Origin of the sequence: Enterobacter cloacae complex sp. ECL414 (assembly GCF_021869685.1) — a bacterium.
GTDB classification, from domain to species: Bacteria; Pseudomonadota; Gammaproteobacteria; order Enterobacterales; family Enterobacteriaceae; genus Enterobacter; species Enterobacter kobei.
This window is the reverse complement of sequence record NZ_CP091481.1, coordinates 979,277-1,036,947: the sequence shown is the minus strand read 5'-3', so window position 1 is coordinate 1,036,947 and position 57,671 is coordinate 979,277. Positions and strand designations below refer to the sequence as shown.

Here is a 57,671-nt window from a genome sequence, read left to right as displayed (position 1 = left end):
GCGCATTTTTGTTCTGCAGGGAGTCAAAACGGTCGCGGCTACGCTTCGCCCAACGCAGAGACATCTCCATAGAGCGTTTCGCGTAGTCCCAGTCAGCCGGGTATGGCGTACATTCGTCGAAGATCATCACGATGTCAGAACCGAGATCGTACTGAATCTCCATCGACTTTTCTGGATCGAGGAAAATCGGATCGCCGTTGATCGGGTTACGGAAGTGAACGCCCTGCTCGGTGATCTTGCGGATATCCCCCAGGCTGAAGACCTGGAAACCGCCGGAATCGGTCAGGATTGGGCCTTTCCACTGCATGAAGTCGTGCAGGTCACCGTGCAGCTTCATGATCTCCTGACCCGGGCGCAGCCACAGGTGGAAGGTGTTACCGAGGATAATCTGTGCGCCAGTGGCTTCAACTTCTTCCGGCGTCATCCCTTTTACGGTGCCGTACGTACCCACAGGCATAAACGCGGGGGTTTCCACCACGCCGCGATCAAACACCAGACGACCGCGACGCGCGCGGCCATCGGTGGTATCGAGTTCAAATTTCATTTTTTCTCCGACGTCAGAAAAACAGTCCAACGTTGTCATACGGTGCCGCGGACTTATTCCCCGACACGCTCATTCAAAGCCTGCGGATTGTACGTGATAAACATCGCGTCCCCGTAGCTAAAAAAGCGATATTTTTGTTCTACCGCAGACTTGTAAGCATTCATCGTATGCTGATAACCCGCAAACGCGGAAACCAGCATAATCAGCGTCGATTCAGGCAGATGGAAGTTGGTCACCAGCGCATCAATGACTTTGTACTGGTAGCCCGGGTAGATAAAGATCTGCGTATCGCCAAAGAACGGCTCGATGAGACCCGTTTTCGCGGCCTGTGCAGCGCTCTCCAGCGAACGGACTGAAGTCGTGCCTACCGCAACCACGCGGTTTCCGCGCGCTTTCGCCGCCAGCACCGCGTCCACCACCTCTTGAGGCACTTCGGCATACTCAGAGTGCATGATGTGGTCTTCAATGCTGTCTACGCGCACCGGCTGGAACGTACCCGCGCCGACGTGCAGCGTCACGAACGCCATCTCAACGCCCTTCGCGCGCAGTTTTTCCAGCAGCGGTTCATCAAAGTGCAGGCCTGCCGTCGGCGCCGCGACCGCGCCAGGTTTCTGGCTGTAGACGGTCTGGTACAGCTCGCGATCGGCCTCTTCGTCCGGGCGTTCAATATACGGCGGCAGCGGCATATGGCCGATGGCGTTAAGGATATCGAGGACCGTGCGCTCGTCCTGGAATTCAACCTCAAATAGCGCGTCGTGACGCGCGGTCATGGTCGCTTTAATGCTCTCGTCATCGCCCAGCAGCAGTTCTGCGCCCGGCTTCGGCGCTTTAGAGGCGCGAATATGTGCCAGAATACGTTTATCATCGAGCATACGTTCGACCAGCACTTCAATCTTGCCGCCGCTGGCCTTACGGCCAAACAGACGCGCCGGGATCACGCGGGTGTTGTTAAAGACCAGCAGATCGCCAGGGTTGAGCTTGTCGAGCAAATCGGTGAAAGTACCGTGCGTCAGCTCGCCCGTTGGCCCATCCAGCGACAGTAAGCGACAGCTGCTGCGCTCAGGCATGGGATAGTGAGCAATCAGGGATTCAGGTAGTTCAAAGGAGAAATCGGCGACGCGCATGACGTATACTCGTGACTTAAAAACAGGCGGCATAGTCTAGTGCTCACACCCTTTTGCTGCAACAATTAGCCGCCCCCGGACAAATAAAACGCATGAATTTTCTCGCTCACCTGCATCTCGCTCACCTCGCTGACAGCTCCCTTTCCGGCAATCTGCTGGCCGATTTCGTGCGCGGCAACCCTGCAGAAGACTATTCCCCTGAGGTTGTCGACGGCATCTTTATGCACCGCCGCATTGATGTCATCACCGATAACCTGCCCGAGGTCACGGAAGCCAAAGCGTGGTTCCGCCCTGAGACGCGCCGCGTTGCGCCGATCACGCTGGATGTGATGTGGGACCATTTCCTGTCTCGCCACTGGGAACAGCTCTCCCCGTCGCTACCGTTGCCAGAGTTTGTGCGCTACGCCCATGCACAGGTGTCGGTCATTTTGCCCGACTCACCGCCGCGCTTTGTTAATCTGAACAACTATTTGTGGTCAGAACGCTGGCTGGAGCGCTATGGTGAGATGGATTTTATCCAGAACGTCCTGAATGGCATGGCCAGCCGCCGGCCGCGTCTGGATGCGCTGCGTGACTCCTGGTATGACCTGGATGCACACTATGACGCGCTGGGGACGCAATTCTGGCAGTTCTATCCGCGCATGATGGCGCAAGCGAAAAACAAACAGCTGTGACAGATTTACATTGATAGGTAAAAGCTGGCGGAACGATTGTCACCACCTCTTTGTCTTATCCATGAACACTCTCTATACTGGCTCGCGTTGCGTTCCAAATAACCTTAGTATCTACAGGAGAATCATATGGTTCTGGTAACTCGTCCGGCTCCGGATTTTACAGCTGCAGCAGTTCTGGGCAACGGTGAAATCGTTGAAAACTTCAACTTCAAACAGCACACCAACGGTAAAGCGACCGTTCTGTTCTTCTGGCCAATGGACTTCACCTTCGTTTGCCCGTCTGAGCTGATCGCCTTCGACAAACGTTATGAAGAATTCCAGAAGCGTGGCGTGGAAGTGGTTGGCGTCTCCTTCGACTCTGAATTTGTACACAACGCATGGCGTAACACCCCTGTCGACAAAGGCGGCATCGGTGCGGTGAAATACGCAATGGTTGCGGACATCAAACGCGAAATCCAGCAGGCTTACGGTATCGAACATCCGGACGCTGGCGTTGCACTGCGCGGTTCTTTCCTGATCGACGCAAACGGCATCGTTCGTCACCAGGTAGTGAACGATCTGCCGCTGGGTCGTAACATCGACGAAATGCTGCGCATGGTTGACGCGCTGCAGTTCCACGAAGAGCACGGCGAAGTGTGCCCGGCTCAGTGGGAAAAAGGTAAAGAAGGTATGGCTGCTTCCCCAGACGGCGTAGCAAAATACCTGTCTGAGAACGTATCCAGCCTGTAATCGGCACGGTTTACGAAGAAGGCCCGCACATGCGGGCCTTTTTTTATGCTTTACGCTGCGTCTCTCGCCAGATACGCCAGGCCATGAGCGCCAGCAGGATCACGCCCACAATCAGCACGCTCCACACCAGCAGCGCGTTCATCCGGCTCTCCTGCTCGCCCGCAGAAGTGGCGGTTAAACGCGCCTCACCGCCCAACGCGACATCATCCACAATATCGGCCTGCGGCAGATTCGCCATATCATAGGTTTTGCGCAGGTCGGCGGGGATCAGCATGTCTGGCTCCAGGTTTGCTGGTTTTGCCGCCCCGTTTCCCCAGGCGAGCACGTACGGTGCTTTCCCCTGCGCGTTAAACACCAGATCAACGCGGTCGCGATGCCCTATGACGTTCGGAAGGTATTCAGGCAGACGCGCATTCAGCGTCGTGATTTTTACCGCCTGGACCCGCTCTCCGTTAAGCGAAACCGGCGCAGACGTTTTGCCCTCCAGGCGGTAAAGAACCTCTTTTTTCAGGGGGTGCCATGTGTCTTTTTCCGTACTTCGCCACGCGATCTCCACGGGCAGAACGCCGTCGCCATTCAGCAAGAAGCTGACCGCGCTCAATGGCTGCGGGTGCGCCCAGTGCCACTGCGCTTCGCTTGTCGATAGCTGTTCCCCTTCCCCCTCCAGGTCGATCGCTTCCGGAGCCATCTGCGCAGGGGCGCTAATCGCGTTTACGCCGGTCAAGGTCATGCCCTGGCTCTGCGTATTCAGCACCACCATGAGATAGCGATTCGCATCAGGAGATAAAACCGTATCGGTATCGATCCGATCGAGCTTAAGGCGATCCTGGCCACTGACGACGTCCAGCAAGGGCATATCCTCGCGTAGGGTATACCAGCGCTTCAAATCCTCGCTGTAATAGACCGACGCCGTTCCCTGCCACGACGTCTGAGGGGGATTCCAGAGCAGCTGCAGCTGGGATATAGCCATCTCACCCGTCGCCTGCTCTGGCAAGGTCAGCAGATAATGTTGCCCGGCCACGGCAGCTTTCTGCCCTTCGAGCACAATCTCAACGCCATTTCCGGAACGGAGCAGGATCTTATTGCTATCACCGGCATCTGGCGCCGCGGCAAGCGGTGAGGCGTCCAGAGGAAAAAGACGCAGCACCGTGGATTGCGCCACCACCTGCGGGCGCGTCGCGGTGACCAGGCTGAAGGGAACCGGCTCACCCGACTGATTAAAGACGCGGACATCGTCCAGATTCGGGGAGGTGCTCTGTTCATAGACGGCGAGCGGCAGCAATACCCGATACCACTGGGAAGGAACCGACGTTTCCAGTGAACGACCAAAGGCATAATCCCGCGGCGATTCCGTTTGTATCTCGTCGCAGAACGCCATGCCCGATAGCGCCAGCAGCGTGGTACAGACTACCGCTTTCATCCATTTCATTTTTCATCTCCAGTTTTAGGCGGTAGTGGCGAGAAATACCCCACGATCAGGACCAGTATCGCCACGCCGATAAACGCCACGGCACGGGACAGGCCGCCTCCGCCTGCGCTGTCCACCAGCATCAGTTTAACCATCACGACCCCCAGCAAGGCGGCCCCGCAGAGCCACTCCTGGCGGGAGGCCCGGCGGGTAGCATGGACCATGGCCACCAGCGCGATCAGCATCCAGAACAGGGCAAACGTGGTCTGAATAAGCCGCGAATCCCACAGCGACGCCATATTCCAGGCCACATCCCCATACCAGGCCAGAGCGCGCATCAGCGCCCCGTTAAGCCACCAGAAGCCAAACGCCATGATAGCAACGGCAGGCCACGGGCGAGCCTGAGCAAGCAACGCGGGATAGTAGCGATCCACTGCCCGATAAAAGACCACCAGCCCCAGCAGCGCGAATGCCGCGCCTTCCTCAAGCGGGTTCACCAGCGGCAGCCAGATTTGCCGGTAAACGACGCCGTCCTGGAAATTGGTCACGACCAGCAGCACCAGCAGCGCCACGACGACAGGGATCGGCGCCAGGCAGGTATAGAGCGCAGGCCACTCCCCGAACGGCCACGCGCGGCGACGCACCGCCGCGGAAAGCGCCATTATCACGCCGCCCCCAGCCGCCATCGCCAGTCCACTGCCCCACGCCGCCATGCCCCACGGTAGCGCGCGAGCAAACCAGTAAAGCTCAGCCGCCAGCGCCAGTAAAATCATCCAGCAAAGCGTCAGGTGCAGCCCCATCGCGATGCGCGGCAGTAGTCTTTCACCGTCACGTCGCAGCAGCATCAATGCGGCAGGAAGTGCAATGCACCAGGCCAGATTTGACCAGCCAGCGGCAACGATCTGCTGATGCGAAAGCTGGTAAACCACCATCACCAGCATCAGTGGCCACAGCAGCCATTTGCTGGCATCCAGCTCCCGCCACGCCAGACGAGCGGCAGCCTGGCGCCAGCCCCAGACCGAGACGGCCGAGAGCGCCAGCACGCCTGCCAGAACAGGTAATTCTTGTTTCAGCACCCGTTGCGAGGCACCCAATAGCGCCACGATCCAGAACAACAGGCCGCCTGCCAACAACGCCCAACTGACCGGCAGAACACTTTTGCGCCATAGCCACGCCGCAGCCAGCCAGCAAAGGCTGAGGATGGCGAAGATAAGGAGAAGGCTCAGCGACGTCACGCCGTCCATTTGCGCCCACAGCGCGCTGCCGAGTGCCAGCACCAGCAGCGCCGTCCCGCTATAGCTCATACGACGCTGGTTCTGCTGCATGCCCAGCCAGAGGATACCCAGCCCCTCCAGCGCCCAGGCCATCGCCGTCCAGCGCGCCGAGAGTGCCAGCGGAATGGCGAGCGTAGCGAACCCGCCGCCGATGGCCAGCGCCGCCATGACCAGTGGTCGTCCGATGGACGGATAGCGCCGCAGCGCGAGGAACGCAAGGGAAAGATAAAATGCCCCATATCCGAGCGCGCTCAGCGCCGGGCCATATTCCCAGTGCCGGGTCATGCCGTACTGCATCCCGAAGCCAATCAGCGGCGGAGCAAACAGCAGTACGCCGTCAATAATCTGTTTCCCTTTTTCCTGCGCCCGCAGCGACAGCGCCACGCACAGCACGCCGAATATCAGCGTATTGGCAATCAGGAACAGCTGGCACACCCAATAGTGTTCAGGCTGATAGTCGCTCAGCCCCCAGAGGCCACCCACGCCAAACGTAAAAAGCAGACCGAGCAGATTGAGCTCGCGCCAGTGCTGCCAGATGCTGATGGCGAGAATACCGATGGAAAGCAGGAGATAGAAAGAGAACAGCGCCACAAAGTTGCCGCCTCCGGTAGACAGGAGCAGCGGTGCCAGATACCCGCCGAGGCTCGCCAGCATGGCCAGGCTCAAGGCCTTTTGCAGCACGGCCAGCCCGACGCTCGCGGCGCAAATCGCTACCAGCAGCGCAAAAGCCAGCGTCATCGGCAACATTTGCCAGAGCCGGAAGGCACCAAAGACCGTCAGGTAAAGAATGCCCGTCGCCCCACCCTGTAAGATAAGCGCATAAACCGGCTGCTTATGCCGCAGTCGCCAGCCAATCGCCAGCAGAACGATGGCAAACAGCGCCGTCGCCACCAGGCGCAACTCAAGCGGGAACAGGGAATGTTCTACGGTATAGCGCAGCAGGAAAGAGAGACCGAGGAAAAGCAGCAGGATCCCCAGCTTCGCCAGCGGATTTCCCTGCATAAACCAGCGCACCAGCGACGTCAGTATGCCGCCAAAGACGGATGGCTGTTTTGCCGCAGGGGCAGGAGCGGAAACGGGAGCGGGTTCAGCCCTGGGCACGCGGGCGTCCGGACGCCAGGGGTCGACACGTGCGGGAGTGTGCTCCACCACTGGCGCGGTCACAACCACCGGCGCGGCGGTCTTCGCCGTCTCCGGCGCTATCTCAGCGGCACCACGCTGCTCAAGCGCTTCAATACGCTGGCGAAGCCTGGCGATCTCCTGCCGCGCCGCCGTGCTCCGATTAAAGCCAATAACCGCAAGCACGGGCGCAACCACCAGCGCAAAAACCAGTAACAAACAGCCAAGGATGTAGAGCTCGTCCATGTTTCCACCTTCACCGTAAACTATTCGTTAAGATTGACACAAATCGTTGCATTTGCGCCATCTTAAAGGTGGAAACATTTACCGTCGCGTTAGCTACCGACCCAGATCGTCGCGGATATCGCCGGCAGCGCCAGCACGCCGTCCTGAATCGTCGCCTTGCCCTCTTTATTCTTCCACGTAGCCACCTTCAACAGCGGGGAATCATCCAGCACCACTTCACAAGCCTCGCCCCGGTTGATAGCCACCAGCACGCGCTGCTGGTTATAGACGCGGACAAAGACCACCACGTTATCATGGGCGTACACCACCTGGCAGCCGCCGTAGCGCAGGGCGAGGCTCTGTTTACGCAGCTTCGCCAGCCGCTGATAGAGGCTGAACAGCACCTTGTCCTGTTTTTCCGGCGCCCACGGGAAGGTTTTGCGACAGAACGGATCGTTGTTGCCGTCCAGTCCCACTTCATCTCCGTAGTAGATACACGGTACGCCCGGCCAGGTGAAGAGCCAGGTGACCGCCAGCGGCAGACGCGCCACATCCTTGCCGAGCAGGGATTTAAAGCGTGCGGTATCGTGACTATCAAGCTGGTTAAACATCCTCAGCTGCTGCTGATGAGACAGCCCGGCGCGGTAGTTATCCATCCACGCTGCGCAGGTTTCGGCGTCAATGTGGTTCGGATCGTAGGAGATATCAGTATTCGCCAGGAAACCCCATAGCGGGAAGGTAAAACCGCGATAGTTCATCGCCGCATCTTCGGCATCGTTTTGCAGCCACTGCCGCGCGTCGCCAAAGTGTTCGCCAAATACGAACGCTTCAGGCCGGGCCGCTTTTGCCGAGCGCGTGATCCCACCGACGTGCTGCAGGTTATTTCGCGCCCCTCCCGCTTCACCCAGCATATGTACGACGTCCAGACGCCAGCCGTCCATATTCCACGGGGCGTTCAGCCAGTGGCGGACGATGCTGTCTTCGCCGCCGTAAATCTCATTAACCAGCGTTGATGACTGGAAATCCAGCTTCGGCAGACTGGGGTAGCCCAGCCAGTCCAGGGCACGCCCCTCCTCATTAAAGCTGTACCAGTCACGCTGCGGCAAGTCCGGGTTATGACATGCTCCGCCCATCGACTGGTTATGACGGTCAAACCAGGCGTGCGAATCTCCGCTGTGGTTAAACACGCCGTCCAGAATCAGGCGCATGCCTTCCTTAAGGGTGTTCTCTCGCAGGCGCAGCAGTGCCTCGTCCCCGCCAAACTGCGCGTCAACGTGGCGATAATCCTGTGTATCGTATTTATGTACGCTCGGGGCTTTAAACACCGGGTTGAGGTACAGCGCCGTCACGCCCAGTTTTTTCAGGTACGGCAGCTTTTCGCTGATGCCGTCGAGATCGCCGCCGTAAAACGTCGAGCCGCCCGCCTGCGCCGTCACCGGCTCATCCCATTTTTTCAGGATAATGTCGTGGCCCGCCGCGTGGTGGTGATAGACCTTATCCTGGTCGGCAGTGCGTTTTTCGCTACGCGCAAAGCGGTCCGGGAAAATCTGGTAAAAGACCTGATCGTTAACCCACTGCGGTCCGCTATCCGGATAATCAACGGCAAACTGTTCCAGCCGTGCGGGCGGGAACCGGCTAAACCCCTGCGGGGTAAACCACAGCTGACGATGGTTCCACAGCAGCTTGAAGCTATAACGGCGGCGTGGCTGTCCGCTACGCAAATCGATATTCGCCCGCCAGGCGGTGATCCCCGGCTGCGGCTGGCTGCGCAGCTTGTGCATTTTCAGCCCGGTCTCTTCATTATCAATTTCGGCGCGGAGCGTCACGCGTTCAGGCTGATTTTCCCCCGCCAGCCAGAGCGTAATCACAAGGTTGTCTTTGTTTTGCTTAACAAATGGGGCAACCGGAAGGTGCCAGGCATTTAACATCACGAATCCCCTTTGATGAAATTGACGTCACCTTGCCACAGGGTGGTTAAGGATAGCTCACCATGACGTGATTTATTGGGGGAGGAGGACGGGGGAGGAGGGATCAGTGCGGCCTGATGCCCTCACCCTAACCCTCTCCCACAGGGAGAGGGAATAAAAAAATTACTGCGCTTCTGCCAGTTGGCGATCGCGGCGGCATTTAAACACCCAGCCAACCAGCAGCAGGACGATCCACGCACAGCCCACGTAGAGGGAAATACGGGTATCCGGATGGTAGCCAATCAGGCCAATGATAAACACCAGGAAGATCAGCCCGACGACGGTTGTTGCAACGCCACCCGGGACTTTAAACTTCAGCGCTTTCGCCTCTTCCGGCGACAGTCGACGGCGGAACGCAATCTGCGACAGCAGGATCATGATCCACACCCACACGGTCGCGAAGGTCGCCAGCGACGCAATCACCAGGAAGACGTTCTCCGGCATGATGTAGTTCAGGTAAACCGAGAACAGCAGCGCAACGGTCATGACCACCACCGTCACCCACGGCGTGCCGCGGCGGGAGGTTTTAGCGAACACCTTCGGCGCACTGCCCTGCTCCGCCATGCCGTGTAGCATACGGCCTACGCCAAAGACGTCACTGTTGATCGCGGAAAGCGACGCGGTCAGCACCACGAAGTTCAGAATGCTGGCAGCAAACGCAATGCCCATATGCTGGAAGGTCAGCACAAACGGGCTACCGTTGGTACCGACCTGGTTCCATGGGTAGATGGACATAATCACGAACAGCGTGCCCACATAGAACACCAGAATACGCATCGGCACGGAGTTGATGGCACGTGGAATGGATTTCTCAGGGTCTTTCGCTTCCCCGGCGGTGATACCAATAATTTCAATACCGCCGTAGGCGAACATCACCATCTGCAGCGACATCACCATCCCGAGCCAGCCGTTGCTGAAGAAGCCCCCGTTGCTCCAGAGGTTATGGATCCCGGTCGGCTGACCGCCGTTGCCAATCCCCCAGAGGATGATGCCAAAACCGGCCACAATCATGATGATAATGGTGGCGACCTTGAAGAAGGAGAACCAGAACTCAAGTTCGCCGAACACCTTCACGCTCATCAGGTTGACGGCGCAGATGAGCAGCACCACGCTCAGCACCCAGATCCAGTGCGGCACCGTCGGGAACCAGACGCCCATATAGATACCAAACGCCGTCACATCGGCAATGGCCACAATCAAAATTTCAAAGCAGTAGGTCCAGCCAGTGATAAACCCGGCCAGCGGTCCGAGGTTTTCCTGCGCATAGCGCGAGAACGAACTGGCAGAAGGATTGTGAACCGACATCTCTCCGAGGGCGCGCATGATGATATACGCCGCCACGCCGCCAATGATGTAGGCCAGCAGAACGCTTGGACCGGCCATTTTGATGGCATCTGCCGAGCCATAAAAAAGACCGGTACCAATCGCAGAGCCCAGCGCCATAAAGCGGATGTGGCGTGTGCTGAGACCACGTTTAAGTTTGTTAGTGCTTTCCATTAAAATCTTGCCATTCAACACGAAAAAACAAAAAACCACGGGGCCTTAAGCCCCGTGGTTAAACAGTTTGTTGCCGTTGATTAATGGGCGTTAGATGCAACCTGGCGCCCTGCAGCACGGTCCCAGATAATCGCCAGAACCAGTGCAACAACGGTAGGCATCAGCCAGGCCAGGCCCTGCTCGGACAGCGGCAGACGCTGTGTCCAGGCGGGCAGAATCGCGGCGAACGCTGATGCTTTAATCCCGTCAAGGATACCAAAAATCAGGCTGATAAACATGGCTGGCGCAATAATTCGTGAGGAGTTATTCCACCACGGACGGGTGAAGCTCAGCACCACCAGCACGATGCACGGCGGATAGATGGCCGTCAGCACCGGAATAGAGACCTGAATCAGGTGGCTCAGACCGAGGTTGGACACCGCCATGGAGAAGATACCGAGGATAAACACCAGGGTGCGGTAAGAGAGCGGCAGATACTGCGCAAAGAACTCAGCACAGGCGCAGGTCAGGCCCACTGCGGTCACCAGACACGCCAGGAAAATCAGCGCCGCCAGCAGCATACTGCCCGCACCACCGAAGGTGTGCTGGACGTAAGCGTGCAGAATAGCCGCACCGTTCGCGTTCTGATCAACCAGCATGGCGCTATCAGAGCCCAGGCGGAACAGCGCCAGATACAGCAGCGTCAGACCCACACCAGCCATCAGGCCAGCCCAGATGGTATAGCGGGTCAGCAGACGCGCTTCGGTCACACCGCGGGAACGCGCGGCGTTAACGATAACAATACCAAACACCATTGCGCCCAGCGTATCCATCGTCAGGTAGCCGTTCACAAAACCGTTAGAGAACGCGGCGTTTTTATAGGCGTCCATTGCGTCGCTGATCGGGCCTGCTGGCCAGATGATAGCGGCCACAGCGAGAACGATCAGGGCGATGATTTTCAGCGGCGCCAGGAAGTTACCCACGGTATCCAGCAGTTTGCCCGGATAGAGGGAGACCAGAATGACAATCGCGAAGTAGACCAGGCTGTAGATAAACAGCGGCATCGGGCCGTCGCCGGTCAGCGGAGCAATCCCCACTTCAAAGGAAACGGTCGCCGTGCGCGGGGTGGCAAACAGCGGGCCCACGGCCAGATAGCAGACAGTGGCCAGCAGAACACCTGCGACTTTGCCAATCGGCGTGCTGAGGCTGTCCACGCCGCCACCGACTTTCGCCAGCGCGACGACGGTCAGTACCGGTAGACCCACGGCAGTAATCAGGAAACCAAACGCAGCGGTCCAGACGTGTTCACCCGCCTGTAAGCCAACCATTGGAGGGAAAATAATGTTGCCTGCGCCAACGAACAGCGCAAATGTCATAAAGCCCAGCGCGATGATGTCACGCGATTTTAAGTGATGGGTCATAAAACCTTACTGCCTGTGGATGTGGTGTTGAAAACATTGAGATTTTCGTTTTCCCTGACGGGACGATACAGCCGAAAAATTGCTCAATTTCAGCGGGAAATGCTCCCGTCCTGGCGTGGAGAAGAATAGTTTTTCGATTTACCACGCAAATACAGTCGGTCTGACAGTATCTGGGGGGCAATTTAAACGCTTATAACGTTTAAAGGCAAGGTGGGATCTCAAAACCAGAACAATATGCCAGCATGAAAATACACGCCAGCACAATACGCTATTTACAGGAAAAACTCATGGCTAATCATGCGAACAAAAAACACCCAGCCGTATATTATTCATCCGCGTTTCGCTTGACTGCAAAGCAAACGGGCCAGCAGATGCTGACCCGTGGAAAGGGAAAATGACACACCTGCCCTCAGGCGGTCTTTTTGGCAATTAATCGTTCCGGAATAACGAAACTGAAGCGGGTTCCTTTCCCCAGCGTACTCTGAATATCAAGTCGGCTTTCGTGGTGATTTACCGCGTGCTTCACAATCGCCAGCCCCAGGCCGCTCCCCCCTGTTTGCCGCGACCGCGCTTTATCCACGCGGTAGAAGCGTTCGGTCAGACGCGGGATATGCTCCGGTGCGATCCCCGGCCCGTTATCTTCCACGCTAAACTCGGCGCCCGTAGGGGTACGGTTCCAGCGCACCATAATATCCGTCCCTTCCGGCGTATGGTTCACCGCGTTGTACACCAGGTTGGATATGGCGCTACGAAGCTCATCCTCACTGCCCAGCACCTTTAGCGTGCTGTCGACCTCGAAGGTCAGGTGATGCTTTTTGTGGCTTAACGTCTGCGCTTCACGCTCCACGACCCGCAGCATCATCGGCACATCTATCGTGTCATTCAGCGCAAGCGTAGGCGCCGCTTCAATCTTCGAGAGCGTCAGCAACTGCTTCACCAGCCCTTCCATGCGATGCGTTTGCTCGCGCATGGTATGCAGCGCTTTTTCACGCGGCGCACCTTCCAGCGTTTGCTCCTGCATCATCTCCAGATAGCCCTGAAGCACGGTCAACGGAGTACGCAGTTCGTGGCTGACGTTCGCAAAGAAATTACGGCGCGCGCCCTCAAGCTGGTGCATTTGGGTGACATCGCGCGCCACCATCAGCCACTGCTTATCGCTGTAAGGCATCACGCGGATTTCCAGATGGCGACCATTATTGAGCTTCAGATTGTGCGGGCGGGTAAAATCACGCTTTTTCAGATACAGCGTGAATTCGGGATAGCGTAAAAGGTTAAGGATGTTCTGACCGTTATCGTCCGGCCAGCGAAGGCCCAGCAGCTGTTGCGCCAGGCCGTTACACCAGAAGATGGTGCCTTCTTCAGTGGTCAGGATGACCGCATCCGGCAACGACTCCGCCCCGCTGCGAAAACGCTTAATCAGGCTTCCCAGCTCGCGACGGCGCTTTTTATTACGCATCTGCATCTGGTGCAGGCCGTACAGCAGGGGCTCCCAGCTGCCGCTGCCCGGCGGTGGGGTCATACTGCGGTCAACCCACAGCCACCAGGAGAGGCGCAGCAGGTTCCAGAAATGCCAGATCAGCAGCCCGGTGACCGACGCCAGCAGAAACCACGGCAGATGTCCGAGAAAGGCCCCAAGAAGGAAGGCCGGAATACAGCATAAGATCAGTTCAAAGACGAGCCTTTTCCATGACAGACGTTCCAGCACGCGTCACACTCCTGTCATTGTTCAGAAACGGGTCGAAAAACGATAACCCGTGCCGCGGACCGTCTGTACCATGCGATCGTGGCCGCTCAGTTCCAGCGCTTTTCGCAGGCGGCGAATATGTACGTCAACCGTCCGGTCTTCGACATACACGTTAGTTCCCCAGACGTTATTCAGCAACTGCTCGCGGCTGTATACGCGTTCCGGGTGAGTCATAAAGAAGTGCAGGAGTTTAAATTCGGTAGGGCCCATATCGAGGGGGTTTTCGCCGGTCATCACGCGGTGCGAGGTAGGGTCAAGGCTGAGTCCCTGCATCTCTATCACCTCTTCCACCGCCATCGGTGAAATACGGCGCATCACGGCTTTAATGCGGGCGACCAGCTCTTTTGGGGAGAACGGTTTAGTGATGTAATCGTCCGCGCCGGTTTCTAGTCCGCGCACGCGATCCTCTTCCTCTCCGCGCGCCGTGAGCATCACAACCGGGATGTCGCGGGTCAGCGCTTCACGCTTCAGATGTTTGATAAACTGCAGTCCGGAGCCGCCAGGCAACATCCAGTCCAGCAGAATCAGATCGGGCCAGGGTTCATTCAGCTGGTTCACTGCGCTGTCATAATCTTCCGCTTCAACCGGCTGGAAGCCATTTTGCTCGAGCACGAAGCACACCATTTCACGAATTGGAGCTTCATCTTCTACGACCAGAATACGTCTCGCCATACTTTGCCCTGTCTTATCTTATTAAGTTACACGTTTGTAATTCGGCGCCATTATGCGTCAGATTTATGACAGATTTATGAAAAACATTACCACGGTAGCGGGCAAACCGTTGTTTTATTACAGCGGTTATTTTCCCTTGTCTGAACGTTTATAATCCTGCTTTCTCATTTTTGCCACGGAACCGCTATGCGCATACTTCACACCTCGGACTGGCATCTCGGTCAAAATTTTTACAGCAAAAGCCGTGCGGCTGAACATGAAGCGTTCCTGAACTGGCTGCTGGAGACGGCGCAGGCCCACGAGGTCGATGCGATTATTGTCGCGGGTGACATCTTTGATACGGGGTCGCCCCCCAGCTATGCGCGCGAGCTGTATAACCGCTTCGTGGTGAACTTGCAGCAGACCGGCTGTCATCTGGTGATAGTCGCCGGTAACCATGACTCCGTGGCAACGCTCAATGAATCCCGCGACATTCTGGCGTTTCTCAATACTACCGTCGTCGCCAGCGCCGGGCATGCCCCGCAGATCCTGAAAAAACGCGACGGTACGCCGGGGGCGGTGCTGTGCCCGATCCCCTTTTTACGCCCGCGCGATATCGTACAAAGTCAGGCGGGACTGTCGGGCACGGAAAAGCAGCAACATTTATTACAGGCCATCACCGACTATTATCACCAGCAGCACGCGGATGCCTGCAACCTGCGTGGCGAACAGCCGATACCGGTGATTGCGACCGGGCATCTCACCACCGTTGGGGCCAGTAAAAGTGACGCCGTGCGTGACATCTATATCGGCACGCTGGACGCCTTTCCGGCGCAGAACTTCCCGCCTGCGGACTACATTGCGCTCGGGCATATTCACCGCGCCCAGGTTATCGGCGGCTGCGAGCATATCCGCTACTGCGGATCCCCTATTTCGCTCAGTTTCGATGAAACCGGCAAAGCCAAATCCGTGCATCTGGTGAGCTTCAGCGAGGGCAAACTCAGTGCCGTCGAGACGCTGGAGGTGCCGGTCACCCAGCCGCTGGCGGTGCTGAAAGGCGATCTGGAAGCCATCACTGCTCAGCTTGAACAGTGGCGCGGCACCGCGCTTAATCCCCCCGTCTGGCTGGATATCGAAATCACTACGGATGACTACCTGCATGATATGCAGCGAAAAATCCAGGCGCTGACGGAAGACTTGCCGGTAGAGGTCTTACTGGTGCGCCGCAGCCGCGAGCAGCGCGAGAAAATTCTGTTAAGCGCCCAGCGGGAAACGCTCAGCGAGTTGCGGGTAGAAGAGGTGTTTGAGCGCAGGCTCTTGCAGGAGGATATTGACGACGCGAAGCGCGAAAGACTCAGCGAACTGTTCACCCAAACCCTGCATGCCCTCAATGACGAGGAAGAAAACGCATGAAAATTTTGAGCCTGCGTCTGAAAAATCTCAACTCCCTCAAGGGCGAGTGGAAAATTGACTTTACCGCTGAACCCTTTGCCAGCAACGGGCTGTTTGCCATTACCGGCGCCACAGGCGCAGGTAAAACCACCCTGCTCGACGCCATCTGTCTGGCGCTTTATCACGAAACGCCGCGCCTGAGTAAGGTTTCCCAGGCACAAAACGACCTGATGACGCGAGATACCGCCGAGTGTCTGGCGGAAGTGGAGTTTGAGGTAAAAGGCATCGCCTACCGCGCCTTCTGGAGCCAGAACCGGGCACGCAACCAGCCGGACGGCAACCTGCAGGCGCCGCGCGTGGAGCTGGCCCGCTGCGAAGATGGCAAAATCCTCGCCGATAAAGTCACGGACAAGCTGGAGCAAACCGCCGCGCTCACCGGTCTGGACTATGGCCGCTTTACCCGTTCAATGTTGCTCTCACAGGGGCAATTTGCCGCCTTCCTGAATGCCAAACCGAGCGATCGCGCAGAGCTGCTGGAAGAGCTGACCGGCACCGAAATCTACGGCCAGATTTCCGCCATGGTGTTTGAAAAACACAAAGCCGCCCGCAGCCTGCTGGAAAAGTGCGAGGCGCAGGCAGCGGGCGTCGTGCTGCTGAGTGAAGAACAGCAGCAGCAATTACAGCAAAGTTTGCAGGCACTTACTGACGAAGAGAAAACGTTGCTGGCACAGCAGCAAAACCAGCAGAAACATTTTCAGTGGCTTACCCGTCATGATGAGCTTGTGCGCGAGCAACAACGCATCACCGCATTGCAGCAGCAGGCACAACAGGCTCTGACGGACGCTGCGCCTGAGCTGGCAAAGCTCCAGCTTGCGCAGCCCGCCGCCCAGCTTCGTCCGCTCTGGGCGCACCAGCAGGAGCAAACCGCGCGTCTGACGCAAACCCAGCAGCGAATTATTGAAGTAAATACTCGCTTACAAGCCAAAACCGCGCTGCGCGCGCGGATCCGTAATACTGCCCTGCGTACCCACGCCGAGCTTCATACTGAACTGACGGCGCTGGCGCAGTGGCTGGCGGAGCACGAGCGTTATCGCCTGCTGGGTCAGGAGATTGCCGGATGGCGCGCGCTCTTCTCACAGCTTAACCGCGATAAAAACCAGTTGGCCACGCACGCTGCGCGGATGACTGAGTTACGTAACAAGCTGACTGACATGCCGGAAAATACGCTCACGCTGACGGCGGATGAGGTCAACGTGGCAATGGAGCAGCAGTCCCGGTCACGCACGCAGCGCCAGCGGCTGACGTCGCTACACGCTCGCTATCAGCCGCTGCAAAAGCGCCTGCGCCAGAGCAATGAAAACGTACAGAAAGCCCAGGCGGAGCAGAGCAAACTTAATGAAACGTTGACGCTGCGCCGCCAGCAGTACAAAGAGAAACACCAGCACTATCTGGATCTGAAGGCCCTGTGCGAGCGTGAAGCGACAATTAAAGATCTGGAAAGCTATCGTTCACAGCTTGAGGCAGGCAAACCTTGTCCCCTGTGCGGTTCCTGCGAGCATCCCGCCGTTGAGCAATATCAATCGCTTGAGCTGACGGATAACCAGCGCCGCCGTGATGCGCTGGAAAAAGAGGTGGCCGCGCTAAAAGAAGAAGGCCTGCTGGTGCTGGGGCAGGTTAATGCTCTGGCTCAGCAGATTCAGCGCGAGACGGGCGACGTGCAGACCCTGTCTGAGGAAGAGCAAGCACTCACTAAAGAGTGGCTTGAGATCTGCGCGTCCCTGAATATCACATTGAATATTCAGGAAGATATCGCGCCATGGATAAACGAGCAGGAACACTATGAGCGCCAGCTTTATCAGCTCAGCCAGCGTCTTACCCTGCAAAACCAGCTGAACGAACAGGAAGCGCAGGCGCGCCAGTATCAGCAGCAGCTGACGGCGACACGCCAGACGCTGGAACACACCCTGCTCACGCTGTCGCTTAGCGTTCCCGAAGAGGGGAACGAAGCCGCCTGGCTGCACGCCCGCGAAGGAGAATTCGCGCAGTGGCAGGAAAAACAAACGCAGCACGGCGTGCTTGTGGAACGCAGCAACGCTCTGAAGCCGTTGCTCGACACACTTCCGGCAACCCACACCGAAGAGACCGAACCGGCCATTCCTGATGGCTGGCGCGCCATTCACGATGAATGCGTATCGCTGCAAAGCCAGCTTACCGCCCAGCAGCAACAGGAGGCGCTGGAGCAAGAGCGCCTGCAACAGTCGCAGACCCAATTCTCCGCGGCACTTTCTGCCAGCTGTTTTGCCGACAGGGAGGCGTTCATTGCCGCTCTGCTGGATGATGACATCCTCCGTGGCCTCGAACAGCTGAAGCAGTCGCTGGAAAACCAGATACAGCAGGCCACGGCGCTATCCGGCCAGGCGAACCAGCAGCTACAGGCGCATGTTGCGCTGCGCCCGGAAGGTCTCGAGGCCGATGCATCCACTTTGCAAATCCAGCTGCAGCAGCTGGCGCAACAGCTTCGCGAGAACACCACGCATCAGGGCGAGATCCGCCAGCAGCTCAAGCAGGACAGCGACAATCGTCAGCATCAGCTGACGTTGATGCAGCAAATTGAAGAGGCCGCGCGTCAGGCCGACGACTGGGGCTATCTGAACGCGCTGATCGGCTCCAGTACCGGCGATAAGTTCCGTAAGTTCGCTCAGGGGCTGACGCTGGATAATCTCGTCTGGCTTGCTAACCAGCAGCTAAATCGCCTGCACGGGCGTTATCTGCTCCAGCGCAAAGCCAGCGATGCGCTGGAGCTGGAAGTAGTCGACACCTGGCAGGCGGATGCCGTACGCGATACACGCACGCTCTCTGGCGGCGAGAGCTTCCTGGTCAGCCTGGCGCTGGCGCTGGCGCTTTCCGATCTGGTGAGCCACAAAACGCGAATCGATTCGCTGTTCCTGGATGAAGGATTCGGCACCCTCGACAGTGAAACGCTGGATACCGCACTGGATGCGCTCGACGCGCTGAACGCTACCGGGAAAACCATCGGCGTCATTAGCCACGTCGAGGCGATGAAAGAGCGCATACCGGTGCAGATTAAGGTGAAGAAGATTAATGGGCTGGGGTATAGCAGGCTGGACAGGGAGTTTGCGGTGGGGTGAATAAAGGGTCGCTGCGGTCTGGTGCCCTCACCCTGGCCCTCTCCCACAGGGAGAGGGTACAAACATCAAAAACAGCAACTTGCGTTGCTGTTTTGCTTTTATTCCGGCCACAGCCACGCCGCGCCGCGCACGCCGCTGGAGTCGCCGTGGACGGCTTTACGGATCGGGGTTTCACACTCGCCGCCGAAAACCCACTGCTTCACAAGATTTGGCACCGTGGCGTACAAGCGGTCAACGTTGCTCATCCCGCCCCCCAGCACAATCACGTCCGGATCGAGAATATTCACGACGTGCGCCAGCGATTTTGCCAGACGCATTTCGTAACGGCTCAGGGCCAGTTCAGCCACCGGATCCTGTTCTTCAACCAGACGCATGATTTCATTACCCTTGAGCGGTCGACCGCTCAGGCGGTGGTAATCGGTCGCAAAACCGGTGCCGGAGATAAACGTCTCAATACAGCCCTGCTTGCCGCAGTAACACGGAACGTCGGCGCGGTATTTGAGTTCATCTTCATCCATCCACGGCAGCGGATTGTGCCCCCACTCGCCCGCCGTGCCGTTGCCACCGATGTGCGAACGCCCCCCAAACGCCACGCCCGCGCCGCAGCCGGTCCCGATAATCACTGCAAAAACGGTCTGCGCCCCTGCGGCGGCGCCATCAACGGCTTCGGAGACCGCCAGGCAGTTGGCGTCATTGGCCAGACGCACTTCCCGGTTCAGACGCGCGCTTAAATCTTTATCAAACGGCTGACCGTTCAGCCAGGTGGAGTTAGCATTTTTAACCACGCCGGTATAAGGGGAGATTGACCCCGGGATACCCATCCCGACGGTACCGCTTTGCCCTGTCGCCTGCTCGGCCATATCGACCAGCCGGGCAATCGTCTCGATGGTCTGGTGGTAATCATCGCGCGGCGTAGGCAGACGGTGGCGGAACAGCTGTTCCCCCTGCTCGCTCAGTGCAATGACTTCTGTTTTGGTGCCGCCCAAATCAATCCCAATACGCACAAGACTCTCCTCATTCTTTTGATTATCAACAGAGTAGAAGCACGCTTCCCGATTAGCAATGCAAGCGATGCGACAATTCGTTATCATGCCCGCTGATTTAACGACAAGGCCGTGGAAATTATCATGCTGTGGTTCAAAAATTTGATGGTTTACCGTCTCAGCCGCGACGTTTCGCTGCGTGCAGAAGAGATGGAAAAACAGTTAGCCGCTTATAGCTTTTCCCCTTGCGGTAGCCAGGATATGGCAAAAACCGGTTGGGTTCCGCCAATGGGTTCACAAAGCGATGCCCTGACCCACGCCAGCAGCACGGGACAAATCATCGTTTGCGCTCGCAAAGAAGAGAAAATTCTGCCCACGCCGGTGGTGAAGCAAGCGCTTGAAGCAAAAATCTTCAAGCTGGAAGCCGAGCAGGGCCGCAAGCTGAAAAAAACCGAAAAAGATTCGCTGAAAGATGAAGTCCTGCACTCTCTGCTGCCGCGCGCTTTTAGCCGCTTTAGCCAGACGATGATGTGGATCGATACCGTTAACGGGCTGATCATGGTCGACTGCGCCAGCGCCAAAAAAGCAGAAGATACCCTGGCCCTGCTGCGTAAAAGTATCGGTTCTTTACCGGTCGTTCCGCTGGCACTGGAAACGCCGATTGAGCTGACCCTGACAGAATGGGTTCGCAGTGGTACTGCGGCGCAAGGTTTCCAGATTCTGGATGAAGCCGAGCTGAAAGCCCTGCTGGAAGATGGCGGCGTGATCCGCGCCAAAAAGCAGGATCTGGTGAGTGACGAAATCGCGGTACACATCGAAGCCGGGAAAGTCGTTACCAAACTGGCGCTCGACTGGCAGCAGCGCATTCAGTTCGTGATGTGTGATGACGGCTCCGTGAAGCGTCTGAAGTTCTGTGATGAGCTGCGCGATCAAAACGAAGATATTGACCGGGAAGATTACGCCCAGCGTTTTGATGCGGACTTTATCCTGATGACCGGTGAGCTGGCGGCGTTAATTCAGAATCTGGTGGAAGGCCTCGGCGGCGAAGCGCAGAGATAACAGGCAAAACACAGGCCGGGTAAGCGTTAGCGTCACCCGGCTTTTTTTTTATTTCAAATAGCGGCACAGATAAGAGGTCGGTTCAGCAACCTGCAAATGAAATTCGCTGTGGCCAGGAACGTTGAAGGCTTCCCCGGCAGCGTAAACTTTCCATTCCGTTTCACCCGGCAGTAAGACGTTCAGCGCGCCGCTGACTACCGTCATCTCTTCCGCTTCGGCCGTGCCAAAGGTGTATTCCCCTTCAGCCATGACGCCCACACTGGCGCGGCCCGTGCTGCTGCTGGTAAAACCAATGGATTTCACTTTACCGGAAAAGTATTCGTTACTTTGAAGCATGAACTGGCCCTTATATTCAGAGATAAAAATTCACTATAGGGGCCATGCTCATTGCCTGTCACGCAAAATCATTACATCAGGAGTTCGGAAGCCAGGCGCGCCATCAGAACATTTGATAACAGCACCGGCACGTCCAGCGCCTTTTGCAATAAATCACGGTGATGCTGATGGAAACCGAGGCAGTCCAGTATCAACACATCCGCCCCTTTCTCCAGTAGCGCCTTCCCGGCAGCGATCAGTTTGGCCTCGCTGTCCCAGAAGGGATTTGCCAGGGCATACAGAGGCGTTTTTTCAAGCACGTGCCATTTTGCTTCCTGGTTGTTCATGAGCTCTTCCATCGGCACAATCACCCCCACCTGATGCCCGTCAACAATAGAGGCCACCAGAGGCGGAATGATGCGCATTGGCTCAAGCAAAATCGCATTGCGCGCCACCAGTCCCTTAATGGGGGCGGTACTCATCAGCAAAATAACGTCATAATCTTGATTATCGAGCACTTCTATCACTGACTGCAGCGAACGCTCAATTTTCTGTCGTGAAACATGCGCCAGTTTACCGTCGCTTAATAACGTCGCCAGGGGCTCCTCCCCCGCCTCAACAGCGTAGTCCTCCATGACCTCTTCCCGGCTCATCTTACCCAGCAGGCTGAGATGCGTGATCTGCTGTTCAGAGACATGCTCGGTTAAAAGCGGTAACACTTCGCTTACAGGGACCACACCAATAGTGAGGATCGCCAACGTTGCCTTCATCGTTTTCGCCTTCCATTACTACAAAATCTTATTACACAGGTACAGGCTCACTACGCTGCACAGTTCGTTTTTTCAACAAAACAGCACCAAGCGTAGCAGGTGATCTGCATCGCGAAATGTAAAGATCACCTGCGGGTAACGGAGTCACCTGTAATAACTAAATATTAACTCCTGCTTAACATTGGCGATGAGTAAAAAGTGTGATTCAGGCACGGTATTGGAGCGTTTAGGAAAACATCTATGACTTTTCGGGATCTTCGTAGCGCCGTTTGGCATCCAGGGCTTCCTGTTCAGTCTCATGTTCACTGATCAGCGAGTCCGGTTTGGGGTGATCGGCACGCAGCTGATACCAGGTCACGGTTTGATCGCCTGTGCCTTTTTCAACGGTAACGATACGTGCTTCGCGCGGATAGGGAGGTCTGGTTGGCATAGCTCATCCTTTTTTTATGTCTGAGCTATCAGTATAGACGGCGGTTAGCTGGCACAAGCCAAACGCAGGGCGGTAATAATCTGAATCACCACCTCTTCCGGTGCCGCAGAAGCATCCACAACGTGGTGCGCCGCTTCACGGTACAGGGCATCACGCTCGGCCAGGACTTCGCTCACCTCTTCGCTGAGCGGTCTGGAGGTCAGCGCCGGACGTTGTCCCTCCTCCGGAAAGGCCTCAAGGCGCCCCACGAGAGCCGAAACCGGCGCGCAGAGATAGATCACAATGCCCTTTTCACGCATAAAATGCCGGTTACACTCGGCGAGAACAATCCCCCCTCCTGTCGCAATCACGGCTGACGGCGTGGTGACCGCTTTCAGCGCGGCCGTTTCGCGTGCGCGAAAGCTCTCCCATCCCTCTTGCTCAACAATGTCCGCGATGGTTCTGCCGGCCTCGGTTTGCAGCCAGTGGTCGGTATCAACAAACTGACGATGACATGCGCGTGCCAGTTCCAGGCCAACGGTGGTTTTCCCACAGCCGCGGGGGCCAACTAAAAAGATGGGTTGGGTCATAGCCAGGTGTTCCCCTTGATGCCGGATGGCTGAAGAGTGTAAAGAAATCATTGCAGAAGATGTGTAGAATACTTTACTGCAAAGCGGTACGGGATGACAACCCTGCGGAAGCCACACTGTACCACAAAGTGACAATAATTATCATTACGCTGTGCGACGCTTCACTTCCAGCAGCCATTTATCCAGTTCGGCAGCAAACTGCTGGCGATCGCGCTGGGACAGGCTGTCCGGCCCTCCGGTCTGCACGCCGCTGGCCCGCATGGTATCCATAAAATCACGCATAGTGAGTTTTTCCCGGATGGTTGAAGGCGAATAACGTTCACCGCGCGGGTTGAGCGCCGCTGCGCCTTTCTCCAGCACTTCCGCCGCCAGTGGAATATCAGCGGTAATGACCAGATCCTCCGGGCTGCACAGACGAACAATTTCATTATCCGCCACGTCGAACCCGGCCGGGACGCGCAAGGAACGGATAAAGCGCGAAGGCGGAACGCGGATATTCTGGTTCGCCACCAGCGTCAGTGGCATCTGAACGCGCTCGGCGGCGCGGAATAAAATCTCTTTAATCACATTAGGACACGCGTCCGCATCAACCCAAATCGCCATATTGTCTCCCCATAATGTCTCTGCCGACTATTGTCGCCTGCATTTCGTTGTTAAGCTATCAATCAGAGAAAACAACGCATAATGACGGAGAATCGTGATGGATAAGAAAATCGGGTTTATCGGCTGCGGTAACATGGGCAAAGCCATCCTGGGCGGCCTGATCGCCAGCGGGCAGGTTCTGCCCGGTCAGATTTGGGTCTATACCCCGTCACCGGACAACGTCGCCGCATTGCGCGATCAATACGGGATCAACGCCGCCGAAAGCGCGCAGGAAGTCGCCCAGGTCGCCGATATCGTCTTTGGCGCCGTTAAACCGAACATCATGATCAAAGTGTTGAGCGACATCACCTCCAGTCTGAATAAAGAGACGCTGGTCGTGTCGATTGCCGCGGGCGTGACGCTCGATCAACTGGCCCGCGCGCTCGGTCATGACCGTAAAATCGTCCGCGCGATGCCTAATACTCCCTCACTGGTTAATGCCGGTATGACCTCCGTCACGCCTAACGCGCTGGTGACCTCAGAAGAGGTGGCTGATGTGCTGAACATTTTCCGCTGCTTCGGTGAGGCGGAAGTCATTGCGGAATCCATGATCCATCCTGTTGTCGGCGTCAGCGGCTCTGCACCTGCATACGTGTTCATGTTTTTAGAAGCCATGGCCGACGCCGCCGTGCTTGGCGGCATGCCGCGTGCGCAGGCGTATAAATTCGCCGCGCAGGCGGTGATGGGTTCCGCCAAAATGGTGCTGGAGACCGGTAAACATCCGGGCGAACTGAAGGACATGGTCTGCTCGCCTGGCGGCACGACCATCGAAGCGGTACGAGTGCTGGAAGAACGTGGATTCCGCTCTGCCGTCATCGAGGCGATGGCAAAATGCATGGAAAAATCAGAGAAGCTGAGTAAATCCTGATTTCTGACCGGGCGTCAGGCGGCCACTTCGGTGCGGCCGCGCCCGGCATTTTTCGCCTTATACAGCGCCACATCTGCCGCCTTCAGCCATTCCCGGTAATGTCGAAACTGCGGCCCCCATGGGGCAACACCTACGCTGATGCGCAGAGGCTCTTTCGGTGCGCACGGTAAGGACAACGTTTCCAGACGCTCGTGCACCCGAGACATGACGGCGATGGCGCTTTCAGCCGCTGTCTGCGACATAATCACGGCAAACTCATCTCCGCCAAAACGGCCTATCGCATCGCCTGACCTGACTGACATCTGAAGCTGACGGGTAAGAGCAACAATCGCCTTATCGCCCACGTCATGCCCCCAGGTATCATTGATGTTTTTAAAGTGGTCGATATCAATCAGCAAAATGGTGGCGTTGCAGTGGCTCCGGCGGCAGTGCTCAAACTCATTACGCAGCAGCATTTCCCAGTGTCGTCGGTTAAAGACCCCGGTCATGCCGTCGCGGGTACTCATCATTTCCAGCCGCCGCTTGTGTTCCGCAAGCCTGATGGCCGTCCGGTGGCTGAGCCAGGCAAACAGCATGGGATAAAGCATGAGCACCGGAAGCGTTAAGCCCCACTCCACGGGATCGGGGTGGAAGACAGTTACTTTCCCGACGAGGGGCAGCGTCACCAGCGCGGTCAGGAGGGTTAATGTTATCCCCACAAGAAACAGGCGGCAGCCACCGGATCCCATCATGTTCATTCCCACCATCATTACCAGCGCTGCCGTAGGTAATGCATACAGCCCCATCACGCCAATCCAGAGTCCGGCGATAATGGCATCCATCTTAAGGTTGAAAATCTCCTGCTGGTGAGGTGACGCGGCGCGGCAGGATAACTGCCAGGCAAAATGGGGCCAGACGAACGCCCACCCTACCAGGATCAACCACCAGCCGCCGGGTAAAAAATGGATGACCAGCATTCCCGCCACGGGGAAAAACATGGCTGCCAGACCAACAGCGCGCGCCAGCCGAACCCGCCGGGCAAACTGGATGCCGGCGCGGTAAGGGTCATCCTGAGAAAGGGTTAAACTCCACTCTTCCCGAATGCGCTTTTTGTTGTAATACGTTTCATCATTCATCATTTTTGGGAATATTCTGAAACATTTTCCCAAATTATAGAGAGGGGGACTGCGGGGAAAGTATGAAATTTCGGGTGAGCAGCCGACGCCACTCACCCGTTAGAACTACACTTGTTTCTTCAGACAGGCACTCATGAACTTGCTGCGATCGTCTCCCTTCAGGGACTGTTCGGTCGCTTTCGCATTACACTCGCGCATTTTTTGCTGCTGCGGCGTCAGACTTTTTTCGCCAGGCTTCGCGGCACCGTTTTTAAGGCAGTCGCTCATATAGGTCTTACGGGCATCGCCTTTCAGACTCTGGGACGTCGCCTGTTGATTACAGGTCGTCATCCGTTGCTGCTGAGGCGTTAGCGTTTTTTCTTCCGCATTCGCCGAGGAGATCAGGAACAGGCCGGAGAGCAGAGTAACCAGTAATGTTGTTTTCATTGCACCATCCTTTTGTGAATATTCCCTGTAAGTCTGGTTCGTAACAGGAAAAAAACCACCCGGCAGCGGTGATTTGCCGGGAATTTCTCATTTCAGACCCAACGTACCGGTATTGGCGGTATCGACATAAAGGATAGGGGAAGTAACGCGATAACACGCGTGCTCTGTTTCACTTTTATTTTCTCCCGGTACAAACAGATAAAAAATAAATACAGAGCAGCGCCAGGCATCCTGCATGACAATTTTGTGAAACGTCAGAACCGTTCGTGACGGCTTAACTGCGCGGATGCCTCAACAGCTTCTTTACGTATTGCTGCAGCAATTCGGCATCCTCTGGTGGAACCTGAGTGTCGGGTCGAGCCTTATCCAGCGCCCCTTCGATGCTATTGATTAACGCCTGCTGATCGGATGTATCCATCCGCCGCAATAGCGCGGTGACGACAATTTCCAGCGCTTCGACCTGGGCAACCAGTTCTTTAGACTCTTCTTCCTTTTGTGCAAGCTTAACCAGCAACTCAGCAATGAGATTCTTCATCGTGCTATTTCCTTACGGGGTTTCCTCTGAAATTAACACCAGGAATGAAATATGCAAAGCGGAGAAAAGTATTATCTTATGTAAAAGTGACATTACCGCCAAATTAGGGTGCCACCCTTATTAGCGAAACGTTTTTCTATAAAAAACGCCGCATTTAGTTATATAAAAATACGGCTACCATAAGAATATATAATACACCCGCGAAAGGACTATTTCGCTGATTTCGCCTCCGCCATTCGTGTTCGACGGCGCAGGGCAATCGCCAGCTGGATAATATTGATTAAAACGACAATTGCCGTAGCAGCAAATACCCAACGAAAACCTGCCATCGCAGAAACGGATGCGCCAATAAGCGGACCGGCAACGTTGCCTAAATACATAAACGACTGGTTATAACCAAAAATACGTCCGGTGACCTGGTCGCTGGAATATTTGACCAGCAAGGTCTGTACGGCAGGCAACATAGCCCCATCGGCGAAACCGAGTAAAAATCGCAGCACGCCCAGCTGAAGCGGAGAGGTAACAAACGACATCGCGAAAAAGAGCACCACCGCAAAAATCAGCGTCGCCATCAGGATACGCGCCGTGCCGATCCTGTCCCCCAGCTTCCCCAGACGTGGCGCAGAGATCAGCGCGGAAACGCCCGGCACGGCGGCAATCATCCCGCTGAGAAAAGCAATATTATTGCTGTCTGGCTCCATTGATTTAATAAACAGCGCCAGAATGGGCCCCACCGAGCCGTTACAGAGCTGGATCACCATGGTGGTGACAAACAGGCTGATCATTAGCCCTGGGTAAGGCAGCGAGGCGAAGACGGCCTTACCGCTCAGGCGTTCAGACTTGCTGACAACGGGGCGCCCTCCCTCTTTGATCAGAAAGAGCGTGACCAGAAAGCTAACCACCAGCAGGATCGCAGTGATGATAAATACCGCGCGCAGCCCAACGTGGTCTGCCAGAAAGCCGCCCAGCAGCGGGCCACCGATGACGCCGCTTATCTGCGCCGTTGAGAGGGTGCTCAGCGCCCAGCCGCTTCGTTCGCGTGGCACCTGAGAGGCCACCAACGCCATGGCATTCGGAATGTACCCGGACGTCAGCCCCATCACCGCCCGCAGGAAAAACAGCTGCCAGACGTTCGTGGCGAAGGCCTGGAGCAGAATCGCAATCGCCATCCCGAGCGAGGCGCGCAGCAGCATCAGCTTACGGCCTTTCCGATCCGCCAGGCTGCCCCACATCGGAGACACAATGGCGGAGACCAGAAACGTGACGCTGAACGTCAGACCGGACCACATGGAGAGTGCTTCGTGGGAGGTAACCCCCAACTGCGACACGTACAGCGGCAGGAACGGCAGGATCTGGCTAATGGCCAGCCCGGTAAAAAAGCAGCCGAACCAGACCGAGATGAGATTAACTTTCCAGGATTCCATAAAGAAATAGTCTTCATTTTTAGGCGAATTCGCCGTCAGATTAGCAAGTTACGCACGCCGGCGTCGCACCAGAGATGCGGCCTTGCTGACTTTGGTGTTTTATCTTCCCAGTCATCATATTTGTGAAATAAGTCACAAATCATCCACTTTCTGGCGGAAGATTATGCTTCAGCGACAGAGTCCGAAACCGCGCATCCCCAGATGAAAATGGTTGGCATGCGCCGCGTTATACTCCGGCCCCAAACCGTTACCGTAGTAGCCGCAGCTGGCCGCCAGCAGGGCTTTCAGCCATGGCTGCGTTTTTGCCGATTTCCAGCCGTTCAGCACCGTGACGCGCTCCCCGTTCGCCAGCCGAAAAGCGGCGATATCCAGCGCGTCTGCGGTGGCATGCTCACTGCGCCGCGCATCGGGCCGGTGGTAGATATTGCGACAGGCAAAGCTGCCAAGGTGCTCAATGCGCGTCAGCTCATGTCCCGTGAAGCGCTGCGTCAATGGCCGGGCCTGCTGGCTGACAAACAGTGCAGAGCTGAGCGCCAGCGGACAGCTGGCAAGAAAACTGCCGTTCAGACTCACCGGGCCGAAGTCACGCACGCGCACGACGTTGCGCAGCGGACATGTCCCGCCGCCGTCAGCGACCGGTTGGGTGCGGATAAGGTTTCGTTGATTGGCCTGCGTTAACAGGCTCGCGCAGGCTTCGGGGGTTAAACGTCGCAGTTTATACTGGGTAATGCGGCCAGGGGGATCGTCCAGGGCCAGCGGTTTAAATGGATTGTAGTAAGACGGCAACCAGCGATAACCCGCCGTTGCGACTGCCCCCAGGATGAAAACGGTCAGCAGAGTTTTTCCTTTCACGTTCCCCCCTCACTCTTCCCCAAAACATTATGGCAGAAGGCCGCGAAACCCGCAGGGCATCGTGGTATGTTATTGGCTTTTCGTCAGACTGGAAGAGAGTGAGATGGCAAAGCAGCGCGTAGGTATTGTCTTTGGGGGAAAATCAGCGGAACACGAGGTGTCATTGCAATCGGCCAAAAATATCGTTGATGCGATCGATAAAAGCCGGTTTGACGTGGTCCTGCTGGGCATTGATAAACAGGGCCAGTGGCATGTTAACGACGCCAGCCAGTATTTGCTGAATGCCCACGATCCGGCGCACATCGCCCTCAATCCTTCGGACATCAGCGTCGCGACCGTTCCTGGCGTCATGAAGGGACAGCTCATCGACGCCGGCAATGCGCAGGCTCTCACTCAGATCGACGTGGTCTTCCCTATCGTACACGGCACGCTCGGGGAAGATGGTTCCCTGCAGGGGATGTTGCGCATGGCCAACCTGCCGTTCGTCGGATCAGACGTACTGGGATCCGCCGCGTGCATGGACAAAGACGTCACCAAACGCCTGCTGCGCGATGCCGGACTGAATATCGCGCCATTCGTCACGCTCACCCGCGCCAACCGCGACAAGTACAGCTTCGCGCAGGTTAGCGGTCAACTGGGGCTGCCGCTGTTTGTGAAGCCTGCCAACCAGGGGTCATCCGTGGGCGTTAGCAAAGTCGCCAGCGAAGCAGAGTTCACGCAAGCCGTCCGTCTGGCGTTTGAATTTGACCATAAAGTGGTTATTGAGCAAGGGATCAAAGGTCGCGAAATTGAGTGCGCCGTGCTGGGCAATGATTTTCCACAGGCGAGCACCTGCGGTGAAGTGGTCTTAAACAGCGACTTCTACTCCTACGACACCAAATACATTGATGATAAAGGCGCACAGGTCGTTGTTCCTGCGGATATCGATCCGGCGATCAACGACAAGATCCGGGCGATCGCCATCAGCGCCTACCAGACTCTCGGCTGCAGCGGCATGGCGCGCGTGGATGTCTTCCTGACGCCGGAGAACGACGTGGTAATCAATGAAATCAACACGCTGCCGGGCTTCACCAACATCAGCATGTATCCAAAACTGTGGCAGGCCAGCGGGCTTGGCTACTCTGAGCTGATCACCCGCCTGATCGAACTGGCGCTGGAGCGTCACGCCGCCGACAGCGCGCTGAAAAGTTCCGTTAACGGTTAATCGGCACCCTTCGCCGTCTCTTCCGTCGTCGTCTCTTCCGGGCGACGGCGGATAATCAACCCCGCCAGCCAGAAACCGATCACCCAGGTAACCAGCCCGACGGCATAGGTTTGCCACCCTTTTGCTTCAAATCCTAACAGCCCCACGACGCCGTTAAGAATAAAAATCAGCCCAATAGCAAAGGCATAGTAGTGCCAGTCACGGCGAAGTTTGGACGTGAGCTTCATAACAACTCCGGCAGGAAAAAAAGACATCCTCTCACAGTTTAAGCACGAGGTCTGTGGCAGATGCGGAAATTCTGAAACGCGACGCAATTTCACTTAAGTTTAAAAATTGTGACGCGCTGCAGAAATCAATAATCCAGGAGAATTCCTGAGCGTAAATTACCACGATTCTGATATTGACAAATGCAATCACCTGTCAAACTCACCCCGTAAGACGCGTATTAAAACAGAGTTATACCTCGGGAGGTCAACATGGCTGACTTTACATTGTCGAAACCGATTTTTGGCGGCAAACCAAAAACCTCTACGGCGGGTAATATCGCGTATGCCTTGTTTGTCCTTTTCTGCTTCTGGGCAGGCTCCCAGCTGCTCAATATGCTGGTCCATGCGCCAGGTGTTTATGAACACCTGATGCAGGTGCAGGATAACGGGCGTCCGCGAGTGGAGATTGGCTTTGGCGTGAGCACGCTGTTCGGTCTCGTTCCTTTCCTCGCGGGGTGTATGATTTTAGGCGTAGTCGCGTTAGTCCTGCGCTTTCGTCGTCGCCATTAAAGCCCCATACAGCGAGCCCGGCGATCGTCCACGCGCTTCGCAAACCAGGCTGTGGTCAGGTTACGTGTGATCTTCGGGCTTTCCAGCTGAATACCCGGCAGGATAGCCCTCGGTAACGTTTTCCCACTCTTCTGCTCCGCAAGGGCAAACACTTTCTTGTAGAGATCCGTTTTCTCGAATGCCAGGCTATCGCCTTTTTCAAGCTGACGGCGGATATCGCTGTTGCTCATATCAAGTGCTGTCGATAATGTCCGTACCGCGCTTTCGGTGCCTCCCGCCTCGCTGCTGCCGTAGGCGATGAGATCGCCGTCCAGCGCCAGCTTGACGCCGCTTGCGCGGCTAAGCGCACTTTGAAACGCCGCGTTACGGCTGGCATACCAGCCCGCATTAAAGTCTGCGAAGCGGTACAGCGGCGCGTTGTAATTCGCCGGATAGTTCAGCAGATGATACGTGCCGAACCACAGTCCGCCGCGCAGTGAGAAGACCTCCTGGCGCACCGTACCGTCAATTTTCCATGGATAGCCGTCGGTATGCTTCTCGGCAAACGCGATGCTCACCTGCATTGGTCCGCCGGTGTGAACCGGGTTGAGCGAGCCAAACAGTTTCTGCCCCATTGGCACCATGTTGATGAAATCATCAAAAATGGCGCTGAGCTGTTTTTCGGTTTTCACCGTGTCCAGCCGGTCGCTGTAGCTTTTACCGTTCGGCGAGGTGATTTTCAGTGCGGTATGCACGAGGAACACCGGGATATGCATCGATTCCGCGCGGCGGTCGATCTCTTTCCAGGCAATTTTATTCAGACCCGGCACCACCGGGTCTGACTGGTACATGGACTCCTGCTGCGCCACCGCCAGCACCGAGCAGATATTTTCCTCGGTCGGGGCAATCTTCTGGCTTTCAAAGGTTTTAGCCAGCGCATCTGCCCACGCATTGCGATCCTTCACGCTGGCGGGCATTTTTTGCCGCACAACGCTTGCCACATCCACGGGCTTTTCACCCTTTTTGAGCGGGGCTGCCCCTTTTTCGGCACAGCCCGCCAGCACCAGAGCGGCCAGTAAGGACAGCGATAACGCGCGCGGTACGGCAAAAGACATAGCAACTCCCTGTATTAGCTAAAGGTATTGGTCACTTCCTGCAGGTCACGATCGTCCAGCTCACGCTCAAAGCTGCGCAGACGTTTGTAGATGGACATCAACTCCACCAGCGTGGTCCAGGAGCTGATCAGATACTGGAACGACCCGCGCACCTGACCGAAAACATTGGTGATCTGCGTCATCAGACCGAGCGTAATCGTACCCGCAACGATCGACGGAAACAGCAGGAACAAGCCGAAAACGTTATCCACCTGCAGATACAAAATGCGCGCAATGTTGAAATACATATAGTGGAAGTAAAGGCGGAAGTAGTTACGACGCACGGCACCAAACAGCTCACGGACGGTCGGCGGCGACGCGCGGCTGGCGTCATCTTCCCCGTAAACCAGCTCTTTACGATACGCTGCTTCGACGCGCTGATTTTTAAACTCCAGACCCGGCAGCTTGATCCCCACCACCGCCAGCAGGCCCGTGCCCATCAGCGACCAGACAATCGCAGCAATCACCAGACCATACGGCAGATGGCCGACAATCGGCAGCTCCGGCACATGCGCAGAGAGCGTCACCAGTACCGGCAGGAAAGCAATCAGCGTCATGATGGCGTTGATGAAACTGACGCCCATATCTTCAAGGGTGGAGGCAAAACGCATGGTGTCTTCCTGCACACGCTGCGCGGCACCTTCGATATGACGCAGATGCTGCCAGTGCGCCATGTAATGTTCGTTCATCGCGGTACGCCAGCGGAAAACATAGTGGCTGACGAAGAAATTGTTCATAACACCAATGATCACCGCAATAAGCGCGATACCGAGGAAGACGCCGACTTCATGGTAGAACTGGTTAATAGTGACCTTGTGCGGCGAACTCAGCGCGGTCTGAATCAGATCGTAGAACGGTGCATACCAGGCGTTTACCGCCACCCCCACTTCCACCAGGAACCACGTCACAAAGATGATCAGCGAGGTACCGAGAATCGACCAGTACTGCCAGCGGTGCGGAGAATAGACAAACCAGAACAGCGCAAACAGCCCTACGCACAGCATGTAGTAGGCGTAAAACAGCAGATAGCTCAGTGACCAGAAGCGCGCTGCGCTAATCGGCACGTCGCCTGTCGCCCCAACTATGCGTGCCAGCCATGCACCGCCGCCCGCCTGCCAGAAAACGACCGCGATCAGTGCCCAAATAAATGCCGACAGGAAAAATGGCCCCGGCTTTGGGAAAAAAGACTTAAACATGATGCTTCCTTCTTGTTGTTATGGTTGTTGCTGTGCTCAACACATGACCAAACGGATACCCTGCCCGGGCCGGAAGACCGGCTCGGGCAAAAAGGTCAGACCCGAGGGTTGATTATTAGTTCGCTTTCCAGTTTTCGAGAATTGTTTCGGTGCGTTTCACCGCGGGAGGGTTCATCGGTGCAATGAAGTTACGCCAGACGTCATTATGGTGGTTAATCAGAATCTGTGCTTCAGCCGCCGGGCGATTCGCGGTGGTATGGGCATCCTCAGCCACGGTAATGTGGTAGCCCCGACTGACGCCGTTTTTAATTGTCGCGTCCACGCAGTAATCCGTGGCGCAGCCGCAGATGACAAACTCACGAATTCCGTGTTCACGTAACAGCGCTTCAAGCGATGTGTTGTAAAAAGAATCACAGGCGGTCTTGGTAACGTAAAGCGCATCAGCCGGTTGATGGAGTTCAGGCAGCAGCGCAAACCCTTCACTTCCTTCTTCCAGCCCCCCGGCCTCGGTATGCTGAATAAAAATGACGGTGTCGGCCGCCTGCGTAAGCTGGTTGATCAGAGAGACACACTTTTCGCGCTGATGACGAGGGGTTTCAAATACCCCGTTTTGCATATCAACCACCATGACCACACGCTTTTCAGACATACCGTTCTCCGTAAGATTGAGTAATACTGGTGCCTATCATAAGCCCGATGCCAGAAAATGGGAGAGCGCTCGCAAGTAAATTATTCATATTTACCCATGGTTACGTTTTTCTGGCTATCGTTATGCTATTCCGGGCATTGCACGGTAGAGATTAGTAGTATAAATACCCATTACTTTCTTCATTCACTTCATGGATGCTTTTCGTTGAAACGTTGTCTGCTCTCTTTTGCCGCGCTGTGTGCGGTGAGCTTCTCCACCGCCCAGGCGGCCCAACCGCTGACGGCGCCCGTTTTGGCTTCAGACATTGCCGATCGCTACGCGAACCTGATCTATTACGGCAGCGGCGCAACCGGGATGGCAATGGTGGTTATTGATGGCAACCAGCGCGTATTCCGCAGCTTCGGTGAAACGCGCCCAGGCAATAACGTTCACCCGCAGCTGGATTCCGTCGTTCGCATCGCGTCCTTAACCAAGCTAATGACCAGCGAAATGCTGGTGAAACTGCTCGACCAGGGCGTGGTGAAGCTCGACGATCCGCTCAGCAAATACGCCCCACCGGGTGCACGAGTGCCGACGTATCAGGGAACGCCCATTCGCCTTGTGAACCTCGCGACGCACACCAGCGCGCTACCGCGTGAGCAGCCTGGCGGGGCGGCGCACCGCGACGTGTTTGTCTGGCCCACCCGTGAGCAGCGCTGGAACTACCTGAGCACCGCCACGCTGAAGGCGGCCCCGGGTTCGCAGGCCTCTTACTCCAATCTGGCGTTCGACCTGCTGGCGGATGCCCTCTCAGCGGCCGCGGGCAAACCCTACACGCAGCTGTTTGAAGAGCAGATAACCCGTCCGCTGGGGATGAAAGACACCACCTTTACCCCTTCTCCGGACCAGTGCCGTCGCCTGATGGTGGCGGAGAAAGGTGCAAGCCCGTGTAACAACACGCTGGCGGCAGTGGGGAGCGGCGGGGTCTATTCCACCCCAGGCGACATGATGCGCTGGATGCAGCAGTTCCTCTCATCGGATTTCTACTCGCGCAGCAGCCAGGCCGACCGTATGCAGACCCTGATTTATCAGCGAACTCAGCTGCACCGTGTGGTCGGAATGGACGTACCGGGTAAAGCCGATGCGCTCGGCCTGGGCTGGGTCTATATGGCACCCAAAAATGGCCGTCCGGGTATTATTCAGAAAACCGGCGGCGGTGGCGGGTTCATTACCTATATGGCGATGATCCCGCAGTCCAACGTGGGCGCATTTGTGGTGGTCACCCGCTCCCCGCATACGCGTTTCGTTAATATGAGTGATGGCATTAATAACCTGGTGGCTGAACTGAGCGCCAATAAAGCCCAGGTGCTGACCGCGTCTAACTGATCTTAATATTCCGTGGGCAAGCGGTTGATACTGACCAGCTTGCCCCGGCTCATATTAATGTAGTTTCCCTGCCGCAGCGCAGCGAGAACCTCAGCAACAACCGAGCGCGAAATACGGGTGCTTTGTTGAATATGATTCATCACACCAATTTTCGAGCGCAACGTTTCATCCCACTCCGCCATATTCAGCAACATGGCACGGATCTGGTGATAAGAATTATTTCCCACCAGCTGCATGTCGCGTTTCGCAAGAATGTAATTTATCCATGATAACCAGGTGAAGGCCTCTTTCCAGAGCGCATTCTGTTGTATGAGCTGACGGGTGGTTTCCGTGGATAAATAAAAACCCGTACAGGGTGTTTTGGCGATAACTTTGTATTCGTGACAGTGTTTAATCATCACGGTGGATAGCCCAAAAATAAATGGCGCTTTCGCAATCCCCAACAGCAATTCATCTGGATAACGATAGATTTCGATTATACCGGTCTGTAATACGACCGTGCGTGACTCATTGCACTCGTGAGAAGTAATGATTTGTTGTGGAGCACATTGAAACGTACTACTGGCTGCTATCAGACACTGTTCGAGCCGGCTTAATTCAGAAAGCGGTTTCGCATTAACGTTCATGCAGACCTCAAGACATCCGTATTGGTCGGTTCAATATTGTTTTTTGTTTTTATCGTAAAAAAACGGGGGATATTCTCCCCCGCTTTCAGGTATTACCAGGTATATTTCACACCCAAATTGGCGCCCCAGTTCTGGTCAACGTCACCGCCGCCAAGATACGTGGCATCCGTGTACGCGCTGAAGTTCTTCGTGAAGCTGAACTGCGTACCCAGCCCTACACGCACCGCAGAGCCTTTAACGCCGTTGTCGATGCTGTCGTCGTTGATATCCGCAGTGTTATCAGCATCATCATAGACATAGGCCAGCTTGAAGTAAGGCGTCAGCGCCTGCTCGCCACCGTAGTTGAAGGTATAACCCGCATCCAGGCCGAGTTCATAGCGCAGGCTATCGTAAGATTGCCCATCAACGCGCATGTCATTACTCAGGCGATAATCATCCCCGGACTGGAACAGACCGGATACCGCCGCGTAAGGGGTTACGTAGCCAGACAGGTTTGGTTTCCAGTCATAGCCCAGCTTCATGCCAAAGCCAACCGCATCGGTGGTCGTGTCACCGTCAACGTATTGACCGTTGCTCATGGTAGCTGAAAGGTCGTTGTTAAAGCGGGTGTAGCTCAGGGAGCTGTCGAGGAACATATCGTTCGCAAACTTCGCAGAGGCATAGATCATTGCCGTCTGGCTGTCCTGATCGACCTGACCGGTACGATCGCTGATATCCCCCTTCGCGAAGCCTGCTGCACCGCCGACGATCCACTTCGCATTGTTACCGTCAATCTGGGTGTCCAGACCGACCATAATGCCGCTCACGTCCTGATCGTAGCTGATAACGCCATTGTCACCGTCGTAGTTGCCACCGAAGTAGCTCACCCAGGCTCCGCCATTGTCCGCCAGGCCATGACGGCTGTTGGTCAGACGCGAACCGACGGTATCCTGCTGCAGATTCCAGATATTGGTATTGGCAGAAGGAATGCTCAGCGCCATGTTGGCATAGTCGGTCAGCGATTTCTGCTCAAGGACAACGGTATCACCCTGCTGCTGTGCCTGATAGGTGTAAGCCCCTAAATCCGCTTTGTTTGCGGCAGTAAAGTGGGCTGCGGTATCCGGATTGTTATCATAAACACGGACGATCTCTTTGTTTTTGTAATCAGCGACGGAGCCTGCGCCGGTCGCATCATCAATGCGCACTTTATAGTTACCGGCAACGTCACCGTTCACCGCCAGATGGCCGTCTGAGTTCAATGCGACGACACCATAGTCGTAGTCCGCGCTGTAACGATCGTTAGTGATATAACGCGCGTTATTCAGATCGCTGTTCAGCACGTAATCACGGCTGGCTACGTTCAGTACGCCGCCGTCGGTCAGCACCATATTGTGCGTGTCGACCTGACCCAGACCCAGCGCCAGCTCGGCACCGTTATCGACGGTGATCGTATTCGCATACAGCGCGGCCGTCTCTTCGGTCAGAGCTGCACGGCTATCGCTGTCCAGATAGAGGCTGTCTGTCGCTACGCCGCCGCTGTCGCCAATATTCAGCGATGAAGCATTGGTCAGGGTAATAGAGTCCGCCAGCAGGCCAGCGTTTTCAACGTTGACCTGAGAGCGGTTATTCACCGCCAGCGCGTCGATGTTAGAGACCTTACGGGTATCCCACTCGGAACCGTTGTCCAGCGTTACGTTGAACAGGCCGCTCTGGTAGACCGCTTCGCCCGCTACGTGGCCGTTGCTGTCAAAGGTGGAATCAGGCCAGATGCTGTTAGGCGCCAGCGCATGCCAGTCAACGTTGCTGTAACCCTGGCCGTACATCTGCGAAGTGCCAATGGCTTCAACGCTGGACTGCGCCGCACCGACCCACTTGCTGCCGTTGGTCAGCGTCACGTCCAGCCTGTCGGTGCCATCCCAGCCGTTAGTGGTTGGGTTATAGACGCCATCATCGGTGGTATCGGTTGCCGGATCGCCATTTTCGTAGAAGTTGTTATCGAAGGTGCTGGCGAACAGGATGTCGCCGGTGACGGTAGAATGGTCGAACGTGGCGGTGGTCTGCATGGCGTTGTCAGATGCGCTGGCCGCAACGATCAGCGCCGCGTCATCCGCACCCGTGGCGTGGGTTTCACCGTAGTCGCTCGGCTTAGCCGTTTGACCGTAGAATCCGCTGGTACCCAGATCGCTGTAGGCGCCTGACGTCAGCACGGAGTCTTTAACCACCAGCGTATCGGTGAACACGTTTGCGCTGTTCGCCACGCCTTCAACGCCGTCATACGGAGTATTATCGAGCTCCTGATAGCCCTGCGTTAGCGTAATGCCCGCAACGTGGGAATTATTCTGGATAACAATATCAGACTCCACGTCCAGCGTAATCGCGTTACCGAGAGCGTAGGTATCCTGATAATGGGTTTCCGTCGTTTCGCCATTCACGACGTCATAAGCGTAATGCTCGTAAGCGTCGTTGATCGTGCTGTTATCGACGGTCAGGCTAAAACGATCGAACTGAGCATGTACGGTACCGTCGGCGTCTACGCCGTCGGCACAGTTTGCGGTCATACACTCAGAGGTAATCATACCGTTGATGGTGCTGTTAGAAATGCTGAGCGCATTTGAATGACCATTGATGCCGTCATCCAGATAATACGTCGAAATAACGCCATTCACCGTTGATTTATTGATCACCGGATAAATATCACCGTCATGGCTGGCATCAGTGTAATCCCAGTCAGCATAACCATAATACCACGGGGTTGAGGCGGCGTTATCATATCCAAATGTATTATACGTCGTACCGGAAATATCTTTCGCATTGGCCTGAGAAGCGATAGCCAGGGTACAGGCTAATGCAAGTTGAGATACAACCAGTTTCTTTTTCCATGTTTGCATTGGGTCATCCCTCCTCAGGGACGTAAGCAAGTTTGTCCGTCAAATCATTGTGCAATATTCAATTGCGGAGAGAATTATGCAGTTGCATTTAGAAAAGGTTCAATGAATGATTCCATTAAGTCCGCATACAGACAAAAAAACAGAAAAAAGGTCAACCACACAGCAGGCAATCATTATAAACATTATAAAAACAGAAAGTTGAAAATTAATTTCATAACTCACATTAATATTATTAAAATAAATAGATCATTATTTTTTATATATTCTATCTGATATAGAAATCATACTAATCATTCCCCTTTTCCTGAAAAAACAGACCGCGCGAGTGTAGAGTGAAAAAAGGTTCTTCAGCCGTCAATTTGAGAAAAGAAAAAAGCCTACTTTCGTAAAACAACGGCCTTCACTTTGAGGTACACTAGGCCTCTTTGTTCCACAAACATCAGGCATCCCATGACCGATTTAATTGCACGTCCCCGCCGTCTGCGCAAGTCACCTGCACTGCGCGCTATGTTTGAAGAGACAACCCTGACCTTAAACGATCTGGTGTTGCCGATTTTTGTTGAAGAAGAGATCGATGACTACAAAGCCATCGAAGCCATGCCGGGCGTAATGCGCATTCCGGAAAAATATCTGGCGCGCGAGATCGAACGCATCGCCAACGCGGGGATCCGCTCGGTGATGACCTTTGGCATCTCCCATCATACCGACGCCACCGGCAGCGATGCGTGGAAAGAAGATGGTCTTGTCGCCCGTATGTCCCGCATCTGCAAAGAGACCGTGCCGGAAATGGTCGTCATGTCAGACACCTGCTTCTGCGAATACACCTCTCACGGCCACTGCGGCGTGCTGTGCGATCATGGCGTGGATAACGATGCCACCCTGCTGAATCTCGGCAAGCAGGCCGTGGTCGCGGCCGCTGCGGGTGCAGATTTCATCGCCCCTTCTGCCGCGATGGATGGACAGGTTCAGGCGATTCGTCAGGCGCTGGATGCGGCAGGCTTCACCGACACCGCCATCATGTCCTACTCCACCAAATTTGCCTCCTCCTTCTACGGCCCGTTCCGTGAAGCGGCTGGCACGGCGCTGAAGGGCGACCGTAAAACCTATCAGATGAACCCGCTGAACCGCCGGGAAGCGATTCGCGAATCCCTGCTGGATGAAGCTCAGGGCGCAGACTGCCTGATGGTCAAACCGGCTGGCGCGTATCTTGATATTCTGCGCGACATCCGCGAACGCACTGAACTGCCGCTGGGCGCTTACCAGGTGAGCGGCGAGTACGCGATGATCAAATTCGCCGCGCAGGCGGGAGCGATTGACGAAGAGAAAGTGATCCTCGAAAGCCTGGGTGCGATCAAACGTGCGGGCGCGGACCTGATCTTCAGCTACTTCGCGCTGGATCTGGCTGAGAAAAAAATCCTCCGCTAATCTTCACCAAACTGCAATACAACCGACATCTGCTCCTTCTACTGTCTTCGCAAGACGGCAGGAGGAGTAACCATGTTTAGCCTCGATAGCGTTCTCGACGATCTTTGGCCTCAGGCGAGGCCTGCACCCTGGCAAAAAAGTCTGTTAAAAAGACTGTTTTACGAAGATGAATTCCAGCAGTTTGCCGCCGCGCACCGCCACCTCAAAGGACTGGACATGGTGGAGCAAGTTCTGGAGCACCTTGATATTCTCTGCACCGTTTCCGCCCGCGATCTCGAACAAATCCCCGAACATGGCCCGCTGGTCATTATTGCCAACCACCCGACGGGTACGCTGGACGGGCTGGCGCTGTTGTACGCCGTCTCCCGCGTACGCCGTGACGTAAAAGTCGTGACCAACCGGATGCTGACCCACCTTGAGCCTCTCAGTTCACTCTTTATCCCGGTGGACAATATGGGGGGCAGGACGGCGAAATCCTCCCTGGTGCAGATGGAACAACATCTGCAAAATGCGGGCGTACTGATCTTCTTCCCGGCGGGAGAAGTTTCACGTCCAACGCGCAAAGGCATTCACGATAAAAAATGGCACCCGGGCTTTATCAAGCTCGCCAGCAAGCTGCGCGCGCCGCTGCTGCCGGTGCATATTCAGGCGCACAATAGTCTCCTCTTTTATGCCAGCACGCTGGTGTCGCCGACATTGTCGATGCTGCTGTTAATGCAGCAGATGTTCCGCCGCCGCCATAGCCAGCTGCCGATTAAAATCGGCCAGCAGATCGCCTGGCATCACTGGCACAGCGCCACCCTTTCGTCGCGTGAGATGGCCGAGCAGTGCCGTCAGCACGTGATGCGTCTTGGCAAGGGAATGCCTGGCGTCTTTAAAACCCAGTGCGCCATTGCTCGTCCGGAGGACCGGGCGACTCTGAAACGCGCGCTGACGCAGGCCGAGTGTCTGGGCAAAACCGGCGACGGTAAGCTCATCTATCTGTGGCAGCGCAACGGCCAGGAAGAGGCTCCGCTGCTGCGCGAGCTGGGCCGCCTGCGCGAAATTGCGTTTCGTGCGGTGGAGGAAGGGAGCGGCAAGCGCCGGGACACCGACCGTTACGATGACGATTATCTGCACCTGATCCTGTGGGATGATGAGGATCTGGAGATCGTGGGGGCGTATCGCTTTATGCCCACCGCAAAGCAGATTGCGCATCGGGGTCCGGAAGGGTTGTACAGCTACAGCCTGTTCCACTACGACGATAAAATGCAGGACGTGCTGGAGCACGGCATTGAACTGGGTCGCAGCTTTATTCAGCCGCGCTACTGGGGACGCCGCGGCCTGGATTATCTCTGGTCCGGGATTGGGGCTTATCTGGCACGTTATCCGCACTACCGTTATCTGTTTGGCCCGGTCTCGATCTCCGGAGGCTTACCGCCAGCGGCGCGGGATCTGCTGGTGGCATTTTACCGTCTGTGGTTCCCGGCAAGCCATCCGCTGGCCGCGTCGCGCCAGCCTTATCCTGCATCGTTACCGGACGTGCTGGCACAGTTTGGCGGCGTGGATTACGTGGACGATCTGACGAAGCTGAAATCCCTGCTCGGCAATCTGGGCTGCGGCATTCCGCCACTCTACAAGCAGTATTCCGAGCTGTGCGAACCGGGCGGCGTGCAGTTTATTGATTTTGGCAGCGACCCGGCGTTCAACAACTGCGTCGACGGGCTGGTGCTGGTGGATTTGTGCTACCTGAAGACGAACCGCTATCAGCGGTATATAGGGGTACACTCTTTGTAGGCCGGGTAAGCGCAGCGCCACCCGGCAAAAACGGTGCAAAATTGCCGGGTGGCGGCTACGCCTTACCCGACCTACAGGTACTACAGGATCAAGGGCGATAAAACGGCTTATCCCCCAAAATCGTCGCCCGCTGCATAATCCGACGCTGCGGCAGATAATCCGCATTGGCATAGTGCTGCGTCACGCGGTTATCCCAGATCGCGAGATCGTTCTCCTGCCAGCGCCAGCGCACCTGAAACTCCGGTTTGGTGATATGCGCAAACAGGAAGCGTAGCAGCGCCTCGCTCTCTTTTTCCGTCACGTCCACAATGCGCGTGGTAAACCCTTCGTTCACGAATAACGCCTGCTTGCCCGTGACCGGATGGGTACGCACCACCGGGTGCAGCAGCGGAGGATGTTTTGCAACCGCATCCAGCCAGCGCTGATGCTCCTCTTCGCTTTTACGGTACTTGTATTCCTGGAACGATTTTTTGAAATCGTGCTCCGCCCGCAGACCACTCAGCAGCGTCCGGAACGGTGCGGACAGCGCCTCGAAAGCCGCAATGCCGCTCGCCCACAGCGTATCGCCTCCGGTCTCCGGCAGCAATTTTGCCGCGAGGATCGCCCCTGCGGGCGGCGTCTCGATAAAGGTCACATCGGTGTGCCAGTTGTCATTATCCGGCGGATTATCGTTATGGGTATCCAGGACGATAATCTCCTCCACCCCTTCCGCATGCGGATAGACCGGATGGATATGCAGATCGCCAAAGCGTAGCGCCAGCGCGCGCTGCTGCTGCGGGGTGATCGCCTGCTCGCGCAGGAACACCACCTGATGGCGCAGCACCGCGTGATACAGCTGCTCGAACTGGTTATCGCTCAGCGGACGGGTTACATCCAGGCCCGACACCTGCGCGCCAATATACGGCCCCAGCGGGGTAATGGTCAGACGTTCACTCATTGTATTTCTCCATGCCAGGGCGTCAGACGACGCTGTAGAGCGCGCAGCCCCAGCTCTAATCCGAAGGCGATCGCGGCAATGACCGCGATCCCAGCCAGCACCACGTCAGTCGCCAGGAACTCTCCCGCCGACTGCACCATAAACCCTAATCCTCGCGTGGCGGCGATCAGCTCTGCCGCCACCAGCGTGGACCACCCCACCCCGAGGCCGATGCGCAGCCCGGTTAAGATCTCCGGCAGCGCGCCCGGTAAAATCACGAACAGCAGCACCTGTGTCCGGCTGGCGCCCAGCGACTGCGCCGCGCGGATCCGCACCTGCTGGGCACTTTTGACGCCCGCCAGCGCCGACATCGCAACCGGGGCGAAAATCGCCAGATAGATCAGCAGGATTTTTGACGTTTCACCGATGCCAAACCAAATTACCATCAGCGGCAGATAGGCCAGCGGCGGCACCGGGCGGTAAAGCTCAATCAGCGGATCGAGGATGCCGCGCACCGTCGGGCTTAAGCCCATCGCGATGCCAACCGGAATGCCGATCATCACCGCAGCCAGCAGCGCCACCAGAATGCGCGTCAGGCTTGCGCCCAGATGCTGCCAGAGCGTGGCATCCATAAACCCCTGCGGCCCGGCGATGGCAATAAGTTTGGCCAGCACCTGTCCCGGCGGCGGCAGAAACAGCGGGCTGATCCACTGCAGTGCCGCCACCAGCCACCACACCGCCAGTAACACCAGCAGCGTCCCGACGCTCAACGTGAGCTGGCGGGAGAACGGCCAGCGCAGCGCCTGACGCGTGCGGCGCGTTTTTTCACTGAAGACGATGCTCATGAGAAAGCCTCCCGTTGGTCAAACACGCGGCTTAGGATGTACTCACGCTGGTCGATAAACTGCGGATCGGATTTGATGCTGCGCACGGGTTCTCCGGCGACATAACGGCGCGCGAACTCGAGCGGCAAGCGTTCCACCACGCGCCCCGGCCCCGGCGATAACAGCACCAGCTCGGTCGCCATAAACACCGCTTCTTCGATGTCGTGGGTGATCAACAGGACCTGCTTGCCCGTCTCATGCCAGAGACGCAACAGCAGGGTTTGCATCTGCTCGCGAGTAAAAGCGTCCAGCGCGCCGAACGGCTCGTCCAGCAGCAACAGCTGCGGGTTTGCCGCCAGCGCACGGGCAATGCCGACACGCTGGCGCTGACCGCCGGAAAGCTGCCAGATAAAGCGTTTTTCCGCCCCTTCGAGACCCACTTTTTTCAGCATCTGCCGTGCCGTTTCCAGCCGCTGTTCGCGGTTCACCCCCGCAAGCTGTAGCCCAAACGCCACGTTTTCCTGCACGTTGCGCCAGGGGAGCAAACCTTCATTCTGGAAAACCACGCCGCGCTCGGCGCCGGGGCCTTCCACCTTTTTGCCTTCCAGTTGGATGGTGCCACGCTGATAAGGGACAAAACCGGCAATCAGATTCAGTAGCGTGGTTTTCCCACACCCGGAGGGGCCCAGCACCACCAGCAGTTCACCGCTGGCCAGCGTCAGGTTGATCTCCTCCAGCGCGGGTTTGCCGCCGTAATCGGCATACAGGTTCGTTATGCTCAGCATGGCGGACTCCTTATTTCACAAAGCGGTCGGTGACGTACTGGCTGTAATCCGCCGCTACCGCGGGCACTTTGCCCTGCGCTTTCAGGAAGGTGGCGGTATCGACAATCGCTTTGTTCACCGGCCCGGTCAGCTGCTGCACCTGCTGCGCAGGGGTCAGGTAGGTATTGCCTTTCACCAGCCCCGGCACGTCCGCTTCCGGCACGCCGCTCAGTCGGGCGAGTTTTTCCAGATTGGCGGGCTGCTTCAGCCATTCATCGGGATTACTGATATAAGGCTGCTGGGCGTCGAGGGCGCTTTTGGCAAAGGCTTTCACCACCTCGGGGTGTTTCTCAGCAAAGTCTTTGCGCACGACCCACACGTCGAGCGTCGGCGCGCCCCACTGGCCCACCTTTTCGGAGTCGGTCAGCACGGTGCCATCTTTTTCCAGCTCGTTCACGGCTGGGGCCCAGACATAGGCTCCGTCAATATCCCCACGCTGCCAGGCCGCGATTATCGCGGGTGGCTGGAGATTAAGAATCTGAACCTGCCCCGGCTTGATGCCCCAGTGTTTGAGCGCCGCCAGCAGGCTGTAGTGGGTGGTAGAGATAAACGGCACGGCGATGCGCTTGCCGATAAGGTCTTCCGGTTTGGTGATGTTTTTCTTCACCACCAGCGCTTCAGAGTTACCGAGCTGCGAGGCGAGCAGGAACACCTCAATCGGCACCTGCTGGCTGGCCGCGACCGCCAGCGGGCTGGATCCGATATTGCCGATCTGCACGTCGCCGGAGGCTAACGCACGCACGACGGACGCCCCGCTGTCGAACTTGCGCCAGTCGACGTTCGCGCCGCTCGCTTTGGCAAAGGTGTTATCCGCCTGCGCAACTTTTGCCGGTTCCGCAGAGGTTTGATACGCGACGGTGACGTCTACCGCCTGCGCCTGAAAGGCCCACAGCGCCAGCGCGCCGAGAAGTGTGATTCGCGATGAAATTGCCATAATATCTGCTCCCCTTGTTGTTATGAGGGCAGTATTTCCGGCGCGGGAATTTTGATAAAGGAATTAAAACGCATCGCTCATAACGATTCGTTTTTAGATAAAAAGTGGGAAAGGATAGTTGGTTTTGTGCGGTTGGTTTGTGCCGGGTGGCGCTACGCTTACCCGGCCTACAAATTGTGCTATCCGTAGGCCGGGTAAGGCGTAGCCGCCACCCGGCAGAGAAGTCAGCGCTTTGCGTTTAGCTCAGCAATATCCTTCGGTGTGGTGCGACAGCATCCACCGATTAATTTCGCTCCAGCCGCCAGCCACTGTGGCAAATAGCCCGCCAGCGTCTCGCACGCTTCGCCGTGGTGGTGCCAGGTTTTGGTCACCGCATCATAGTGCTCGCCCGAGTTCGGGTAGACCACCAGCGGCAGCGCCGTCAGGCTTTGCAGATGTTTCAACGCCGCGGTGGTGTTTTCCAGGGCGATGCAGTTGATACCCAGCGCGACAATGTGCGGGGAGTTTGCCAGCACGTCGACCACCTCACGCAGCGGCGTGCCGTCGCTCAGGTGCTCGCTATCACGCAGGGTAAACGAGAACCACGCCCGGGCGCGAGGATACTCCGCCAGAAGCGCCGCCAGCGCCTTAATTTCCCCAAACGAAGGCAGCGTTTCGCAGGCCAGCAGGTCTGCCCCCGCATCCAGCAGCGCTTCCACGCGCGGGCGGTGGAAGGCGGTAAACGCCTCGGCGCTGCGCACGTAGTCGCCGCGATATTCCGAACCATCTGCCAGATACGCGCCGTACGGCCCCACGGAGCCTGCCACCAGCAGCGTACCTGCGTGCGGGTTTTCAGCCAGATACGCTTCGCGCGCCTTACGCGCCAGTTCCACGCTTTTGCCAATCAACGCCCGGGACTGTGCCTCGTCCAGCCCGCGTGCCGCGAAGCCCGCGGGCGTGGCCTGGTAGCTGGCAGTGATCGCCACCTGCGCCCCTGCGCGGTAATAATCAAGATGCACTTCGCGGATAAGTTCCGGGTTTTCTACCAGCACTTTGGCAGACCAGAGGCTGTCTGCAAGGTTACACCCGCGCGCTTCCAGCTCCGTTGCCATCGCCCCATCCAGCACCACAAACGGCTGTTTTTCGAGAAGGGCGGTAAGCGGATTATTCTGCGACATGTTCAGGCTCCTGCGATGTCATATTTCGGGTCAGGTAGTACGCACCATAACACAGGGCGACAAACGGAAGCCCGCAATAAAGGGCAATACGCTGGCTCGGGTCAAACCACAGGCCGACACAGGCAACCACGCAGAGAATAAAACCGAGTACCGGCACCAGCGGATACCACGGCGCACGATACTGCAACGCAGAGAGCGGCTGGCCGGACTGCAGATGTCGGCGACGGAAAACGAAGTGCGACGCGCAGATGCTGATCCAGACCGCCACCACCGCAAAGCCGGAAATGGCCGAGAGCGCGACAAACACCGTGTCCGGGGCGATAACGCTTGAGAACAGCGCCAGCACGCCACCGAGCATGGAAACCGAAAGCGCCGTCAACGGCACGCCATTTTTGTTCACCCGGGCAAAGCAGCGCGGCAACGTTTTTTCGTTAGAGAGCGACCACAGCATGCGCCCGGAGGCATACAACCCGGAGTTGGCCGCCGAGAGGATCGCCGTCAGGATCACGAAGTTAAAGATATCTGCCGCGTAAGGAATACCGACCTTCTCAAACACCAGCACGAACGGGCTCTTTTCCACGCCCGCCTGCTGCATCGGGATCAGCGCCGCCAGTACAAACACGGTGCCGATAAAGAAGATAATCAGCCGCGCGATGGTGGTGCGGATTGCGACCGGAATGACCTTGTGCGGATTTTGGGTTTCGCCCGCCGCGATACCAATAAGTTCGGTGCCGGAGAAGGCAAAGTTCACCGCCACCATGGTCATCAGGATCGGCAGGCCGCCGTGCGGGAACCAGCCCTCAGCGGTAATGTTGCTTAACCCCGGCGCAGGTGAACCGTCCTGCATCGGGATAAAGCCAAAGACCGCCGCCCCGCCGAGGATAATAAAGGCGATGATGGTGATAACTTTCACCAGCGAGAACCAGAATTCGCCTTCAGCAAAGAAGCGCGTGGAGATGACGTTAAGGCCAAAAATCACCACGCAGAAGACCACGCACCACGTCCAGACGGGCACCTGCGGGAACCAGTACTGCATGCAGAACCCGGCGGCGGTAAAGCTCGACCCGAGCGCCACCGTCCAGGTGAGCCAGTAGAGCCACGCCACGGTGTAGCCCGTCGCCGGACCAAGATAACGGGCGGCATAGACGTGGAACGCGCCGGTTTCCGGCATCGCCACGGAAAGCTCACCAAGACACTGCATCACCAGCCAGACCACCAGCGCGCCAATCAGGTATGCCAGCAGCGTGCCCGCCGCCCCGGTCGTGGAAATGATATAGCCCGTATTAAAAAATAACCCTGTCCCAATCACGCCGCCCAGCGAGAGCATAATCAGGTGGCGTGTTTTCATGGTGCGCTTCAGCTGCCCATTTTCTTGTTGTGTTTGCATATTACCTTCTATACGTATGGACATCTAAACATCCAAAGAAGGTGTTATACCGCGATTGTTAATAAAAAGCTAGATGACCAGACGCAAACGAGCGCGCCGCGCACTGAGTCTGGGGTGGGATGTCAGGATGACATAGAGAAAAGGACGCCAGGCCATAAGCACCTCCGCAAGCTGATATGTACATCATGGTGCGGGAAGAGACGATCTTCGGTCAGTCGAAAGTGGGATCCGCGAAGAGTGGATTCATACCGCAACACTGTCCACAGGACAGGTAAGGCGCAAAGGTTGGTAATTCTCACAATCAGTTCTATAGTCGAACAGTTTCTTAGTAACCAGGAATGACTGATGCGCTTTAACGGACTGACCAAAGGTTTCTTTATTTTCATCCTCGCCCTTGTGACCTGGGCCTTCTTCGACGTGCTGTCGCCCTACTTCTCCGCAATACTGTGGGCCGCTATTCTGACCGTGATTTTTAACCCGGTAAAAAACAAGCTGCGCACCGCGCTGGGGGATCGCAACGGGCTGGCCTCGCTGCTGACCATCGGCATTATCTGCCTGATCGTCTTTATTCCGCTGATGGTGATCCTCTCCTCACTCGCCATTGAGCTGAACATGGTGTACACGAAGCTTCAGGAGAACAACACGCAGTTCCCGGAAGTGGTGGCGAGCATCTTTAACCACCTTCCGGACTGGGCCAGCGGCTTCCTCGCGGATCACAACCTGAACAACGCGGCGCAGATCCAGAAAAAACTCTCCGATGTTGCGCTGCAGGGCGGGCAGTATCTGGCGGGTAGCGCGTTTCTGATCGGCAAAGGTACGTTTGGCTTTGCGATTAGCTTCGGCATCATGCTTTATCTGCTGTTCTTCCTGCTGAAAGACGGACCGTATCTGGTGCGCCAGATCCTCGACTCCCTGCCCCTGTCTGATTTCGCCAAACAACACCTGTTCGCTAAATTTGTCGGCGTATCGCGTGCCACGGTAAAAGGCACGGCGGCGGTGGCGGTGGTCCAGGGCATACTCGGCGGGATTGCGTTTGCCATTGTGGGCCTCGACGGGAGCGTCCTCTGGGGCGCGCTGATGGCTTTCCTCTCGCTGGTACCCGCCATCGGTTCGGCGATTGTCTGGGTCCCTGCCGCCATCTTCCTCTTCGCCACGCACCAGATCTGGCAGGGGCTGTTCATTGTCGGCTTCTTTGTGATTGTCGTCGGACTGGTGGACAACATCCTGCGACCGCTGCTGGTGGGTAAAGACACCAAAATGCCGGACTATCTGATACTGATCTCCACCCTCGGCGGCATGGAGCTGTACGGCATTAATGGCTTTGTCATTGGGCCGCTGATTGCCGCGCTGTTTATCGCCTGCTGGAACCTCTTCTCCGGCCGCGACCACGAAGGAAATGCTGAAGAGCTGGATGCCGATTTCATTGAAGAGGGAAAAAACCCTCCAGATTTGTAAGGATGTGACGATATAGACCCCACCAGGCGGCACTGTGCCGCCTTTTTTTCGCCTTAAATCAGCCGTTTTCTATAATCTGAAGAACGCCATCCTCTTCAAGTTGTAAAAGGATCACCAGGTGCGAATCGCGACAATTACTAACTGGGCCTATGGTGCCACGGTCTGCCTGACCATTGCGTCCGGCATTATCATGCTGCTGGCTTCCGGGGCCGACACCGCCGAGCGTCAGGCCATTGAACAGCGTCAACGTTTTGATGAGCTGACGGAAAATATTGAAACTGATGCCTGGGTACAGTCCGATTTAGCGCGCCTGTACGTCGTCAAAAAAGATCCTCAAATCCTCAAAGAGTATAACCAGTCAGAGAATAGCCTGAAGCACATCGAGCTGAAGCTGGAAAAACTGCAGGACGCTGGCGCATCGGATGACGAGCTTGCCCTGCTGCATGAAGGCTTAAAGATTGTTGATGAGCTGCAGGACGAACAGCAAATGGCCCTGGCGAACACGGCGCGGGGTGAAGACGCTCAGGCCATCGCCCTGCTCTATGGTGCCTCTTATGAGCAAGAGCTTGAGCGCGCCCAGAACCAGATCGATCACTTTCGCCAGATACTCGACAAACGTGTGATCACGTCCGTACGGGAGGCGACAAAAAAATCGAAAGCGCTGCGAACGACCTCTGAGTTGATGGTTGGCCTCACCGCCCTGCTGTTCCTGTTTGTGCTTGGCTTTATATTAAAACGCCGCGTGCTGCGTCCGGTCGTGCGCCTGAGCGACGTGGTGCACCGCCTGGCATCACAGGACTACGCGGTGGAAACGCCCAACTTCAACCAGATTGATGAGATCGGCGATATGGCGCAGGCCATCCGCATCTTCCGTGAAAACGGCCTTGCGCGCCAGCGTCTGGAAAAAGAGCGCGATGCCGACTGGGCCATCCGCGAGCTGCTGGCGCGCATGACCCAGAGGCTGCAGGGATGTGAGAACGTTAACGATGTGATTAACGTGGCGGAGTTGTTTGCGCCCAATATTGCACCGGGGATCCCTGGCCGACTCTACGTTCTCGACCGGGATCCGTGGCAGATGCGCTGCGTCGCGCAATGGCTTGCGCCGGTGGGTGACGAGACAACGTTCCACCCTGACGAGTGCTGGGCCGTGCGTCGTGGTCAGAGCCATCCGCCGGTCAACGGTGAGCCGGATATCGCCTGCTATCACCTGCAGGAAGAGACGGCGAACAGCGCGCTGTGCGTGCCGCTTATCGCCCAGGGGGAGGCCATTGGCTTGCTCTCTTTCCAGAACATCAACGCGGACAATGCCCCTTCCCGCCCGTATCTTGAACTGATGGCTGAGGCGCTCGGACTGGCGCTGGCGAACCAACGTCTGCGCGACGCGTTACTGGAAAAAGCCCTGTTTGACCCGCTCACCGGCCTGCGTAATCGCCATCATCTGGAAGACACCCTGCACACCCAGATGGCACAAGCCATGCGTAACGATGAACCGGTTAGCTGCCTGATGATCGACATCGATCACTTCAAGAGCATTAATGACCGTTTCGGCCATGAGGCCGGAGACCTGGTCATTAAAAGCGTGGCGCTGATTGTTCAGCGGGCCGGGCATGACAGCGGGCTGGCCTTTCGCTTCGGGGGGGAGGAGTTTCTGGTACTGCTTCCCGGCGCCGGAGAAGCAGAAGCGCATGCCTGTGCGCAGAAGATTTATGACGGTGTGCGTGCGCTGTCGCTGCGTTACGGCCTCTCAGAGATTGGGCCGGTGGATGTCTCAATTGGTATTGCCAGCTATCCAGAGCATGCCCAGAGCGACAACCTGCTGCGCGCCGCGGATGTCGCCTTATACCGGGCGAAAGAGCTGGGCCGGGCGCGGATTGTGAGTTTTGGGATGCTGGAAGCGGGTTAAGGATAGACTCTTATTCATGACTCATGATGTTCATGACATTGTTCTGACGCCAGAAGATCAATCATGGCCCGTGTGGCTGCTGACTGGCGTCGATGGGGCGCATAGATGAGCGAGAAAGGTCGCGATCGTCCACGAAGTTGCGGAAGTATCTCAACTAACTGGCCGCGCTGTATCTTCTCGCGGACAATGAATTCGTAGCTCTGACAGATCCCCATTCCATGTTCAGCCAGCGAAACCACGCCAAGGACATCATCTGAAATCTCGATGGTTGAATCTGGCTGCCAGTCAACATCCCGCTCATCCACGCGAAATACCCAGGGCGCAATACGGCCGGTACGCGGCATAATAAAAGGCAGGCACATATGCTGCCGCAGTTCATCGAGCGTCTGCGGCATTCCCATGCGATGAAGGTAAGCGGGTGAAGCAACCAACAGCAGTGCCGCATCCTGCAATTTACGCGCGACGAATCCACTGTCAGGCATTTGACCCAGGCGAATAGCCAGGTCGAATCCCTCAGCGATCAGGTCGACATTGCGATTGGTAATGTTCAGCTCCACCTGAACGCGCGGAAACTGTTGGGAAAAGCGGGCCAGCAAGGGCGGCAGACAATAATGCCCATAGGTGGTCGGGACGCTGATCCGTACCCGGCCAGTCAGATCCCCCTCCTGCCCCCGGCCATCGCGTTCGGCGTCATCAAGCAGGGAAAAAGCAGAACGCGCCTGCTCAAGATAAATCCGTCCGGCTTCCGTTAGCCCCACACGACGTGTGGTGCGTTGCAATAGCTGTCGTCCAAGACGCACTTCAAGACGGGAGACCGCACGACTCAACACCGAGGGCGTGGTTGAAAGGGCGACCGCTGCAGCGGTAAAGGATCCATGTTCAACAACAGTAATGAAGACCTCAACATCGCCGAGATAATCGAATTTTCTGCTCATTTTGCTCTTTCAGGAACAAATGTTTTTCATTTTCGCTAATTTATCTCCGTTTGAGCGATGAGTAAAGTAGCCGCACTTGTTACCAAAAGGCAAAAACGATGGATCTTCAACTCAACGGTAAGACAGCACTTGTTACAGGGGCCACCGCAGGCATTGGGCTGGCTATCGCCAGTACCCTTGCGCGCGAAGGTGTTGCCGTCACGATTACCGGACGCGATCGGGAAAAACTGCACAATGCGGTAGCGAAAATTGCTCAGGCAGCTCCCCAGGCCCGGGTATCAGCCATTGTCGCCGATCTGGCTAACGCTGAAGGTGCAGAAGCGCTGATTAAGGCCTGTACGGATACCGATATTCTTATCAATAACCTGGGTTTTTATGAAGCCACCCCTTTCGCTGATATCACCGACGAGGAATGGCTACGCATGTTCAACATTAACGTGATGTCAGGCGTTCGTCTTTCACGGCATTACTTCCCACGCATGCTAGCACGCAACTGGGGCCGGGTGATTTTTATGTCCAGCGAAGTTGGCGCTTTCACTCCGCCAGACATGGTGCATTACGGCGTCAGTAAATCAGCTCAACTCGCCGTATCGCGAGGAATGGCAGAGCTGACGAAGGGTACCGGCGTAACGGTCAACAGCGTACTGCCATCGGCAACCCGCTCTGACGGAATCATTGATTACCTGCGCCAGACAGCGCCTGAACCTGGCATGACAGACCAGCAGATTGAAGCGCATTTCTTCCAGACCTACCGCCCCAGTTCCCTGATCGCGCGAATGATCGAGGCTGATGAGATAGCCGCTATGGTCGCGCTACTGGCAAGCCCACTCGGCGCGGCATCAAACGGGGCTGCGGTACGCGTCGAAGGCGGAACGTTCCGCTCCATTCTTTGATACCGCATTAAGAAACCGCGTCTTACTCACATCACCGGAGCATGTATGTCCTACCGTATCGGTACTTTCCCCGCCATTGCAATGGCGGCATTGTTCTCTTTCGCAAGCTGCGCCAGCGCGGCGGATCAGATGCCTCTTGAGCACTGGCGCAGCTACTCAGGCGTAAGCTGGGATAAACCTGAAAACGTGCAAATGCCAGCCGTGTTTTCCGGGTCGGTGAATGCCCCCTTAGCAGGCATTCACTTTGATGCAAAGGGCCGGGCCTTTGTCAGCACGCCCCGACTGATTTCAGCCAGCGCCCCCGCCACGTTGAATATTCTCGACACCGATCCTCAGTCCGGACCCGCGCGCCTGACAGCATTTCCGTCCCGCGAGCGTAATGCGGTTGATTCCGCTCCCGATCAGAACCTGCGCAACGTGCTCGGCTTTTATGTTGATCGTAAAAACGGCTGGTTATGGGCGCTGGATATGGGGTTCATCGCGGGAGAAACGGAATCCCCTTCAGGCTCGCAGAAATTGGTCGTACTGGATCTCGACTCGGGCCGAACGGTTAAACGTATCCCCCTGGACGGCGTGGCCGACCGTAAGGCAAGTTTCCTTAATGATGTCGTTGTCGATGAGAATCATCGTATCGCATACATTTCCGACAGCGGGTCGCGCAGTGCGCCTGAAAACCGTGTCGGCCTGATCGTCGTTGATTTCGCCACCGGCACAGCCCGACGCGTGCTGAATAGTCACCCTGCCCTGCAGATTGAACCGGGGGTAAACGTCATTTCCCATGGCGCGGAGGTATGGCCAGGTAAACCGCTATTGATTGGTATCAACGGCATTGCGCTGTCTCCCGATGCAGAAACATTGTACTGGACGGTGACGACGGGAACACATGCATACGCGGTGCCCACTGCCGTGCTGAAGCAACATGATTCAACTGATGCGCAGATTGCCGCTCAAATTCAGAATCTGGGCACGGTGGGAGGTAATACTGACGGTTTGGTGACCGATGCAAAAGGCTACCTCTATATTACAGATGTCACCCATAACGGCATTGTCAGATATGATCCGAAGACCCGTAAAATGTTACTTATTGCTGCAAATGAAGCCATAAAGTGGCCAGACACACCGGCTATTCGCCCGGACGGTGACCTGATCTTCACATCAAGTAGCCTTAATGACCACTTCGCTGGAATGGTCAAACCAGGCCATGAACGGTACGATCTGTGGCGCTTGCGACAGGACACGAACCCGCCGATGAACACTCGCTAATATGGCTGCGCCACCCCATGGGTGGCGCTTTTTTAGCTGTGATGGGCAGGTAAAATCTGTGTCGTGAGAAAATAACGCTCATTTAAAACGATTATTTTTTAAACGCAAAAGAGCTTATTCAAGTAACGTTAGTTTGTCTCAAAATTTCAGTAGCACCATCCACAAATCAAACACCCTACCCCAAAACCACCCAACCCATTGTTTTTAATGGTTTTTACTAAACTAAACGTGCAGTAACAACCGCTACTCAACAAAATATGTAAACTACTGTGATAACTAAATTATAATTCATATACTTCGTTAAAAAAGTGGGGGTCAAAATGAGATTAACCTTAATGCTGTTGTGCTGTCTGGTGCCAACTTTAGCCTGGGCAGGTGAACTGCCAAAACCTGTTGGAAAACCTATTTTGACGATTTACGGTAATATAGAAAATACCAACGAAGAGGGAAAAGCAGTGTTTGATCTCGCCAGCCTTGAAGAACTAGGGATGGTGAGTTTCGAGACGACATCGCCCTGGTATAACGGACGTACAAAGTTTGAGGGTGTCCCTATGAGAAAACTCATGGATTATGTGGGGGCAAAGGGTACTAACGTTAACGTCATTGCGCTCAATGATTACTCTACCGTCATCCCTCTTAGCGACTTCAAAAAATACAACGCCATACTTGCCTTAAAGGTCAATGGCGAATATATGCGCATCCGCGACAAAGGCCCGTCGTTCATTGTTTACCCTTATGACAGTCTTCCTGAGTTGAATAATCAAATTTATTATTCGCGTTCAGCATGGCAGGTTAGCAAAATGAAGATTGAGTAGCAGTTCAGGAGAACATAATGAACAGGATACTGGTTGGTATCATTTTTTCTCTTTTTATCACGACAGGATATATTGCATTCCTTGTTTACGATCGACAGCAGGAGTTGCAAAAACTGACTCAATACACCGAGTCCTGGTCCGTGGCTCAACTGGTATCAGAGTATTACCGATTTGAATCATGGCTTGGTCTATACGCAACCGATACCGATGACGTTACGATAGACCAGGTCCGCATGCGTCTTGAAATTATGCTAAGCCAGAGCGATTTAATGAACGGCGGGGATTTAGGTCGCTATATTGACAGCGATAAAATGCACCAGGAACTCGCTTCGCGTTTAGAGAAAATACTGGCGTATCTGGATGGCAATCTCGAAAAAATGAGCCATTCGGAGTTACAGGCATACCTGAAAAATATGCATATGCTTGATGCGCCGCTCAGCCAACTTTCGGCCACGGCATTAACAAAAGATATTAATACAGTTAATGAATCAAACAGAAAAATCCAAATCCTGTATTATATTTACTCCGCACTTTCATTACTTCTGGTGATTTTAAGCTTTATTCTGGGCTTTTTAATGATCTACCAGAATAAAAACATTCTCAAAGCCCACATGCAGGTTAAAAGCCTGGCTGACGAACTACAGATATCAAAAGAAACGCTGCAGATTCAGAACGCGAAGCTGGAGTATGATGTTTATCATGATTCCCTGACCGGTATGAAAAACCGCCTTTTCTTCTGGGACGATCTCAACAAAATTAATCTTCAGGCGGATAAAAACCATATCCCCGTCACGGTAATGTTATTTGATTTAGACCGGTTTAAAGAGGTCAACGATACCTATGGTCATGATGCCGGAGATTTACTGCTGAACCAGGTCTCCCGCCGCCTTACCTCAATGAGCAGCGCGACGGATACGTTTTACCGTTTGGGTGGCGACGAGTTTGCCCTTCTCTCCAGCGGCCTGACGGAAAGCGCTGCGGTTTCGCGCGCCAAAGAGATCAGCGATCATATCAGCCAGCCCTATACGATTAATAACCAGCTGATAAAAATTGCCACCTGCGTGGGTATTGTTTTATCGGATAACGAACGACGCTCTGATTATCTTTACAAGTTTGCCGATCTCGCCCTCTACGAAGCCAAAAAAGAGGGCTCGCAGCAGATAAAAGTCTTCCGTCAGTGGATGCTGCAAAAACTGCAGGAAAGCAGAACCCTTGAACATGATATGGCGCTGGCGCTCGATCATCATGAATTTGTTGTGTATTACCAGCCTATTGTCGATGCATTCAGCAATGATATTTACGGCTATGAAGCGCTTATTCGCTGGATACACCCGCAGAAGGGAATACTGTCGCCGGATTACTTTATCTCTGTCGCTGAAAAAACAGGGATGATCAATGAGATCGGTAAAAATGTGCTTGAGCTTGCCTGCCGGGAGGCCGTTTCCTGGGCGGTTCCGGCACGGATCTCGGTGAACGTCTCGCCTGTTCAGTTAGGCACGAAATCCTTTACGGCGATGGTGCAATCTATTCTGAAAGAGACTGGGCTACCGGCCAATCGCCTTGAGTTAGAAGTCACCGAGTCTTCACTCTTCAGTGACAGCAACACGCCAGTCACTATTCTCAAAAAGCTCAGATCGCTGGGGGTAAGAATTTCGATCGATGATTTCGGTACCGGGTATTCATCGCTCTCACGGCTCAGTGAACTCAACTTTGATAAAATCAAAATAGATAAATCCTTTGTGAATCCCATCTCCACGCAAGATGATGCGCTGAATATCGTTAAGCTGATCGCCGGTATGGCGAAGAGTCTTAATATGAGGGTCATTGCAGAAGGTGTCGAAACCGAAGCTCAGCTTGAACGTCTTCAGGCGCTTGGCTGCGACCTCGTGCAGGGCTATCTGTTCGGGAAACCGCAGGCTGAAGTCGACAAAAAAATAAAAAGCGGTGCAGCGTGATCCCACCGGGATCACACTTTTCAGCCGTGGGTATTCACATCCCCTCACCAGCTGTTACCATTCACCCCGTAAATACCTTTCAACTCAACCCGAGGCTTTGATGCTGGAGAATGTCATCATCCGATAATCAGCTCCCCGACCTTTCAGGCCGGACTGATTATCAATGCGCCGAAATCGAATGCGGGCACCGCTGTGTGTTTGCACGTTTTGCACATGATGATTAAACAGGTTTTCCAGTATGAATTTATCCCGTCAGGAACAACGTACCTTACACGTTCTCGCCAAAGGTGGCCGTATTGTGCACGTCCGCGATACGTCCGGCCGCGTCACCGCCGTGGAATGCTACAGCCGCGAAGGGCTACTGCTGTCTGATTGCACGCTCGCCGTCTTTAAAAAACTCAAAACTAAAAAGCTGATCAAATCCGTTAAGGGTCAGCCCTACCGCATCAATACCACCGGGCTGAACAACGTTCGTGCTCAGCCTGACAATCGTTAAGGAGAGGAATAT

52 protein-coding genes (2 of these 52 running past the window's edge) are annotated in these 57,671 nt (G+C 55.8%); 19 read left to right on the top strand and 33 right to left on the bottom strand.

Translation table 11 applies throughout. The features are described 5' to 3' along the window. Together tgt and queA are read right to left on the bottom strand one after the other, a co-directional pair. A protein-coding gene (gene tgt, locus L3068_RS04745; RefSeq protein WP_117581164.1) for a tRNA guanosine(34) transglycosylase Tgt crosses the window boundary here: on the bottom strand, positions 1 to 544 show its 5' portion. It extends 584 nt beyond the left edge of the window; the window shows 544 of its 1,128 coding nt (coding positions 1-544); the start codon lies at positions 542 to 544; its stop codon lies beyond the left edge, outside the window. 53 nt (positions 545 to 597) lie between these two features. Next, complete coding sequence (gene queA / locus L3068_RS04740; protein ID WP_014882750.1) at positions 598 to 1,668, bottom strand: tRNA preQ1(34) S-adenosylmethionine ribosyltransferase-isomerase QueA; 1,071 nt, start codon at positions 1,666 to 1,668, stop codon at positions 598 to 600. A gap of 92 nt (positions 1,669 to 1,760) precedes the next feature. On the opposite strand from queA, the gene acpH reads away from it, so the two are divergent. Together acpH and L3068_RS04730 are read left to right on the top strand one after the other, a co-directional pair. Then, positions 1,761 to 2,342, top strand: coding sequence for an ACP phosphodiesterase (gene acpH / locus L3068_RS04735; RefSeq protein ID WP_032637355.1), 582 nt, complete (start codon positions 1,761 to 1,763; stop codon positions 2,340 to 2,342). Positions 2,343 to 2,468: 126 nt separating this feature from the next. After that, positions 2,469 to 3,071 (top strand): peroxiredoxin, encoded by a 603-nt coding sequence (locus tag L3068_RS04730; RefSeq protein WP_008503347.1) that lies wholly within the window; start codon positions 2,469 to 2,471, stop codon positions 3,069 to 3,071. A gap of 43 nt (positions 3,072 to 3,114) precedes the next feature. Here L3068_RS04730 and L3068_RS04725 read toward each other — a convergent pair whose 3' ends face one another. From L3068_RS04725 to phoB, 7 genes are all read right to left on the bottom strand, one after another. Continuing rightward, positions 3,115 to 4,500: a DUF3999 family protein gene (locus tag L3068_RS04725; RefSeq protein ID WP_117581166.1), complete on the bottom strand. Its 1,386-nt coding sequence runs from the start codon at positions 4,498 to 4,500 to the stop codon at positions 3,115 to 3,117. Then, positions 4,497 to 7,118, bottom strand: coding sequence for a DUF2339 domain-containing protein (locus L3068_RS04720; protein ID WP_117581168.1), 2,622 nt, complete (start codon positions 7,116 to 7,118; stop codon positions 4,497 to 4,499). The genes L3068_RS04725 and L3068_RS04720 overlap by 4 nt, the downstream gene beginning before the upstream one ends. A gap of 89 nt (positions 7,119 to 7,207) precedes the next feature. Beyond that, the gene (gene malZ, locus L3068_RS04715; RefSeq protein ID WP_117581170.1) at positions 7,208 to 9,025 is read right to left on the bottom strand and encodes a maltodextrin glucosidase; all 1,818 of its coding nucleotides are present in this window, start codon (positions 9,023 to 9,025) and stop codon (positions 7,208 to 7,210) included. Positions 9,026 to 9,187: 162 nt separating this feature from the next. Further along, on the bottom strand, positions 9,188 to 10,561 hold the full coding sequence (gene proY / locus L3068_RS04710; protein WP_014882745.1) for a proline-specific permease ProY: 1,374 nt from the start codon (positions 10,559 to 10,561) through the stop codon (positions 9,188 to 9,190). Between the two features lie 80 nt (positions 10,562 to 10,641). Beyond that, complete coding sequence (gene brnQ, locus L3068_RS04705; protein ID WP_014882744.1) at positions 10,642 to 11,961, bottom strand: branched-chain amino acid transporter carrier protein BrnQ; 1,320 nt, start codon at positions 11,959 to 11,961, stop codon at positions 10,642 to 10,644. Between the two features lie 409 nt (positions 11,962 to 12,370). Continuing rightward, positions 12,371 to 13,666 (bottom strand): phosphate regulon sensor histidine kinase PhoR, encoded by a 1,296-nt coding sequence (gene phoR, locus L3068_RS04700; protein WP_014882743.1) that lies wholly within the window; start codon positions 13,664 to 13,666, stop codon positions 12,371 to 12,373. A 21-nt stretch (positions 13,667 to 13,687) separates the two neighbouring features. Then, a complete protein-coding gene (gene phoB / locus L3068_RS04695) occupies positions 13,688 to 14,377 on the bottom strand; it encodes a phosphate response regulator transcription factor PhoB (RefSeq protein ID WP_008503265.1) in 690 nt (229 codons plus the stop codon). 186 nt (positions 14,378 to 14,563) lie between these two features. Here phoB and sbcD point away from each other — a divergent pair, with 186 nt between their 5' ends. Together sbcD and sbcC are read left to right on the top strand one after the other, a co-directional pair. After that, positions 14,564 to 15,769, top strand: a complete 1,206-nt coding sequence (gene sbcD / locus L3068_RS04690) for an exonuclease subunit SbcD (RefSeq protein WP_214602850.1) — start codon at positions 14,564 to 14,566, stop codon at positions 15,767 to 15,769. Then, positions 15,766 to 18,897, top strand: coding sequence for an exonuclease subunit SbcC (gene sbcC / locus L3068_RS04685; protein ID WP_117581174.1), 3,132 nt, complete (start codon positions 15,766 to 15,768; stop codon positions 18,895 to 18,897). Before sbcD ends, sbcC begins: the two co-directional genes overlap by 4 nt. A gap of 98 nt (positions 18,898 to 18,995) precedes the next feature. Here sbcC and mak read toward each other — a convergent pair whose 3' ends face one another. Next, the gene (mak, locus tag L3068_RS04680) at positions 18,996 to 19,901 is read right to left on the bottom strand and encodes a fructokinase (protein WP_014882740.1); all 906 of its coding nucleotides are present in this window, start codon (positions 19,899 to 19,901) and stop codon (positions 18,996 to 18,998) included. A 123-nt stretch (positions 19,902 to 20,024) separates the two neighbouring features. On the opposite strand from mak, the gene rdgC reads away from it, so the two are divergent. After that, a complete protein-coding gene (gene rdgC / locus L3068_RS04675; RefSeq protein WP_014882739.1) occupies positions 20,025 to 20,939 on the top strand; it encodes a recombination-associated protein RdgC in 915 nt (304 codons plus the stop codon). A 48-nt stretch (positions 20,940 to 20,987) separates the two neighbouring features. Here rdgC and ppnP read toward each other — a convergent pair whose 3' ends face one another. The 5 genes from ppnP to L3068_RS04650 form a co-directional block, all read right to left on the bottom strand. After that, positions 20,988 to 21,275: a pyrimidine/purine nucleoside phosphorylase gene (gene ppnP / locus L3068_RS04670; protein ID WP_014882738.1), complete on the bottom strand. Its 288-nt coding sequence runs from the start codon at positions 21,273 to 21,275 to the stop codon at positions 20,988 to 20,990. A gap of 71 nt (positions 21,276 to 21,346) precedes the next feature. Then, complete coding sequence (locus L3068_RS04665; RefSeq protein ID WP_032637368.1) at positions 21,347 to 22,024, bottom strand: AroM family protein; 678 nt, start codon at positions 22,022 to 22,024, stop codon at positions 21,347 to 21,349. Between the two features lie 238 nt (positions 22,025 to 22,262). Then, the gene (gene yaiA / locus L3068_RS04660; RefSeq protein ID WP_014882736.1) at positions 22,263 to 22,454 is read right to left on the bottom strand and encodes a protein YaiA; all 192 of its coding nucleotides are present in this window, start codon (positions 22,452 to 22,454) and stop codon (positions 22,263 to 22,265) included. Positions 22,455 to 22,498: 44 nt separating this feature from the next. Beyond that, positions 22,499 to 23,023 carry a shikimate kinase AroL gene (aroL, locus tag L3068_RS04655; protein ID WP_014882735.1) on the bottom strand — a complete coding sequence of 175 codons (525 nt, stop codon included), beginning with the start codon at positions 23,021 to 23,023 and terminating at the stop codon, positions 22,499 to 22,501. Positions 23,024 to 23,167: 144 nt separating this feature from the next. Beyond that, positions 23,168 to 23,626, bottom strand: a complete 459-nt coding sequence (locus L3068_RS04650) for a YaiI/YqxD family protein (protein WP_014882734.1) — start codon at positions 23,624 to 23,626, stop codon at positions 23,168 to 23,170. Positions 23,627 to 23,723: 97 nt separating this feature from the next. Between L3068_RS04650 and proC the strand changes: the two genes are divergently transcribed. Beyond that, complete coding sequence (gene proC, locus L3068_RS04645) at positions 23,724 to 24,533, top strand: pyrroline-5-carboxylate reductase (protein ID WP_014882733.1); 810 nt, start codon at positions 23,724 to 23,726, stop codon at positions 24,531 to 24,533. A 14-nt stretch (positions 24,534 to 24,547) separates the two neighbouring features. Here the strand turns inward: proC and adrA are convergent, their stop codons facing one another. From adrA to L3068_RS04620, 5 genes are all read right to left on the bottom strand, one after another. Continuing rightward, on the bottom strand, positions 24,548 to 25,651 hold the full coding sequence (gene adrA / locus L3068_RS04640) for a diguanylate cyclase AdrA (protein ID WP_087529064.1): 1,104 nt from the start codon (positions 25,649 to 25,651) through the stop codon (positions 24,548 to 24,550). Positions 25,652 to 25,753: 102 nt separating this feature from the next. Then, a complete protein-coding gene (psiF, locus tag L3068_RS04635) occupies positions 25,754 to 26,074 on the bottom strand; it encodes a phosphate starvation-inducible protein PsiF (RefSeq protein ID WP_014882731.1) in 321 nt (106 codons plus the stop codon). A gap of 274 nt (positions 26,075 to 26,348) precedes the next feature. Next, complete coding sequence (iraP, locus tag L3068_RS04630) at positions 26,349 to 26,609, bottom strand: anti-adapter protein IraP (protein ID WP_014882730.1); 261 nt, start codon at positions 26,607 to 26,609, stop codon at positions 26,349 to 26,351. Positions 26,610 to 26,818: 209 nt separating this feature from the next. Then, positions 26,819 to 28,033, bottom strand: a complete 1,215-nt coding sequence (locus L3068_RS04625; protein WP_023332216.1) for a multidrug efflux MFS transporter — start codon at positions 28,031 to 28,033, stop codon at positions 26,819 to 26,821. A gap of 168 nt (positions 28,034 to 28,201) precedes the next feature. Continuing rightward, positions 28,202 to 28,885 (bottom strand): extensin-like domain-containing protein, encoded by a 684-nt coding sequence (locus L3068_RS04620; RefSeq protein ID WP_014882728.1) that lies wholly within the window; start codon positions 28,883 to 28,885, stop codon positions 28,202 to 28,204. Between the two features lie 103 nt (positions 28,886 to 28,988). Here L3068_RS04620 and ddlA point away from each other — a divergent pair, with 103 nt between their 5' ends. Continuing rightward, positions 28,989 to 30,089, top strand: coding sequence for a D-alanine--D-alanine ligase (gene ddlA, locus L3068_RS04615; protein ID WP_014882727.1), 1,101 nt, complete (start codon positions 28,989 to 28,991; stop codon positions 30,087 to 30,089). Here ddlA and L3068_RS04610 read toward each other — a convergent pair. Next, positions 30,086 to 30,316: a DUF2754 family protein gene (locus L3068_RS04610; RefSeq protein WP_045269298.1), complete on the bottom strand. Its 231-nt coding sequence runs from the start codon at positions 30,314 to 30,316 to the stop codon at positions 30,086 to 30,088. The genes ddlA and L3068_RS04610 overlap by 4 nt on opposite strands. 249 nt (positions 30,317 to 30,565) lie before the next feature. On the opposite strand from L3068_RS04610, the gene L3068_RS04605 reads away from it, so the two are divergent. Further along, entirely contained in the window at positions 30,566 to 30,865 is a 300-nt protein-coding gene (locus L3068_RS04605) for a DUF2755 family protein (RefSeq protein WP_014882725.1), read from the top strand. Here L3068_RS04605 and L3068_RS04600 read toward each other — a convergent pair. The 3 genes from L3068_RS04600 to L3068_RS04590 form a co-directional block, all read right to left on the bottom strand. Beyond that, positions 30,862 to 31,959 carry a DUF1615 domain-containing protein gene (locus L3068_RS04600; RefSeq protein ID WP_023332214.1) on the bottom strand — a complete coding sequence of 366 codons (1,098 nt, stop codon included), beginning with the start codon at positions 31,957 to 31,959 and terminating at the stop codon, positions 30,862 to 30,864. The two genes, L3068_RS04605 and L3068_RS04600, sit on opposite strands and share 4 nt — an antisense overlap. A 14-nt stretch (positions 31,960 to 31,973) precedes the next feature. After that, on the bottom strand, positions 31,974 to 33,194 hold the full coding sequence (gene sbmA / locus L3068_RS04595) for a peptide antibiotic transporter SbmA (RefSeq protein WP_047625542.1): 1,221 nt from the start codon (positions 33,192 to 33,194) through the stop codon (positions 31,974 to 31,976). Between the two features lie 115 nt (positions 33,195 to 33,309). Continuing rightward, the gene (locus L3068_RS04590; RefSeq protein ID WP_014882722.1) at positions 33,310 to 33,843 is read right to left on the bottom strand and encodes an isochorismatase family protein; all 534 of its coding nucleotides are present in this window, start codon (positions 33,841 to 33,843) and stop codon (positions 33,310 to 33,312) included. 204 nt (positions 33,844 to 34,047) lie between these two features. Between L3068_RS04590 and ampH the strand changes: the two genes are divergently transcribed. Next, the gene (gene ampH / locus L3068_RS04585; protein WP_047027705.1) at positions 34,048 to 35,208 is read left to right on the top strand and encodes a D-alanyl-D-alanine-carboxypeptidase/endopeptidase AmpH; all 1,161 of its coding nucleotides are present in this window, start codon (positions 34,048 to 34,050) and stop codon (positions 35,206 to 35,208) included. Between the two features lie 2 nt (positions 35,209 to 35,210). Here the strand turns inward: ampH and L3068_RS04580 are convergent, their stop codons facing one another. Together L3068_RS04580 and L3068_RS04575 are read right to left on the bottom strand one after the other, a co-directional pair. Then, a complete protein-coding gene (locus L3068_RS04580; protein WP_023332210.1) occupies positions 35,211 to 35,834 on the bottom strand; it encodes a helix-turn-helix domain-containing protein in 624 nt (207 codons plus the stop codon). Between the two features lie 92 nt (positions 35,835 to 35,926). Further along, positions 35,927 to 38,701 carry an autotransporter YaiT-related protein gene (locus L3068_RS04575; protein ID WP_117581176.1) on the bottom strand — a complete coding sequence of 925 codons (2,775 nt, stop codon included), beginning with the start codon at positions 38,699 to 38,701 and terminating at the stop codon, positions 35,927 to 35,929. A gap of 450 nt (positions 38,702 to 39,151) precedes the next feature. Between L3068_RS04575 and hemB the strand changes: the two genes are divergently transcribed. Together hemB and olsF are read left to right on the top strand one after the other, a co-directional pair. Further along, a complete protein-coding gene (gene hemB, locus L3068_RS04570; RefSeq protein WP_008503294.1) occupies positions 39,152 to 40,126 on the top strand; it encodes a porphobilinogen synthase in 975 nt (324 codons plus the stop codon). Positions 40,127 to 40,198: 72 nt separating this feature from the next. Beyond that, on the top strand, positions 40,199 to 41,902 hold the full coding sequence (gene olsF / locus L3068_RS04565; protein ID WP_117581177.1) for a bifunctional ornithine lipid synthase OlsF: 1,704 nt from the start codon (positions 40,199 to 40,201) through the stop codon (positions 41,900 to 41,902). Between the two features lie 88 nt (positions 41,903 to 41,990). On the opposite strand, the gene tauD is transcribed toward olsF, so the two are convergent. The 6 genes from tauD to mmuP all read right to left on the bottom strand — a co-directional run bounded on the left by tauD (position 41,991) and on the right by mmuP (position 47,944). After that, complete coding sequence (tauD, locus tag L3068_RS04560; protein ID WP_023332207.1) at positions 41,991 to 42,839, bottom strand: taurine dioxygenase; 849 nt, start codon at positions 42,837 to 42,839, stop codon at positions 41,991 to 41,993. Beyond that, complete coding sequence (gene tauC / locus L3068_RS04555; protein ID WP_014882718.1) at positions 42,836 to 43,663, bottom strand: taurine ABC transporter permease TauC; 828 nt, start codon at positions 43,661 to 43,663, stop codon at positions 42,836 to 42,838. The genes tauD and tauC overlap by 4 nt, the downstream gene beginning before the upstream one ends. Continuing rightward, positions 43,660 to 44,427 (bottom strand): taurine ABC transporter ATP-binding subunit, encoded by a 768-nt coding sequence (gene tauB, locus L3068_RS04550; protein WP_014882717.1) that lies wholly within the window; start codon positions 44,425 to 44,427, stop codon positions 43,660 to 43,662. Before tauB ends, tauC begins: the two co-directional genes overlap by 4 nt. Positions 44,428 to 44,437: 10 nt before the next feature. Beyond that, entirely contained in the window at positions 44,438 to 45,400 is a 963-nt protein-coding gene (gene tauA / locus L3068_RS04545) for a taurine ABC transporter substrate-binding protein (protein WP_032637373.1), read from the bottom strand. A 224-nt stretch (positions 45,401 to 45,624) separates the two neighbouring features. Then, entirely contained in the window at positions 45,625 to 46,557 is a 933-nt protein-coding gene (gene mmuM, locus L3068_RS04540; protein ID WP_032637374.1) for a homocysteine S-methyltransferase, read from the bottom strand. Beyond that, on the bottom strand, positions 46,544 to 47,944 hold the full coding sequence (mmuP, locus tag L3068_RS04535) for an S-methylmethionine permease (RefSeq protein ID WP_014882714.1): 1,401 nt from the start codon (positions 47,942 to 47,944) through the stop codon (positions 46,544 to 46,546). Before mmuP ends, mmuM begins: the two co-directional genes overlap by 14 nt. Before the next feature lie 345 nt (positions 47,945 to 48,289). Between mmuP and L3068_RS04530 the strand changes: the two genes are divergently transcribed. Continuing rightward, a complete protein-coding gene (locus L3068_RS04530; RefSeq protein ID WP_032637376.1) occupies positions 48,290 to 49,399 on the top strand; it encodes an AI-2E family transporter in 1,110 nt (369 codons plus the stop codon). Between the two features lie 118 nt (positions 49,400 to 49,517). Beyond that, complete coding sequence (locus tag L3068_RS04525) at positions 49,518 to 51,302, top strand: diguanylate cyclase (protein WP_063861261.1); 1,785 nt, start codon at positions 49,518 to 49,520, stop codon at positions 51,300 to 51,302. A gap of 14 nt (positions 51,303 to 51,316) precedes the next feature. Here L3068_RS04525 and L3068_RS04520 read toward each other — a convergent pair whose 3' ends face one another. After that, positions 51,317 to 52,237 carry a LysR family transcriptional regulator gene (locus tag L3068_RS04520; RefSeq protein ID WP_117581179.1) on the bottom strand — a complete coding sequence of 307 codons (921 nt, stop codon included), beginning with the start codon at positions 52,235 to 52,237 and terminating at the stop codon, positions 51,317 to 51,319. Positions 52,238 to 52,335: 98 nt separating this feature from the next. Between L3068_RS04520 and L3068_RS04515 the strand changes: the two genes are divergently transcribed. The 6 genes from L3068_RS04515 to L3068_RS04490 all read left to right on the top strand — a co-directional run. After that, positions 52,336 to 53,130: an SDR family NAD(P)-dependent oxidoreductase gene (locus L3068_RS04515; protein ID WP_023332201.1), complete on the top strand. Its 795-nt coding sequence runs from the start codon at positions 52,336 to 52,338 to the stop codon at positions 53,128 to 53,130. Positions 53,131 to 53,175: 45 nt separating this feature from the next. Beyond that, positions 53,176 to 54,393 carry an L-dopachrome tautomerase-related protein gene (locus tag L3068_RS04510; protein WP_014882709.1) on the top strand — a complete coding sequence of 406 codons (1,218 nt, stop codon included), beginning with the start codon at positions 53,176 to 53,178 and terminating at the stop codon, positions 54,391 to 54,393. A gap of 320 nt (positions 54,394 to 54,713) precedes the next feature. Beyond that, entirely contained in the window at positions 54,714 to 55,208 is a 495-nt protein-coding gene (locus tag L3068_RS04505; protein WP_117581181.1) for a putative pterin-binding protein, read from the top strand. 17 nt (positions 55,209 to 55,225) lie between these two features. Beyond that, positions 55,226 to 57,163, top strand: coding sequence for a putative bifunctional diguanylate cyclase/phosphodiesterase (locus tag L3068_RS04500; protein ID WP_045269293.1), 1,938 nt, complete (start codon positions 55,226 to 55,228; stop codon positions 57,161 to 57,163). 238 nt (positions 57,164 to 57,401) lie between these two features. Further along, positions 57,402 to 57,659: a YjhX family toxin gene (locus tag L3068_RS04495; protein ID WP_014882706.1), complete on the top strand. Its 258-nt coding sequence runs from the start codon at positions 57,402 to 57,404 to the stop codon at positions 57,657 to 57,659. A 10-nt stretch (positions 57,660 to 57,669) separates the two neighbouring features. After that, positions 57,670 to 57,671, top strand: partial view of an SAM-dependent methyltransferase gene (locus tag L3068_RS04490; protein ID WP_032637381.1) — a 2-nt sliver only. Its footprint extends 769 nt past the window's final position; only 2 of the gene's 771 nt are visible here; its start codon straddles the right edge of the window (only 2 of its three bases are visible, at positions 57,670 to 57,671); the stop codon falls past the right edge of the window.

Excerpts from the sequence above, each read along its gene's own strand:
- queA (WP_014882750.1), bottom strand. The coding sequence starts at position 1,668 with ATGCGCGTCGCCGATTTCTCCTTTGAACTACCTGAATCCCTGATTGCT.
- acpH (WP_032637355.1), top strand. The coding sequence starts at position 1,761 with ATGAATTTTCTCGCTCACCTGCATCTCGCTCACCTCGCTGACAGCTCC.
- L3068_RS04730 (WP_008503347.1), top strand. The coding sequence starts at position 2,469 with ATGGTTCTGGTAACTCGTCCGGCTCCGGATTTTACAGCTGCAGCAGTT.
- L3068_RS04725 (WP_117581166.1), bottom strand. The coding sequence starts at position 4,500 with ATGAAATGGATGAAAGCGGTAGTCTGTACCACGCTGCTGGCGCTATCG.
- L3068_RS04720 (WP_117581168.1), bottom strand. The coding sequence starts at position 7,118 with ATGGACGAGCTCTACATCCTTGGCTGTTTGTTACTGGTTTTTGCGCTG.
- malZ (WP_117581170.1), bottom strand. The coding sequence starts at position 9,025 with ATGTTAAATGCCTGGCACCTTCCGGTTGCCCCATTTGTTAAGCAAAAC.
- proY (WP_014882745.1), bottom strand. The coding sequence starts at position 10,561 with ATGGAAAGCACTAACAAACTTAAACGTGGTCTCAGCACACGCCACATC.
- brnQ (WP_014882744.1), bottom strand. The coding sequence starts at position 11,961 with ATGACCCATCACTTAAAATCGCGTGACATCATCGCGCTGGGCTTTATG.
- phoB (WP_008503265.1), bottom strand. The coding sequence starts at position 14,377 with ATGGCGAGACGTATTCTGGTCGTAGAAGATGAAGCTCCAATTCGTGAA.
- sbcD (WP_214602850.1), top strand. The coding sequence starts at position 14,564 with ATGCGCATACTTCACACCTCGGACTGGCATCTCGGTCAAAATTTTTAC.
- sbcC (WP_117581174.1), top strand. The coding sequence starts at position 15,766 with ATGAAAATTTTGAGCCTGCGTCTGAAAAATCTCAACTCCCTCAAGGGC.
- rdgC (WP_014882739.1), top strand. The coding sequence starts at position 20,025 with ATGCTGTGGTTCAAAAATTTGATGGTTTACCGTCTCAGCCGCGACGTT.
- ppnP (WP_014882738.1), bottom strand. The coding sequence starts at position 21,275 with ATGCTTCAAAGTAACGAATACTTTTCCGGTAAAGTGAAATCCATTGGT.
- L3068_RS04665 (WP_032637368.1), bottom strand. The coding sequence starts at position 22,024 with ATGAAGGCAACGTTGGCGATCCTCACTATTGGTGTGGTCCCTGTAAGC.
- yaiA (WP_014882736.1), bottom strand. The coding sequence starts at position 22,454 with ATGCCAACCAGACCTCCCTATCCGCGCGAAGCACGTATCGTTACCGTT.
- aroL (WP_014882735.1), bottom strand. The coding sequence starts at position 23,023 with ATGACCCAACCCATCTTTTTAGTTGGCCCCCGCGGCTGTGGGAAAACC.
- L3068_RS04650 (WP_014882734.1), bottom strand. The coding sequence starts at position 23,626 with ATGGCGATTTGGGTTGATGCGGACGCGTGTCCTAATGTGATTAAAGAG.
- proC (WP_014882733.1), top strand. The coding sequence starts at position 23,724 with ATGGATAAGAAAATCGGGTTTATCGGCTGCGGTAACATGGGCAAAGCC.
- adrA (WP_087529064.1), bottom strand. The coding sequence starts at position 25,651 with ATGATGAATGATGAAACGTATTACAACAAAAAGCGCATTCGGGAAGAG.
- psiF (WP_014882731.1), bottom strand. The coding sequence starts at position 26,074 with ATGAAAACAACATTACTGGTTACTCTGCTCTCCGGCCTGTTCCTGATC.
- iraP (WP_014882730.1), bottom strand. The coding sequence starts at position 26,609 with ATGAAGAATCTCATTGCTGAGTTGCTGGTTAAGCTTGCACAAAAGGAA.
- L3068_RS04625 (WP_023332216.1), bottom strand. The coding sequence starts at position 28,033 with ATGGAATCCTGGAAAGTTAATCTCATCTCGGTCTGGTTCGGCTGCTTT.
- ddlA (WP_014882727.1), top strand. The coding sequence starts at position 28,989 with ATGGCAAAGCAGCGCGTAGGTATTGTCTTTGGGGGAAAATCAGCGGAA.
- L3068_RS04610 (WP_045269298.1), bottom strand. The coding sequence starts at position 30,316 with ATGAAGCTCACGTCCAAACTTCGCCGTGACTGGCACTACTATGCCTTT.
- L3068_RS04605 (WP_014882725.1), top strand. The coding sequence starts at position 30,566 with ATGGCTGACTTTACATTGTCGAAACCGATTTTTGGCGGCAAACCAAAA.
- L3068_RS04600 (WP_023332214.1), bottom strand. The coding sequence starts at position 31,959 with ATGTCTTTTGCCGTACCGCGCGCGTTATCGCTGTCCTTACTGGCCGCT.
- sbmA (WP_047625542.1), bottom strand. The coding sequence starts at position 33,194 with ATGTTTAAGTCTTTTTTCCCAAAGCCGGGGCCATTTTTCCTGTCGGCA.
- L3068_RS04590 (WP_014882722.1), bottom strand. The coding sequence starts at position 33,843 with ATGTCTGAAAAGCGTGTGGTCATGGTGGTTGATATGCAAAACGGGGTA.
- L3068_RS04580 (WP_023332210.1), bottom strand. The coding sequence starts at position 35,834 with ATGAACGTTAATGCGAAACCGCTTTCTGAATTAAGCCGGCTCGAACAG.
- L3068_RS04575 (WP_117581176.1), bottom strand. The coding sequence starts at position 38,701 with ATGCAAACATGGAAAAAGAAACTGGTTGTATCTCAACTTGCATTAGCC.
- hemB (WP_008503294.1), top strand. The coding sequence starts at position 39,152 with ATGACCGATTTAATTGCACGTCCCCGCCGTCTGCGCAAGTCACCTGCA.
- olsF (WP_117581177.1), top strand. The coding sequence starts at position 40,199 with ATGTTTAGCCTCGATAGCGTTCTCGACGATCTTTGGCCTCAGGCGAGG.
- tauD (WP_023332207.1), bottom strand. The coding sequence starts at position 42,839 with ATGAGTGAACGTCTGACCATTACCCCGCTGGGGCCGTATATTGGCGCG.
- tauC (WP_014882718.1), bottom strand. The coding sequence starts at position 43,663 with ATGAGCATCGTCTTCAGTGAAAAAACGCGCCGCACGCGTCAGGCGCTG.
- tauB (WP_014882717.1), bottom strand. The coding sequence starts at position 44,427 with ATGCTGAGCATAACGAACCTGTATGCCGATTACGGCGGCAAACCCGCG.
- tauA (WP_032637373.1), bottom strand. The coding sequence starts at position 45,400 with ATGGCAATTTCATCGCGAATCACACTTCTCGGCGCGCTGGCGCTGTGG.
- mmuM (WP_032637374.1), bottom strand. The coding sequence starts at position 46,557 with ATGTCGCAGAATAATCCGCTTACCGCCCTTCTCGAAAAACAGCCGTTT.
- mmuP (WP_014882714.1), bottom strand. The coding sequence starts at position 47,944 with ATGCAAACACAACAAGAAAATGGGCAGCTGAAGCGCACCATGAAAACA.
- L3068_RS04530 (WP_032637376.1), top strand. The coding sequence starts at position 48,290 with ATGCGCTTTAACGGACTGACCAAAGGTTTCTTTATTTTCATCCTCGCC.
- L3068_RS04520 (WP_117581179.1), bottom strand. The coding sequence starts at position 52,237 with ATGAGCAGAAAATTCGATTATCTCGGCGATGTTGAGGTCTTCATTACT.
- L3068_RS04515 (WP_023332201.1), top strand. The coding sequence starts at position 52,336 with ATGGATCTTCAACTCAACGGTAAGACAGCACTTGTTACAGGGGCCACC.
- L3068_RS04510 (WP_014882709.1), top strand. The coding sequence starts at position 53,176 with ATGTCCTACCGTATCGGTACTTTCCCCGCCATTGCAATGGCGGCATTG.
- L3068_RS04505 (WP_117581181.1), top strand. The coding sequence starts at position 54,714 with ATGAGATTAACCTTAATGCTGTTGTGCTGTCTGGTGCCAACTTTAGCC.
- L3068_RS04500 (WP_045269293.1), top strand. The coding sequence starts at position 55,226 with ATGAACAGGATACTGGTTGGTATCATTTTTTCTCTTTTTATCACGACA.
- L3068_RS04495 (WP_014882706.1), top strand. The coding sequence starts at position 57,402 with ATGAATTTATCCCGTCAGGAACAACGTACCTTACACGTTCTCGCCAAA.